The 57,671-nt window shown below is 69.1% G+C and carries 51 protein-coding genes and 3 tRNA genes (2 of these 54 only partly in view); 23 read left to right on the top strand and 31 right to left on the bottom strand.

What is annotated here, in order from left to right:
* Together paaE and ACF07B_RS18790 are read left to right on the top strand one after the other, a co-directional pair.
* Positions 1-149, top strand: the end of a protein-coding gene (gene paaE / locus ACF07B_RS18795) for a 1,2-phenylacetyl-CoA epoxidase subunit PaaE (protein WP_392179685.1). Its footprint begins 916 nt before the window's first position; only the last 149 of its 1,065 coding nucleotides appear in the window; the start codon falls outside the window, past its left edge; it ends in the stop codon at positions 147-149.
* A 119-nt stretch (positions 150-268) separates the two neighbouring features.
* Positions 269-1,402: an acyl-CoA dehydrogenase family protein gene (locus ACF07B_RS18790; protein WP_392179684.1), complete on the top strand. Its 1,134-nt coding sequence runs from the start codon at positions 269-271 to the stop codon at positions 1,400-1,402.
* A gap of 118 nt (positions 1,403-1,520) precedes the next feature.
* On the opposite strand, the gene ACF07B_RS18785 is transcribed toward ACF07B_RS18790, so the two are convergent.
* The 4 genes from ACF07B_RS18785 to ACF07B_RS18770 all read right to left on the bottom strand — a co-directional run bounded on the left by ACF07B_RS18785 (position 1,521) and on the right by ACF07B_RS18770 (position 5,664).
* Positions 1,521-1,868 (bottom strand): rhodanese-like domain-containing protein, encoded by a 348-nt coding sequence (locus ACF07B_RS18785; protein ID WP_328670383.1) that lies wholly within the window; start codon positions 1,866-1,868, stop codon positions 1,521-1,523.
* A gap of 33 nt (positions 1,869-1,901) precedes the next feature.
* Positions 1,902-2,903, bottom strand: a complete 1,002-nt coding sequence (locus ACF07B_RS18780; protein WP_392179683.1) for a hypothetical protein — start codon at positions 2,901-2,903, stop codon at positions 1,902-1,904.
* A gap of 350 nt (positions 2,904-3,253) precedes the next feature.
* Complete coding sequence (locus ACF07B_RS18775; protein WP_392179682.1) at positions 3,254-4,825, bottom strand: DUF2252 domain-containing protein; 1,572 nt, start codon at positions 4,823-4,825, stop codon at positions 3,254-3,256.
* A gap of 455 nt (positions 4,826-5,280) precedes the next feature.
* On the bottom strand, positions 5,281-5,664 hold the full coding sequence (locus ACF07B_RS18770) for a winged helix-turn-helix transcriptional regulator (protein ID WP_369480794.1): 384 nt from the start codon (positions 5,662-5,664) through the stop codon (positions 5,281-5,283).
* Positions 5,665-5,866: 202 nt separating this feature from the next.
* Here ACF07B_RS18770 and ACF07B_RS18765 point away from each other — a divergent pair, with 202 nt between their 5' ends.
* A complete protein-coding gene (locus ACF07B_RS18765) occupies positions 5,867-6,520 on the top strand; it encodes an FMN-dependent NADH-azoreductase (RefSeq protein WP_392179681.1) in 654 nt (217 codons plus the stop codon).
* Between the two features lie 411 nt (positions 6,521-6,931).
* On the opposite strand, the gene ACF07B_RS18760 is transcribed toward ACF07B_RS18765, so the two are convergent.
* Positions 6,932-7,015 (bottom strand) — tRNA-Leu (locus ACF07B_RS18760).
* Positions 7,016-7,623: 608 nt separating this feature from the next.
* Between ACF07B_RS18760 and ACF07B_RS18755 the strand changes: the two genes are divergently transcribed.
* The 6 genes from ACF07B_RS18755 to pknB all read left to right on the top strand — a co-directional run bounded on the left by ACF07B_RS18755 (position 7,624) and on the right by pknB (position 15,768).
* Entirely contained in the window at positions 7,624-8,466 is an 843-nt protein-coding gene (locus tag ACF07B_RS18755; protein ID WP_362393723.1) for a DUF3662 and FHA domain-containing protein, read from the top strand.
* 10 nt (positions 8,467-8,476) lie between these two features.
* A complete protein-coding gene (locus tag ACF07B_RS18750; RefSeq protein ID WP_392179680.1) occupies positions 8,477-9,001 on the top strand; it encodes an FHA domain-containing protein in 525 nt (174 codons plus the stop codon).
* Between the two features lie 120 nt (positions 9,002-9,121).
* Positions 9,122-10,660 (top strand): Stp1/IreP family PP2C-type Ser/Thr phosphatase, encoded by a 1,539-nt coding sequence (locus ACF07B_RS18745; RefSeq protein ID WP_392179679.1) that lies wholly within the window; start codon positions 9,122-9,124, stop codon positions 10,658-10,660.
* A gap of 26 nt (positions 10,661-10,686) precedes the next feature.
* Positions 10,687-12,132 (top strand): FtsW/RodA/SpoVE family cell cycle protein, encoded by a 1,446-nt coding sequence (locus tag ACF07B_RS18740; protein WP_392179678.1) that lies wholly within the window; start codon positions 10,687-10,689, stop codon positions 12,130-12,132.
* Entirely contained in the window at positions 12,129-13,610 is a 1,482-nt protein-coding gene (locus tag ACF07B_RS18735; protein WP_392179677.1) for a peptidoglycan D,D-transpeptidase FtsI family protein, read from the top strand. The genes ACF07B_RS18740 and ACF07B_RS18735 overlap by 4 nt, the downstream gene beginning before the upstream one ends.
* 169 nt (positions 13,611-13,779) lie before the next feature.
* Positions 13,780-15,768 carry a Stk1 family PASTA domain-containing Ser/Thr kinase gene (gene pknB, locus ACF07B_RS18730; protein ID WP_392179676.1) on the top strand — a complete coding sequence of 663 codons (1,989 nt, stop codon included), beginning with the start codon at positions 13,780-13,782 and terminating at the stop codon, positions 15,766-15,768.
* 164 nt (positions 15,769-15,932) lie between these two features.
* Here pknB and ACF07B_RS18725 read toward each other — a convergent pair whose 3' ends face one another.
* The 6 genes from ACF07B_RS18725 to ACF07B_RS18700 all read right to left on the bottom strand — a co-directional run bounded on the left by ACF07B_RS18725 (position 15,933) and on the right by ACF07B_RS18700 (position 20,654).
* Positions 15,933-16,694, bottom strand: a complete 762-nt coding sequence (locus ACF07B_RS18725; protein ID WP_392179675.1) for a class E sortase — start codon at positions 16,692-16,694, stop codon at positions 15,933-15,935.
* 94 nt (positions 16,695-16,788) lie between these two features.
* Complete coding sequence (locus tag ACF07B_RS18720) at positions 16,789-17,862, bottom strand: class E sortase (RefSeq protein ID WP_392179882.1); 1,074 nt, start codon at positions 17,860-17,862, stop codon at positions 16,789-16,791.
* A gap of 392 nt (positions 17,863-18,254) precedes the next feature.
* Positions 18,255-18,893 carry an aminodeoxychorismate/anthranilate synthase component II gene (locus ACF07B_RS18715; RefSeq protein WP_266760638.1) on the bottom strand — a complete coding sequence of 213 codons (639 nt, stop codon included), beginning with the start codon at positions 18,891-18,893 and terminating at the stop codon, positions 18,255-18,257.
* Positions 18,890-19,051 (bottom strand): hypothetical protein, encoded by a 162-nt coding sequence (locus tag ACF07B_RS18710; RefSeq protein ID WP_369480787.1) that lies wholly within the window; start codon positions 19,049-19,051, stop codon positions 18,890-18,892. The genes ACF07B_RS18715 and ACF07B_RS18710 overlap by 4 nt, the downstream gene beginning before the upstream one ends.
* A 31-nt stretch (positions 19,052-19,082) precedes the next feature.
* Complete coding sequence (locus tag ACF07B_RS18705; RefSeq protein ID WP_392179881.1) at positions 19,083-19,808, bottom strand: class E sortase; 726 nt, start codon at positions 19,806-19,808, stop codon at positions 19,083-19,085.
* Positions 19,809-19,874: 66 nt separating this feature from the next.
* On the bottom strand, positions 19,875-20,654 hold the full coding sequence (locus ACF07B_RS18700; RefSeq protein ID WP_369480786.1) for a DUF881 domain-containing protein: 780 nt from the start codon (positions 20,652-20,654) through the stop codon (positions 19,875-19,877).
* Positions 20,655-20,796: 142 nt separating this feature from the next.
* On the opposite strand from ACF07B_RS18700, the gene crgA reads away from it, so the two are divergent.
* Positions 20,797-21,051, top strand: a complete 255-nt coding sequence (gene crgA / locus ACF07B_RS18695) for a cell division protein CrgA (RefSeq protein WP_326786732.1) — start codon at positions 20,797-20,799, stop codon at positions 21,049-21,051.
* A 290-nt stretch (positions 21,052-21,341) separates the two neighbouring features.
* On the opposite strand, the gene ACF07B_RS18690 is transcribed toward crgA, so the two are convergent.
* Together ACF07B_RS18690 and ACF07B_RS18685 are read right to left on the bottom strand one after the other, a co-directional pair.
* Positions 21,342-22,253 carry a rhomboid family intramembrane serine protease gene (locus ACF07B_RS18690; RefSeq protein ID WP_369480785.1) on the bottom strand — a complete coding sequence of 304 codons (912 nt, stop codon included), beginning with the start codon at positions 22,251-22,253 and terminating at the stop codon, positions 21,342-21,344.
* Positions 22,254-22,403: 150 nt separating this feature from the next.
* Positions 22,404-22,937 carry a peptidylprolyl isomerase gene (locus ACF07B_RS18685; RefSeq protein WP_392179674.1) on the bottom strand — a complete coding sequence of 178 codons (534 nt, stop codon included), beginning with the start codon at positions 22,935-22,937 and terminating at the stop codon, positions 22,404-22,406.
* A gap of 457 nt (positions 22,938-23,394) precedes the next feature.
* Here ACF07B_RS18685 and ACF07B_RS18680 point away from each other — a divergent pair, with 457 nt between their 5' ends.
* The gene (locus tag ACF07B_RS18680; protein WP_369480783.1) at positions 23,395-24,096 is read left to right on the top strand and encodes a DUF5324 family protein; all 702 of its coding nucleotides are present in this window, start codon (positions 23,395-23,397) and stop codon (positions 24,094-24,096) included.
* A 477-nt stretch (positions 24,097-24,573) separates the two neighbouring features.
* On the opposite strand, the gene ACF07B_RS18675 is transcribed toward ACF07B_RS18680, so the two are convergent.
* A tRNA-Ala gene (locus ACF07B_RS18675) sits at positions 24,574-24,646 on the bottom strand.
* Between the two features lie 181 nt (positions 24,647-24,827).
* On the opposite strand from ACF07B_RS18675, the gene ACF07B_RS18670 reads away from it, so the two are divergent.
* Complete coding sequence (locus ACF07B_RS18670) at positions 24,828-25,376, top strand: transcriptional regulator (protein ID WP_037614940.1); 549 nt, start codon at positions 24,828-24,830, stop codon at positions 25,374-25,376.
* 124 nt (positions 25,377-25,500) lie between these two features.
* A complete protein-coding gene (locus ACF07B_RS18665; protein ID WP_392179673.1) occupies positions 25,501-27,552 on the top strand; it encodes a protein kinase in 2,052 nt (683 codons plus the stop codon).
* Between the two features lie 54 nt (positions 27,553-27,606).
* On the opposite strand, the gene ACF07B_RS18660 is transcribed toward ACF07B_RS18665, so the two are convergent.
* Together ACF07B_RS18660 and ACF07B_RS18655 are read right to left on the bottom strand one after the other, a co-directional pair.
* A complete protein-coding gene (locus ACF07B_RS18660) occupies positions 27,607-29,166 on the bottom strand; it encodes a hypothetical protein (protein WP_392179672.1) in 1,560 nt (519 codons plus the stop codon).
* A 225-nt stretch (positions 29,167-29,391) separates the two neighbouring features.
* A complete protein-coding gene (locus tag ACF07B_RS18655) occupies positions 29,392-29,520 on the bottom strand; it encodes a DLW-39 family protein (RefSeq protein ID WP_003999697.1) in 129 nt (42 codons plus the stop codon).
* Between the two features lie 327 nt (positions 29,521-29,847).
* Here ACF07B_RS18655 and ACF07B_RS18650 point away from each other — a divergent pair, with 327 nt between their 5' ends.
* Positions 29,848-30,273, top strand: a complete 426-nt coding sequence (locus ACF07B_RS18650) for a DUF6344 domain-containing protein (RefSeq protein WP_392179671.1) — start codon at positions 29,848-29,850, stop codon at positions 30,271-30,273.
* 766 nt (positions 30,274-31,039) lie between these two features.
* On the opposite strand, the gene ACF07B_RS18645 is transcribed toward ACF07B_RS18650, so the two are convergent.
* The 9 genes from ACF07B_RS18645 to dnaA form a co-directional block, all read right to left on the bottom strand.
* A tRNA-Ile gene (locus ACF07B_RS18645) sits at positions 31,040-31,113 on the bottom strand.
* Positions 31,114-31,214: 101 nt separating this feature from the next.
* Entirely contained in the window at positions 31,215-31,922 is a 708-nt protein-coding gene (locus ACF07B_RS18640) for a DUF3566 domain-containing protein (protein ID WP_362393762.1), read from the bottom strand.
* 18 nt (positions 31,923-31,940) lie between these two features.
* Positions 31,941-34,532: a DNA gyrase subunit A gene (gene gyrA, locus ACF07B_RS18635; protein WP_362393765.1), complete on the bottom strand. Its 2,592-nt coding sequence runs from the start codon at positions 34,530-34,532 to the stop codon at positions 31,941-31,943.
* 42 nt (positions 34,533-34,574) lie between these two features.
* Complete coding sequence (gene gyrB / locus ACF07B_RS18630) at positions 34,575-36,638, bottom strand: DNA topoisomerase (ATP-hydrolyzing) subunit B (protein WP_392179670.1); 2,064 nt, start codon at positions 36,636-36,638, stop codon at positions 34,575-34,577.
* Between the two features lie 907 nt (positions 36,639-37,545).
* Entirely contained in the window at positions 37,546-38,121 is a 576-nt protein-coding gene (locus ACF07B_RS18625) for a DUF721 domain-containing protein (protein WP_392179669.1), read from the bottom strand.
* Complete coding sequence (gene recF / locus ACF07B_RS18620; RefSeq protein WP_392179668.1) at positions 38,118-39,242, bottom strand: DNA replication/repair protein RecF; 1,125 nt, start codon at positions 39,240-39,242, stop codon at positions 38,118-38,120. Before recF ends, ACF07B_RS18625 begins: the two co-directional genes overlap by 4 nt.
* A 130-nt stretch (positions 39,243-39,372) precedes the next feature.
* Positions 39,373-40,248, bottom strand: a complete 876-nt coding sequence (gene gnd / locus ACF07B_RS18615) for a phosphogluconate dehydrogenase (NAD(+)-dependent, decarboxylating) (protein WP_369480775.1) — start codon at positions 40,246-40,248, stop codon at positions 39,373-39,375.
* A gap of 189 nt (positions 40,249-40,437) precedes the next feature.
* Positions 40,438-41,568 (bottom strand): DNA polymerase III subunit beta, encoded by a 1,131-nt coding sequence (dnaN, locus tag ACF07B_RS18610; protein WP_326786746.1) that lies wholly within the window; start codon positions 41,566-41,568, stop codon positions 40,438-40,440.
* 1,069 nt (positions 41,569-42,637) lie between these two features.
* Positions 42,638-44,647, bottom strand: a complete 2,010-nt coding sequence (dnaA, locus tag ACF07B_RS18605) for a chromosomal replication initiator protein DnaA (protein ID WP_369480774.1) — start codon at positions 44,645-44,647, stop codon at positions 42,638-42,640.
* Between the two features lie 398 nt (positions 44,648-45,045).
* Here dnaA and rpmH point away from each other — a divergent pair, with 398 nt between their 5' ends.
* The 9 genes from rpmH to ACF07B_RS18560 all read left to right on the top strand — a co-directional run bounded on the left by rpmH (position 45,046) and on the right by ACF07B_RS18560 (position 52,055).
* Positions 45,046-45,183, top strand: a complete 138-nt coding sequence (gene rpmH, locus ACF07B_RS18600) for a 50S ribosomal protein L34 (protein ID WP_006381191.1) — start codon at positions 45,046-45,048, stop codon at positions 45,181-45,183.
* A gap of 21 nt (positions 45,184-45,204) precedes the next feature.
* Positions 45,205-45,576: a ribonuclease P protein component gene (gene rnpA, locus ACF07B_RS18595; protein WP_362393784.1), complete on the top strand. Its 372-nt coding sequence runs from the start codon at positions 45,205-45,207 to the stop codon at positions 45,574-45,576.
* Complete coding sequence (gene yidD / locus ACF07B_RS18590) at positions 45,573-45,923, top strand: membrane protein insertion efficiency factor YidD (protein WP_326786749.1); 351 nt, start codon at positions 45,573-45,575, stop codon at positions 45,921-45,923. Before rnpA ends, yidD begins: the two co-directional genes overlap by 4 nt.
* 3 nt (positions 45,924-45,926) lie before the next feature.
* Positions 45,927-47,225, top strand: coding sequence for a membrane protein insertase YidC (yidC, locus tag ACF07B_RS18585; protein WP_369480773.1), 1,299 nt, complete (start codon positions 45,927-45,929; stop codon positions 47,223-47,225).
* Positions 47,226-47,240: 15 nt separating this feature from the next.
* A complete protein-coding gene (locus tag ACF07B_RS18580) occupies positions 47,241-47,750 on the top strand; it encodes a R3H domain-containing nucleic acid-binding protein (protein WP_362393790.1) in 510 nt (169 codons plus the stop codon).
* Between the two features lie 118 nt (positions 47,751-47,868).
* The gene (gene rsmG, locus ACF07B_RS18575; protein ID WP_369480772.1) at positions 47,869-48,585 is read left to right on the top strand and encodes a 16S rRNA (guanine(527)-N(7))-methyltransferase RsmG; all 717 of its coding nucleotides are present in this window, start codon (positions 47,869-47,871) and stop codon (positions 48,583-48,585) included.
* A gap of 361 nt (positions 48,586-48,946) precedes the next feature.
* A complete protein-coding gene (locus ACF07B_RS18570) occupies positions 48,947-50,020 on the top strand; it encodes a ParA family protein (protein ID WP_362393896.1) in 1,074 nt (357 codons plus the stop codon).
* Positions 50,017-51,108: a ParB/RepB/Spo0J family partition protein gene (locus tag ACF07B_RS18565; RefSeq protein WP_392179667.1), complete on the top strand. Its 1,092-nt coding sequence runs from the start codon at positions 50,017-50,019 to the stop codon at positions 51,106-51,108. Before ACF07B_RS18570 ends, ACF07B_RS18565 begins: the two co-directional genes overlap by 4 nt.
* Before the next feature lie 329 nt (positions 51,109-51,437).
* The gene (locus ACF07B_RS18560) at positions 51,438-52,055 is read left to right on the top strand and encodes a GNAT family N-acetyltransferase (protein WP_369480770.1); all 618 of its coding nucleotides are present in this window, start codon (positions 51,438-51,440) and stop codon (positions 52,053-52,055) included.
* 171 nt (positions 52,056-52,226) lie between these two features.
* Here ACF07B_RS18560 and trxA read toward each other — a convergent pair whose 3' ends face one another.
* The 6 genes from trxA to murJ all read right to left on the bottom strand — a co-directional run.
* The gene (gene trxA, locus ACF07B_RS18555; RefSeq protein ID WP_326786756.1) at positions 52,227-52,559 is read right to left on the bottom strand and encodes a thioredoxin; all 333 of its coding nucleotides are present in this window, start codon (positions 52,557-52,559) and stop codon (positions 52,227-52,229) included.
* Between the two features lie 43 nt (positions 52,560-52,602).
* Positions 52,603-53,562 carry a thioredoxin-disulfide reductase gene (gene trxB, locus ACF07B_RS18550; RefSeq protein ID WP_369480769.1) on the bottom strand — a complete coding sequence of 320 codons (960 nt, stop codon included), beginning with the start codon at positions 53,560-53,562 and terminating at the stop codon, positions 52,603-52,605.
* Between the two features lie 248 nt (positions 53,563-53,810).
* Positions 53,811-54,719, bottom strand: a complete 909-nt coding sequence (locus ACF07B_RS18545; RefSeq protein ID WP_392179666.1) for a hypothetical protein — start codon at positions 54,717-54,719, stop codon at positions 53,811-53,813.
* Positions 54,716-55,447 carry an RNA polymerase sigma factor SigM gene (gene sigM, locus ACF07B_RS18540; protein WP_369480767.1) on the bottom strand — a complete coding sequence of 244 codons (732 nt, stop codon included), beginning with the start codon at positions 55,445-55,447 and terminating at the stop codon, positions 54,716-54,718. Before sigM ends, ACF07B_RS18545 begins: the two co-directional genes overlap by 4 nt.
* A 28-nt stretch (positions 55,448-55,475) precedes the next feature.
* Positions 55,476-57,191 (bottom strand): protein kinase family protein, encoded by a 1,716-nt coding sequence (locus ACF07B_RS18535; RefSeq protein ID WP_392179665.1) that lies wholly within the window; start codon positions 57,189-57,191, stop codon positions 55,476-55,478.
* A gap of 118 nt (positions 57,192-57,309) precedes the next feature.
* Positions 57,310-57,671: the end of a murein biosynthesis integral membrane protein MurJ gene (gene murJ / locus ACF07B_RS18530; protein WP_392179664.1), read on the bottom strand. The gene runs 1,873 nt beyond the window's last position; only the last 362 of its 2,235 coding nucleotides appear in the window; its start codon lies beyond the right edge, outside the window; it ends in the stop codon at positions 57,310-57,312.

The following is a 57,671-nucleotide window of genomic DNA, read 5'->3' as shown; positions in this document are numbered from 1 at the left end:
GCGGCACCTGCCGGGCGTTCCTCGTCTCGGGCGAAGTGCGGATGGACCGCAACTTCGCGCTGGAACCGGAGGAGACGGAGGCCGGGTACGTACTGGCCTGTCAGTCTCATCCCGCCACGGAGAAGGTCGAGTTGGACTTCGACCGCTGAGAAGGAGTGGCCGATCGTCGGCCGTTCCCTTCTCGTAGAACCTGTTCTATCTTGACGCACCGTCAGATCAGGCTTTCCGTCTGGTCGTTGATCCGGTGCGTGCGCGGGAGGACGGGATCGTGGACTTCACCTTCACCGAGGAGCAGCAGGCGGCGGCCGAGGCGGCGCGGGGGGTGTTCGCCGGGGTCTCTCCCGACGGGGTACCCAGTCCCGCGCTCACCGCGGGTGCCGTCGCCGAGGACTTCGACCGGCCCTTGTGGGCGAGGCTCGCCGACGCGGACCTGCTGAGCCTGCTGCTCGACGAGGAGGCCGGCGGGGCGGGCCTCGACGCCATCGCGCTCTGCCTGCTGCTGCGGGAGTCGGCGAAGGTGCTGGCACGGGTACCGCTGCTGGAGAACAGCGCGGCGGCGGCTGCCGTACGCCGCTTCGGCGGCGAGGAGTTGAGGGCGGAACTGCCGGCACGGGCCGGCCGGGGCGAACGCGTGCTGACCGTCGCCGCCAACGGCCGGACCGGTCACGACCCGGCCGAACGCGCCGTGACCGCACGGCGGGACGGCGCGGGGTGGGTCCTGGACGGCGTGCAGACGGCGATCCCCTGGGCCTGCGACGCCGACTTCGCCCTCGTGCCCGCTCACACGGACGCCGACCGGACCGTCCTCGCGCTGGTCCCCCGCGACCACGAGGGGGCCGTGCTCGCCGAGCAGATCTCCACGACCGGTGAACGGCTCGGCGAGCTGCGGTTGCGGTCCACGCGGATCGCCGCCCGGGATGTCATCGACGCGCCGGGGGCGTGGGAGTGGCTGCGCGCCCTGCTGGCCACCGGCACGTGTGCGCTGGCCCTCGGGCTCGGAGAGGAGGTGCTCCGGATGACGAGCGCGTACACGAGCAAGCGGGAGCAGTTCGGGTTCCCCGTGGCCACGTTCCAGGCGGTCGCCGTCCAGGCCGCCGACCGCTACATCGACCTGCGCGCCATGGAGGCCACTCTCTGGCAGGCCGCGTGGCGGATCAGCACGGGCGCCGACGGCCCGCTCCCGGCCGCCGGTGATGTCGCCGTCGCCAAGATCTGGGCGTCCGAAGGGGTACGCCGGGTCGTGCAGACCGCGCAGCATCTGCACGGTGGATTCGGCGCCGACACCGAGTACGCGCTGCACCGGTACCACGCCTGGGCCAAGCAGCTGGAACTCTCGCTCGGCCCGGCGGCGGCACACGAGGAAGCCCTGGGCGACCTGCTGGCAGCACATTCCCTCGGGTGACAGACCCCAGCCTCCGGACGTCCCCGGGGGAACGGACCTGGACCGCAGACACTGCCCGGAGTGGCTGCGCCCGGGCCTCAGACAGAACCCGGTATTTCCCGCGGTCGGCGGGCCCGGGCTACAGCACGAAGCCGGGCTCGCCCTTGGCGTTCACGACCGGGCGGCCGGCGGCCTCCCAGATCTGCATGCCGCCCTCGACATTCGCGGCGTCGATGCCCTGCTGGACCAGATACATGGTGACCTGGGCCGAACGGCCGCCGGAGCGGCAGATCACGTTGACCCGGCCGTCCTGCGGGGCCGCCTCGGTCAGCTCGCCGAACCGGGCGACGAAGTCGCTCATGGGAATGTGCAGTGCCCCCTGGGCATGGCCCGCCTCCCACTCGTCGTCCTCCCGGACGTCCAGCAGGAAGTCGTCGACCGCGAGATTGTCGACCCCGACCGTGGGCACACCAGCTCCGAAACTCATGCCTCCGACGCTACCCGACCGCGCCGATGAAGCTCAGGGACCCTGGGCGATCAGCGTCGCCAGTTCGTGCTCACGCTCGCCGACCTGCGTCAGCAGTTGTTCGGCGATCTCCTCCAGAAGGCGGTCCGGGTCTTCCGGGGCCATCTTGAGCATGGCGCCGATGGCGCTCTCCTCCAGCTCGCGCGCGACGAGAGTGAGCATCTCCTTGCGCTGGGAAAGCCATTCGAGCCGGGCGTAGAGCTCCTCGCTGCGGCTCGGCTTCCACTCCTCGGGCGCGGGACCCGCGGCCCACTCCGCGGCCAGCTCCCGCAGCAACGCCTCGTCGCCCCTGGCGTACGCGGTGTTCACGCGGGCGATGAAATCGTCACGCCGCTTGCGCTCGTCGTCGTCCTGCGCGAGATCCGGGTGGGCCTTGCGGACCAGCTCACGGAAGAGCTTGCGGGCCTCCTCGCTCGGACGCACACGCTGCGGAGGCCGTACGGGCTGGTCCGTGAGCATGGCCACAGCCTCGGGAAACAGTCCGTCCGAGTCCATCCAGCCGTGGAACAGCTCCTCGACACCGGGCATGGGCATGACCCGCGCCCGTGCCTCGTGCGCCTTGAATATGTCCTCCGGGTCACCGGTGAGCGCGGCACGCGCCTCGGCGATCTGGGCGTCCAGTTCGTCGAGCCGGGAGTACATGGGACCGAGCTTCTGGTGATGCAGCCGGGAGAAGTTGTCGACCTCGACGCGGAAGGTCTCCACGGCGATCTCGAACTCGATCAACGCCTGCTCGGCCGCTCGCACAGCCCGCTCCAGACGGGCCTCGGGCCGGTCCTCCGCGGCCTGAGCCGGGCTCTGCCCCGCATCGGCCCGATCCTCGGTCTGCCCCTCGCCCTGCACCCCGGAAGGGGCGTCCGCGCCCTCCGCGTCCGTGAGGCGGCCGTCGTCGCCGGGGGAGGCTTGGGGAGTCTCGCCCTCCGGGGCACCGGAGTGTTCCCGGCCCCCCTCGAAGGCGGGCTCGGACTGGCTCTGATCGGCTTCCGGGGTCGTCACCCGACCAGCGTAGGCCACACTCCCCCGGGTCTCACTGCCTTCCCCGCCCCTACAGCCACCTGACCGGCCACAACGACCCCAATGCCCCCAACCACCCCGATCATCCCGATCGCCGGTTCCGGCATCGGAACCGGCGTCGGCGCACCCGCACCGTCACCCGCACCCGCACCCGCACCGAGAGCGGAACCGGCAGGCATAGGCGGCGACGGGCACCGGACGACCGGGCAGCGACGGACAGCGGCGGCCGACAGCCTGGGGCAGCGGCGGCCGGCAGCGACAGCCGGCAGCGGCTCTCCCCCACGCCCCCGGTCAGGAGCGATCCGTCACACCTCCGGTTCGGAAGCGATTCGTCACACCCCCGGTTCGGAAGCGATCCGTCCGCTTCGGACCGCCGCCGTCAGGGCCGCGTGGTCCGCCTCCGTGCGGTCCGCGTAGGCGACGGCGAAGGAGGCGACGGCCTCGTCCAGCTCCTCGTTCTTGCCGCAGTACCCGGCTATCAGGCGCGGGTCCGCGCTGTGGCTGTGGGCGCGCGCCAGCAGGGCACCGGTCATGCGGCCGTAGTCGTCGATGTGGTCGGCGGGCAGCGCGGCGGGGTCGACACTGCCCTTGCGGTTGCGGAACTGACGGACCTGGTAGGGGAGACCGTCGACCGAGGTCCAGCCGAGAAGGATGTCGCTGACCACCTGCATGCGCTTCTGGCCGAGGACGACTCGGCGACCCTCGTGGGCCGCCTCGGGCAACGGATGGCCGATGGTCGCCAGGTGCGGGAGCAGCGCCGAGGCGCGGGCCTCCTTGACCTGGAGGACCAGGGCTTCGCCGCGGTGGTCCAGGAGCAGCACGACGTACGAGCGGGTACCGACGCTGCCGGTGCCGACGACGCGGAAGGCGACGTCGTGCACCGCGTAGCGGGCGAGCAGGGGAAGGCGGTCCTCGGAGACCGTCGTCAGATAGTGCTCCAGGGACGCCGCGACCGCGGCCGCCTCCGCGTCGGGAACGCGGCGCAGCACGGGTGCCGCGTCGACGAAGCGACGGCCACCGCCGTCCACGGCCTCGGTCGACCTGGCGGCGAACCGTCCGCTGGTGTTGGCCCGCGCCTTCTCGGAGACCCGCTCCAGAGTGCCGAGGAGGTCATGGGCGTCGGTGTGCGAGACGAGTTCCTCGTCCGCGATGGCGTTCCAGGCGTCCAGCACCGGCAGTTTGGCCAGCAGGCGCATGGTGCGGCGGTACGCGCCCACACAGTCGCGCGCGGCATCGCGGCAGGTGTCCTCGTCGGCGCCGGCCTCCCGGCCCGCGAGCACGAGCGAGGTGGCGAGCCGCTTGAGGTCCCACTCCCAGGGGCCGCGCACCGTCTCGTCGAAGTCGTTCAGGTCGATGACCAGGCCACCGCGCGCGTCTCCGTACAGGCCGAAGTTCGCCGCGTGGGCGTCGCCGCAGATCTGGGCGCTGATCCCGGTCATCGGCGTGCGGGCGAGGTCGTACGCCATGAGGCCGGCGCTGCCGCGCAGGAACGCGAAGGGTGTGGCCGCCATCCTGCCGACCCGTATCGGGGTGAGCCCGGGGATCCGGCCCCGGTTGGACTCCTCGACCGCGGTCACGGCGTCCGGCCGGTCGGCGTCGACCAGCAGTTCGGCGTGCGCCGCGCGCGGGACCCGGCCGCGCAGGGCCTTCCCCTCTTCCTTGGGCGAGTCCTTCACCGGCCAGGCGGCGAACCCCGGAACCGCGAAGCCCCGGACCCCGAACGCCTCGGCCGTCCGCCCGTCCTCGGGGGACGGCGTCCGCGCGGGCTCCGGCACGGACGCGTTCCCGTCCTGCCCGCCGCCGTTGTCCTGACCTACCGGACCGGCCAGCTCGACCAGCCCTGCCCTTCCCGTCGGCGCCGGCGCCGTCTGCCGCTCCGCCCCCGCTGTACCGACCTCGGCCATCACGACCGCCTCCCCCGCGCACGAACATCAATTCGTGCTGACCGTACAGCCGGCCGGGAAAACGCGTCAGGCCCTGTGGACAACTCCACAGGGCCCGGGAAGGCAGCCGTGCACACCGTTCGACCGGCGGCGTCTCAACTGCCGCACCACGCACGTCTCAAGCACGTCAGCGGCAGGGCACGGCGGGCTCGGCACGGCAGCCGGCCCGGCACAGAAAGTGCCCCGGCACAGCAGCCGGCCCGGCACAGCGAGCGCCCCTGTACAGCAGCCGGCCCGCACAGCGAGCAACCGGGTACAGCAGCCGACCCGGTACAGCAAGCGGCCCGCTCACATGGGCGGCACCGCACGACTGGCTCGGCACGGTGAGCGACTCGGCACTTCGGCGGCGGGAAAGCCGGCTCGGGCGCGATGAATCGGTCACTTCGGCGGCGCGAGGCCGGCTCAGGCGCGTCGCGTCACAGCCCGGTCCGCTGTCGCGGCTTCGCCCGGCAGGGCCCGCCCTCCGGCAGGTACCTCTCCGCCCAGGACCCCAGCTCCTTGAGGGCCGGTTCCAGCGCCGCGCCCGCCTCCGTCAGGGCGTAGCAGACACGCAGCGGTGGGCCCTCGTCGACATTGCGCACGACAAGCCCGGCCGCGCCGAGTTCGGTGAGCCGGTCCGAGAGCATCCGCTCGCTGATGCCGGGGATCGCCCTGCGCAGATCGGCGAAGTGGACGGGGTGCGGCATCAGGACCGCGACGACGAGACCCGTCCATCGTTTCCCGAGCAGCGTGAAGACACGGGTCATGCCGTCGTCGACCTTCTGGCACGGCCCCGCGTCGTGGCTTCCCGGTTCTGCCATGAGCCCAGGGTACTGCGTCCTCACAAGGGGATGAAAAAAAGTAAGTGACTGTGTTATCTCTAGTTAGGAACGAAAGAGAAGCCCATCAAGGGCGACTCGCCCCTTGTGACAGCCCTGCCCTGATCCGGTTCACGACCCCACCCGGAGTCCGGTCCACCTCGGCCGCTGCCACCCCATACACCCCTTTTGCCTGGAGATCATCATGGCCACCCTCCTCCACATCGACTCGTCCGCCTCCCCGGACGGCGCCTCCATCTCGCGTGCCGTCACCAAAGCCTTCCGCGCGGCCTGGGAGGAGCAGCATCCCGACGGCACGGTGATCCACCACGACCTCGCCGCGCACCCCGTGCCGCACATCACGGCCGACGCCCACAGCGCCGGCTTCGCCGCCCCGGAGACGCACACCCCCGGACAGGCCGAGGCCTTCGCCGCGCGCGTGAAGCTGATCGAGGAGGTGGAGAACGCGGACGCGATCCTGATCGGCGCCCCCATGTACAACTTCTCCATCCCCTCGACCCTCAAGGCCTGGCTGGACAGCGTCGTCCTCATCGGGCGCACCGCGATGGCGGAGGACGCGAAGGCCAAGGGCACCCCGGTCACCGTCGTCGCCAGCCGCGGCGGCTCGTACGCGCCGGGCACTCCGCGCGAGGGCTTCGAGTACGTGCAGAACTATCTGAAGGCCGTGCTGGGCGACATGCTCGCCCTCGACGTCGAATTCATCGTCCCGGAGCTCACCATGGCCCCGCACAACCCGGCGATGTCCGATCTGGTCCCGCTCTTCGAGGCGTCCCGGACCAAGGCCCTCGACGAGGCCGCCGCCCGGGCCAAGAAGGTCGCGGCACGCGTCGCCGCCTGATCACGGCACCCGGCAACCACCGCTCCACCCACCGGACTCGGTACGACGGCACAGCGACACAACGGCGCACGGCCCCGCAGGGCAGGACACCCCACCCTGCGGGACTCCGCTCCACCCAAGGGCCGAAGGGTCAGGCCCATCGGTTCTCCGGCTCTTCCGGTTCTCCGGGTCTTCCGGTTCTCCGGGTCCTCCGGGTCCTCCAACGTCCGTTCGCCGGCCGCCACCCCGCCAACTCCCCGCCGCCGCATGAGAGCATCGTCACACTTCACAGCGCCCCCGGGTCTCCGTGCGACCCGCGACGAGCGGCACCACCCGTCGTGCGACACCGCGCGCGATGCGGGGAAGCGTGACGGAGGCACCCCGGACAACGCGAAAGCCCCTCAGGTCGAGGACCTGAGGGGCTTTCAGCTGTGCGCGAGGGGGGAGTTGAACCCCCACGCCCTTTCGGGCACTGGAACCTGAATCCAGCGCGTCTGCCTATTCCGCCACCCGCGCATTGGGTGTGTCTTCCGTCTCCCGCTTTTGCTCCGCGGGCGCCTTCCGACATGCAGAAGATTAGCACGGTGCCAGGGGTGGAATCACATCCCTTTCCCCCGGCCCCCACGCCCGCGCACGGCCGGGCCCGCGCGCCCGGCCCTCCACTGCTCCACAGGCCCGCCGCCCTTGCCCCGCCCGGGCTCCCGGCCCGAGCGGCTCCGCGTCCCGCGCCGGCCGGCTCCTCACCAGCGCCCCGGCACGCGTCACACGTTTCAGACAGAACCGGTTCACGTATCAACCTCGTACCGGTCCAGCGCATCTCCCCAGGAGTCGGACGGACCGCACAGTCAGGTGCGGGACACTGGTCGGGGGGCGCCTCTACGATCCATGGCAGAAGCAGTGCCGGGAAGAGTTCGAAGAGGGGCCTCTCAGGGAACTTCGGGAGGGGACTTCGGAAGGTGTCGACAACCCGTCGACCGTGCCGACAGGGGGAACCAGCCGATTTCCCGACGCGTGGATACGATCAGTAAGCAGTACCAGCAAGGCCGGGTAGGCCGGCTGGTCCAGCAGGGCCGGAAAGACGACAGCAAGCTGTACCAGGACGGCAACGACGGAGGAGGTGCCCCATGGGAGTCCTGAAGAAGTTCGAGCAGCGTCTCGAAGGTCTGGTCAACGGCACCTTCGCCAAGGTGTTCAAGTCCGAGGTCCAGCCCGTGGAGATCGCCGGAGCGCTCCAGCGCGAGTGCGACAACAACGCCACGATCTGGAACCGCGACCGGACCGTCGTCCCGAACGACTTCATCGTCGAACTGAGCACGCCCGACTTCGAGCGGCTCAGCCCCTACTCCGGCCAGCTCGGCGACGAGCTCGCCGGAATGGTCCGCGACTACGCCAAGCAGCAGCGCTACACCTTCATGGGCCCCATCAAGGTCCACCTGGAGAAGGCGGACGACCTCGACACCGGCCTGTACCGGGTCCGCAGCCGTACGCTCGCCTCCTCCGCCAATCAGCAGTCCCCCGAGCGTGCCCCCGCGGGCCCCGCCCCGGCGGGCCGCGGAGCCCAGGGTGGCTACGGCTACCCGCCCGCGGCGGCCGCTCCCCCCATGCCGTCCGCGCCGCCGCCCGGCGGCCGTCCGGGCATGGCACCCGCGGGTGCCCGGCCCCCGGCCGGCCCGGCGGCGGGTGGCCGTATGCGGCATTGGGTCGAGATCAATGGCGCACGCCATCAGATCTCCCGCCCGACGCTGGTGCTGGGCCGCAGCACTGAAGCCGACGTGCGGATCGACGACCCCGGCGTATCGCGCCGGCACTGTGAGATCCGGACCGGAACGCCCTCGACGATCCAGGATCTCGGGTCCACCAACGGCATCGTGGTGGACGGGCAGCACACAACCCGCGCTACGCTCCGCGACGGCTCGCGGATCGTCGTGGGCAGCACCACCATCATTTACCGGCAAGCCGAAGGGTGAAGCGGGGGCAATGTCAGAGCTGACCCTCACGGTCATGCGGCTGGGTTTCCTGGCCGTACTGTGGCTGTTCGTGATCGTGGCCGTGCAGGTCATCCGCAGCGACCTGTTCGGAACGCGCGTCACACAGCGCGGCTCCCGCAGGGAGGCTGCGAGGCCTCAGCAGGCCGCGCGGCAGGCCGCGCCTCCGCAGCAGCGCCAGCAGCAGGCGCCTGCCACCGGCGGCGGGCGGCAGCGTCGCGGCGCACCATCCAAGCTGGTCGTCTCGGAGGGCACCCTCACGGGCACGACCGTCGCGCTCCAGGGGCAGACCATCACCCTGGGCCGAGCGCACGACAGCACCATCGTGCTGGACGACGACTACGCGTCCAGCCGGCATGCCAGGATCTACCCCGACCGGGACGGCCAGTGGATCGTCGAGGACCTCGGCTCCACCAATGGCACGTATCTCGACCGGAGCCGGCTGACGACCCCGACGCCCGTTCCGCTGGGCGCGCCGATCCGCATCGGCAAGACCGTCATCGAGCTGCGGAAGTAGTACGACAATGAGCGAGCGGAGCGAGCACGCAGCGGCGGTCCACACAAGGAACCCCGGCGCGCTCCCGACCGGAGGGTGGGCACCGTGCGGATGTACCCGGAGCCGACGGGCGAGGTGCGCATGAGTCTGTCACTGCGCTTCGCCGCCGGATCGCACAAAGGCATGATCCGCGAGGGCAACGAGGACTCGGGCTACGCCGGTCCCCGCCTGCTCGCGATCGCCGACGGGATGGGCGGCCAGGCCGCCGGTGAGGTCGCCAGCTCCGAGGTGATCTCCACCATCGTCGCGCTCGACGACGACGTACCCGGATCCGACATCCTCACCTCGCTCGGCACCGCCGTTCAGCGTGCCAACGACCAGCTCCGGCTGATGGTCGAGGAGGACCCGCAGCTCGAGGGCATGGGCACCACGCTCACCGCCCTGCTGTGGACCGGACAGCGGCTCGGTCTCGTCCACGTCGGCGACTCCCGCGCGTACCTGCTGCGGGACGGCGTGCTCACGCAGATCACCCAGGACCACACCTGGGTGCAGCGCCTCGTCGACGAGGGCCGCATCACCGAGGAAGAGGCCACCACCCACCCGCAGCGCTCCCTGCTGATGCGCGCGCTGGGCAGTGGCGACCACGTCGAGCCCGACCTCTCGATCCGCGAGGTCCGCGCCGGCGACCGGTACCTGATCTGCTCCGACGGCCTCAGCGGTGTCGTCTCCCACCAGACGATGGAAGACACCCTCGCCAGCTACCAGGGCCCGCAGGAGACCGTGCAGGAGCTCATCCAGCTCGCGCTGCGCGGCGGCGGCCCCGACAACATCACCGTCATCGTGGCCGATGTCCTCGACATCGACTCCGGTGACACTCTCGCGGCGCAGCTCTCCGACACCCCTGTGGTGGTCGGCGCGGTCGCCGAGAACCAGCTCCAGCTGCACGACAACGGCGCCATGCAGACGCCCGCCGGCCGTGCCTCCGGCCTGGGCCGGCCCGTGCCCGGCCAGGGCGGCGGCGAGTTCGGCCCGCCGGGCAGCGGCGACACCACCGGCTACGTCTCCACGAGCAGCTTCGGCGACTACTCGGACGACGACTTCGTCAAGCCGCGCAGCGGACGCCGGTGGCTGAAGCGATCCTTCTACGTCGTCCTGACCCTCGCCGTCATCGGCGGCGGCCTGTACGGCGGCTACCGCTGGACGCAGACGCAGTACTACGTCGGCGCCCAGGACGAGCACGTCGCCCTCTACCGCGGCATCAGCCAGGACCTGGCCTGGGTCTCGCTCTCGAAGGTCGAGAAGGACCACCCCGAGATCGAACTCAAGTACCTGCCGCCGTACCAGCAGAAGCAGGTCAAGGCGACCATCACCGAAGGCGGCCTCGCCGACGCGAAGGCGAAGATCGACGAACTCGCCGTGCAGGCCTCCGCCTGCCGCAAGGACGCGCAGCGCCGCGACGCCGAGAGCCAGAACAGCACGAAGCCCAGTTCGGGCAAGGCCGACGGAACCACGGGAACCACAAAGACCTCCCTGACGTCCAAGGCCACGTCCAGCCCGAGCCCGACCCCGTCGAGCTCGGCACCTTCGTCCTCCAAGTCCACGACCGCACCCACTCCCACACCCGGCCCCAGCCTCTCCACCGAGGAGCAGAAGCTGGTCTCGCTGTGCGGTAAGCAGTAAGAAGCCGTGAGGGGCCCTGTCACACGATGAGCAGTAGTACGAACACGCCGACACACCACACGTCCACGATCGGGTCGATCGGCGCACCCAGCCGACGCAACACCGAACTGGCCTTGCTGGTGTTCGCGGTCGTCATCCCGGTCTTCGCCTACGCCAACGTGGGCCTGGCCATCGACGACAAGGTGCCCACCGGCCTGCTGAGCTACGGCCTGGGCCTCGGCCTGCTGGCCGGCGTCGCCCACCTCGCGGTGCGCAAGTTCGCTCCGTACGCGGACCCGCTGCTGCTCCCGCTGGCCACGCTCCTCAACGGGCTCGGCCTGGTGATCATCTGGCGGCTCGACCAGTCCAAGCTGCTCCAGTCGATCAAACAGGCGGGCAACGCGGCACCACGCCAGCTGCTGTACACGGCGCTGGCCATCGCCCTGTTCGTCGGCGTGCTGTTCTTCCTGAAGGACCACCGCGTCCTGCAGCGCTACACCTACATCTCCATGGTCGGCGCCCTGGTCCTGCTGCTGCTCCCGCTGGTCCCGGGACTCGGTGCCAACATCTACGGCGCCAAGATCTGGATCTCGGTCGCCGGATTCTCCATCCAGCCCGGTGAGTTCGCGAAGATCGTCCTCGCGATCTTCTTCGCCGGCTACCTGATGGTGAAGCGCGACGCGCTCGCCCTGGCCAGCCGCCGCTTCATGGGTCTGTACCTGCCGCGCGGCCGTGACCTCGGCCCCATCCTCGTGGTCTGGTTCATCTCGATCCTGATCCTGGTGTTCGAGACCGACCTCGGTACGTCGCTGCTGTTCTTCGGAATGTTCGTCATCATGCTGTACGTCGCCACCGAGCGGACCAGCTGGATCGTCTTCGGTCTGCTGATGTCGGCGGGCGGCGCGGTCGGTGTGGCGACCTTCGAACCGCACATCCAGACGCGTGTCCAGGCCTGGCTCGACCCGATGCACGAGTACATGCTCAGCCAGTCCGGGGTCAAGGACGGCATCATCCACTCCGAGCAGGCCATGCAGGCGCTCTGGGCGTTCGGCTCCGGCGGCACCCTCGGCACCGGCCTCGGTCAGGGCCACTCCGAGCTCATCCGCTTCGCCGCCAACTCCGACTTCATCCTCGCCACGTTCGGCGAGGAACTGGGCCTCGCCGGAGTCATGGCGATCCTGGTGCTCTACGGCCTGATCGTCGAGCGCGGCATCCGCACGGCGCTCGCGGCCCGCGACCCGTTCGGCAAGCTCCTCGCCGTCGGCCTCTCCGGCGCCTTCGCCCTCCAGGTCTTCGTGGTCGCCGGCGGCGTCATGGGCCTGATCCCGCTGACCGGTATGACGATGCCGTTCCTGGCCTCCGGCGGTTCCTCCGTCATCGCCAACTGGGCACTCGTCGGCGTACTGATCCGCATCAGCGACACCGCCCGGCGCCCGGCACCAGCACCCGCCCCCAGCCCCGACGCCGAGATGACCCAGGTGGTCCGCCCGTGAACAAGCCCCTGCGCCGGATCGCGATCTTCTGCGGGCTCCTCGTCCTCGCCCTGCTCCTCCGCGACAACTACATCCAGTACGTCCAGGCGGACAGCCTGCGGACCGACTCGCACAACCGCCGCGTCGCCATCGAGCGGTACGCCACACCGCGCGGCGACATCATCGTCGACGGCAACCCGATCACCGGGGCCACCGAGACGAAGAAGAACGGCATCAACGACTTCGTCTACAAGCGCACCTACAAGGACGGCCCCATGTGGGCGCCGGTCACCGGGTACGCCTCGCAGGCCTTCGACGCCTCCCAGCTGGAGAAGCTGGACGACGGGATACTCACCGGCAACGACGACCGGCTCTTCTTCCGCAACACCCTCGACATGATCACGGGCAAGGGCAAGCAGGGCGGCAACGTCGTCACCACCCTGAACGCCGCCGCGCAGAAAGCGGCCTACAAGGGCCTGCTGCGCCAGGGCAAGGGCGCCGTCGCCGCGATCAACCCGCAGACCGGCGCGATCCTGGCGCTGGCCTCCACCCCGTCGTACGACCCCTCCGCCTTCGCCGGGAACACCAACGCCGACGCGAAGGCCTGGAACAAGCTCCAGAAGAAGAACAACCCCGACGACCCGATGCTCAACCGGGCGCTGCGCGAGACCTACCCGCCCGGCTCCACCTTCAAGGTGGTCACCGCGGCGGCGGCCCTGGAGAACGGCCTGTACACGACGGCCGACCAGCACACCGACACCCCGCTGCCGTACATCCTGAAGGGCACGCGGACCGAGCTGAAGAACGAGGGGAACATCCCCTGCAAGGACGCGACCATGCGGATCGCGCTCCGCTACTCGTGCAACACCGTCTTCGGCAAGATCGGCACCGACCTCGGCAAGGACAAGATGCTGGCGGAGGCCGAGAAGTTCGGCTTCGGCTCCGAGCAGCTGACGCCGGTGCGCTCCAACGCCTCGGTCTTCCCCAAGTCGATGGACCCGGCGCAGACCGCGCTCAGCTCCATCGGCCAGTTCGAGACCGCCGCGACCCCGCTGCAGATGGCCATGGTGGCCTCCGCGGTGGCCAACAACGGCACGCTCATGAAGCCCTACATGGTGGACAAGCTGCAGGCGCCCAGCCTGGACGTCATCTCGCAGACCGAGCCGGAGAAGCTGAGCCAGCCGCTCTCGGAGTCCAACGCCCAGATCCTTCAGTCCATGATGGAGACGGTCGTCAAGGAGGGCACCGGTACGGCGGCGCAGATCTCCGGCGTCACCGTAGGCGGCAAGACCGGTACCGCCCAGCACGGCGTCGCCAACAGTGAGAAGCCTTACGCGTGGTTCATCTCCTACGCCAAGCTTCCCGACGGCAGCTCCCCGGTCGCCGTGGCCGTGGTCGTGGAGGACGGCAGCGCCAACCGTGACGACATCTCGGGTGGTGGTCTCGCCGCCCCCATCGCGAGGGACGTGATGAAGGCAGTCATCGACAGCAAGAAGTGACCCCGCTCACGTCCCCATCACATCGGTGCACGTTGCGATACCGGTCCTGTCACGGGTGACGCTCTAGGCCAGGTCACACAAGCCGATCCGGGTACGGTATGCCCGGACAGCACACCGCCGGACCACACAAGGTGCGGTCGGGACCGACGGAGAGGGCTGGTAGGTAGCTATGGAAGAGCCGCGTCGCCTCGGCGGCCGGTACGAGCTGGGCCACGTGCTCGGCCGTGGTGGCATGGCGGAGGTCTACCTCGCGCATGACACCCGGCTCGGCCGTACGGTGGCGGTGAAGACGCTGCGGGCCGACCTCGCACGCGACCCGTCGTTCCAGGCCCGGTTCCGCCGGGAGGCCCAGTCGGCCGCCTCGCTCAACCATCCCGCGATCGTCGCCGTCTACGACACGGGTGAGGACTACATCGACAACACCTCCATCCCGTACATCGTGATGGAGTACGTCGACGGGTCCACGCTGCGCGAGCTGCTGCACTCGGGACGCAGACTGCTGCCCGAGCGGTCCATGGAGATGACCATCGGCATCCTCCAGGCCCTGGAGTACTCGCACCGCGCCGGCATCGTCCACCGCGACATCAAGCCCGCCAACGTCATGCTGACGCGCAACGGCCAGGTCAAGGTCATGGACTTCGGCATCGCCCGCGCCATGGGCGACTCCGGCATGACGATGACGCAGACGGCCGCGGTCATCGGCACGGCCCAGTACCTCTCTCCCGAGCAGGCGAAGGGCGAACAGGTCGACGCCCGCTCGGACCTCTACTCCACCGGCTGCCTGCTGTACGAACTGCTGACCGTGCGCCCGCCCTTCGTGGGCGACTCCCCGGTGGCCGTCGCGTACCAGCACGTCCGCGAGGAGCCCCAGCCCCCGTCGGTCTTCGACCCCGAGATCACGCCCGAGATGGACGCGATCGTGCTGCGGGCCCTCGTCAAGGACCCGGACTACCGCTACCAGTCCGCCGACGAGATGCGCGCCGACATCGAGGCCTGCCTCGACGGCCAGCCCGTCGCGGCCAGTGCCGCCATGGGCTCGGTCGGCTACGGCTACGGCGACGACCAGCCGACCACGGCCCTGCGCTCCACGGACGCCCAGGCCACGTCGATGCTGCCGCCCATGAACCCGGACGACGGCGGCTACGGCTACGACGACCGCCCCGACCGCCGCCGGCAGAAGAAGACCAACACCTCGACGATCCTCCTGGTCGTCGCTGGTGTCCTGGTGCTCATCGGCGCGATCCTCATCGGGAAGTACGCGTTCTCGGGCAAGGGGACGAGCGGCGAGTCGTTCAAGGTTCCCAACTTCGTGAGCCAGACGCTGCCGGGTGCCCAGAAGATGGCGGAGAACCGCGATCTGACGCTCGCCCCCACACGCAAGCCGTGCGCGGAGGAGCCCAAGGGCAACATCTGCTCGCAGGACCCGCCCTTCGGCTCGACGGTGAACAAGGGCGACACGATCAACGTCGTCGTGTCCACCGGGGCGCCGAAGGTCTCGGTGCCGAGCGTCAAGGGCAAGACCCTGGACGAGGCCGAGCAGATCCTCAAGGACGAGAAGTACGGGTTCACGGTCAAGACCAAGTACGAGGAGTCCGAGGAGGAGCCGAACAGGGTTCTGGAGCAGAACCCTGGTCTCGGTGACGAGGTCGAGAAGGGGTCGACCATCACCCTGACCATCTCCAAGGAGAAGAAGCAGTCCGTCGTCCCGGACGTCTCCGGCAAGAACTGCGACCAGGCCAAGGCGCAGATGACGGCCAACGGCCTCGTGGGCGAGTGCGTCGACACGGAGACCGACGACCAGAACCTGGTCGGCAAGGTCATCCAGACGACCCCGACGGCCAACACGCAGGCGGACCCCGGCTCCAAGGTGCAGATCCAGATCGGCAAGGCCAAGCAGCAGTCGACGGTGCCGAACGTCGTCGGCAAGACCGTGGCCGAGGCGAGGCAGATCCTCCAGGGCGCCGGCTTCAACAACATCCAGTTCCAGCCCGGCAGCGACGGAAGCGACGACGCCAGGGTGATCGGCCAGAACCCGGTCGCCAACAGCCCGGTCGACAGCCCGGACAACACGGCGGTCACGCTGACCACGGTGAAGTTCGGCAACAACGGCGGCAACAACGACGGTGGCGGCGGCCTCTTCGGCGGCAACAACGGATAGGTCCCACCAAGGACCGCACTCGGGCGACCGACGCGAAGGGCCCCGGCACTCTCTTGAGTGCCGGGGCCCTTCGCGTCGGTTCAAGGACCGAGGGTCGCCGTCCGCCGGCCCGTTGGAGAACCGAGGTCCCGCGAGGACGTCAGGGCGACCGCGAGCCGCCAGGGTCAGCGCAGTTCCTTCGGCAGGGTCCGGGCGTTGTCGACCTTGTCCACGCGCTGCAGTTCGCCCCACACCACGTAGCGGTAGCGGGAGGTGTACACCGGGGTGCAGGTAGTCAGCGTGATGTAGTGGCCGGGCTTCGTCCTGCCGGACTGCTTCGGGACCGTCTGGAGAACCGTGACGTTGTACTTCGAGGTCTCCGGGAGGATGTCGAAGACCTTGTAGACGTACCACTTGTCCCGGGTCTCGAAGACGATCGCGTCGCCCTTGCCGATCTTGTCGATGTTGTGGAACTTGGCTCCGTGGCCGTCCCGGTGGGCGGCGAGGGTGAAGTTGCCGTTCTTCCCGTTCATCGGCAGGGACGACTTGACGGGTTCCGTGTAGTAGCCGGCGACACCGTCGTTGAGGATCTTCGTCGCCGTGCCCTTCTCGACCAGGACCTCGCCGTTCTTCATCGCCGGGACGTGCAGGAAGCCGATGCCGTCCTTGGTGTCCAGCGCGCCCGGACCGCTCGGGGCCTGCGCCCAGTGGTCGCGGACCTTGTCACCCTGCTTGTGCGCCTCGCGGTCGGCGACGACGTTCGTCCACCACAGCGAGTAGACGACGAACAGGCCGAGCACCAGCCCCACCGTGATGAGGAGTTCGCCGAAGACGCTCACCGTCATCGCGAACCATCCCATGGGCCTGCGCCCGCCGGGCGCCTCACGGGCGGCCGCGTACCCGGCTGCCCGTGAGGCGCGTTCGTCGTGGTCGGTCCTCGCTGCCACTGTTCATCTGCCCCGTCTGGTCTGTCTCAGGATTTCTCTCGTGCACGTCCCGCCCGCGCGCGCGTCGTGTCCCCACGCGCGCCGGCGTCCGTCCTCAGCCGAGCAGCGCGTCGGGCTTGCCCTTGCTCCGCGGCCGGTCCTCGACCATCTTGCCCCAGACGATCATCCGGTACTTACTGGTGAACTCCGGTGTGCAGGTGGTCAGCGTGATGTAGCGGCCCGGCCCGGTGAAACCCGAACCCTTGGGGATCGGATCGAGCACGCTCGTGTTGCTCGGACTCGTCACCGGCAGGATCGACGCCATCTTGTAGACGTAGTAGTCGTCCTGTGTCTCGACGATGATCTCGTCGCCCGGCTTGAGGCGGTTGATGTAGCGGAACGGTTCGCCGTGGGTGTTGCGGTGCCCGGCGAGCGCGAAGTTGCCGGTCTTGGCGTCGGGCATCGCCGTCTTGAGGGGCGCCTCGCCGTAATGGCCGACCATGCCGCGGTCGAGCACCTTCGGCTTGCTGATGCCCTCCGCGATCGGAGCGACCACGTCCAGCTTCGGGATGTGCAGGATGGCGAAGCCCTGCCCGGGCGAGAACGCCCCCGGATTGCGCTTGCCGTTCGCCCAGTCCTGCTGAAGGCTGCTCGCCTCGTTGCCCGCCTGCTGGTGCGCCCGCACGTTCGACCACCAGAGCTGGTAGGTCACGAACAGCAGCATCAGCACGCCGGTGGTGATGAACACCTCGCCGACCATCCGGCTCACGAGGACCGCTCCGCCCGGTTTCGACGCCCGCGCCGCGCGCCGGGCGTCCATCCGGCTCCCAGGGGCCCCTACGGCCGCCTGAGCCGCTTCCTGGGGCTCATGAGGGTCCTGGGACCCTCCGCGCCCTCCACGCCGCCTGGCGGCCTTACGGCGGGCCGCACGGCCGCCCGAAGCGGGGCCGTCCTCGCTGTCGCCCGCCGGCGCGCGGCGCCGCGTCCTCGCGGGCGGGCCGGGAAGACGCAACGCGACGGTCTCGTCGTCCAACGGCCGCCTCGGCGCCACCGGTTCGGCCACCGGTTCCGGCACGGGAGCGGCCACAGGTCCGCGGTAATGGGCGGCCGCGGGCTCCTCGTAGTGCGGGGCGTACGCCCGCTCGTACTCGTCCGCGTAGGACGGTGCCGACGCCGGGCCGGAAGGCATCGCCTGCGCCCGGAGCGCTTGGGCCTGGGCCTGCGCCTGCGCCTGCGCCTGCGCCTGCGCCTGCGCCCGAACCGCCTGGGCCTGGGCTTGTGCCTGGGCTTGTGCCTGCGCCGCCTGGGCGGCATACGCCTGTGCCTGCGCCGCCTGAGCGGCCTGCACCTGCGCGGCCTGGATCCTGGCGGCCTGGTCCTGCTGCTGTGCGGCGTACCAGTCGGGTCCGTACCCGCCCTGGTCGTAACCCTGCTGCGGCACAGCGTGACCCTGGCCCTGGCCGGGCAGCGGATCCGTCAGCGGGTCCGCGAGCCCTCCGACCGCCGCCTCGAACGCGCCGGCGCCCCCGTACGCGGCCTCGCCGCCGTAGGGGGAGCTGTCGCGCTCGGGGCGCAGCGCGGTCACGCCGTGGCCCTGCCCACCACCGGGGCGAGCCCCGCCGACCTCGCCACGGCCACCTTGTCGCCACATTCGAGCAGCCAGTTGGCGAGCATCCGGTGGCCGTGCTCGGTCAGCACCGACTCCGGATGGAACTGCACGCCCTCGACCGGCAGTTCACGGTGTCTGAGACCCATGACGATTCCGTCGTGCGTGCGGGCCGTGACCTCCAGCTCGGCCGGTACCGTCTCCGGCTCGGCGGCCAAGGAGTGATAGCGGGTCGCCGTGAAGGGCGACGGCAGTCCGGCGAAGACGCCCTTGCCCTGGTGCTCCACGAGGGAGGTCTTCCCGTGCAGCAGCTCGGGCGCCCGGTCGACCACACCCCCGTACGCCACCTGCATCGACTGCATCCCGAGGCAGACACCGAAGACGGGGACCCCGGTCGCGGCACAGTGCCGGACCATGTCGATACAGACACCGGCCTGTTCCGGAGCGCCGGGCCCCGGGGACAGGAGGACACCGTCGAAGCCGTCCTGGGCGTGCGCGGTCGACACCTCGTCGTTGCGCAGCACCTCGCACTCCGCGCCCAACTGGTACAGGTACTGGACCAGGTTGAAGACGAAGCTGTCGTAGTTGTCCACAACGAGGATGCGCGTGCTCACTGGTTGTCCACCGTCACATCGTTGAAGGGCAGCAGTGGTTCGGCCCACGGGAAGATGTACTGGAAGAGCACGTAGACCACCGCCAGGCCGAGCACGAGTGAGATCAGCGCCCTCACCCACACGCTCCCCGGCAGATGCCGCCAGATCCAGCCGTACATGCCGTCCCTTCCGTCGCCGTACGCCAACAGACTAACGGCGCAGAGCCGCCGGTTTCCCTGCCTCCACAGGCTGTGTGGAGTCAAGATGTGCCCAGACGATCAACCGATGGCTGTGCCCCCACTCCGGATCGCACGTGGTCAGCGTGAGATAGCGCCCCGGACGCGTATACCCGGACTTACGTGGCACAGGGTCGATCACCTCAATGTCGGAGGGCACCGTTTTGTAGGGGCCTTTGTCGATCCGATACGTGAACCAGGTCGTCCCGTCCGTCAGCACCACGGCGTCACCCCGCCGGAGCTCGGGAAAGTCCTTGAACGGATCGCCGTACGTGCGCCGGTGACCCGCGACAGAGAAGTTGCCCTCCTGGCCGAGCTGGGCGGTCCCCCGGTAGTGGCCGAGCCCCTTCTTCAGCACCTGTGTGGCCGTGCCTTCGAGCACGGGCTTGTTCCACGTGAAACCAAGACGCGGGATGTACATGACCGCGAACGGGCCGCCGTACGTGTAGGGGCCGGGCGCCTTCGGGCTCCCGGTGGCCGTCCCGCCGACGCTGCCCTGGCCTCCCGAATCGTCCGGCCCGGGCTTCGGCGACCGGGTCACCGCGCCCTGCGCCCACTGTTTCTGGAGCACTTCGATCTGGTGGTCCATCGCGCTGTCGGCCTTGACCCCCGTCCAGAACAGCACGTAGACCACGAAGAGCACGATCACGGTGCCGATGGTCAGGCACAGCTCACTGATCGTCCTGACGACCACTCGCACCGACACAAGGCCCCCCGGCGGCAGCTCGCTCTCAGGCTTCGCCCACTGCTCCGCGAGGTCCGGCGCCTACTCCACGGGCTTCGCGTAGTGGAGATCCACTGTGCCCGAGTAGCCGGGAAGAGTCACCGTCCCGTTCTCCTCGACTTTCCAGCCGAGCCCGTAGACGTTGACGTACACCATGTAGTTCTGGATCGCGGGCGAGGACGCGAGCGACTTCTGGAGCTTCGCCGGGTCCCCGACGGCGGTGATCTTGTACGGGGGCGAGTAGACGCGGCCCTGCAGGATCAGGGTGTTGCCGACGCAGCGCACGGCGCTGGTGGAGATCAGCCGCTGGTCCATCACCTTGATGCCCTTGGCGCCGCCCTGCCACAGGGCGTTCACCACCGCCTGGAGGTCCTGCTGGTGGATGACGAGGTAGTCGGGCTGCGGCTCGGGGTAGCCGGGAAGCTTCGCCGTCGCGTTGGGCGGGGCGTCATTGAGCGTGACCGTGACGGCCTCACCCTTGACCTTCCGGGTGCCCGCGCCCTTCTCCAGCGCCGCGAGCCGCGCGTCCCCGGCCGCGCTGTTGCCGTCCTCGCTGCCGGCGAGGCCGTCCACATCGCGGCGCAGGGCGCCGTTGGACTCGTCCAGCGTCGCGTTCTTGTGGCTGCGCTCCTGAATCAGGTCGGAGAGCTTCAGCAGAGACGAATCCGTACGGATGTTCGTCCCCTTGGCCGTGTCGAAGCTCGTGAAGAAGATGAGGCCCGCGAGGGCGAAGACGGCCACGGTGAGGACACGAACCGGCCGGAAACGTCGCGTACCGCCAGGACTGGAATTCATCCCGGGGGAGTCGGCAGAATTGCTCAACGTACCCTTATCTCCTTCGGCGCCGCGGAAGCACTACGCTAACGGACGCCCGGGGGAGCGCTCAGTGTCCCCTTGTACGCTGCCCCGGAGCCCGCCCCAGTTCCCTGCGCGGCCACGCAGCGCATCGACAGGAGAGACCCTCGTGCCGAAGTCACGTATCCGCAAGAAGGCCGACTACACGCCGCCCCCGGCGAAGCAGGCGACCAACATCAAGCTGACCAGCAACACCTGGGTCGCCCCAGCCATGCTGGCCATGTTCCTCATCGGCCTCGCCTGGATCGTCGTCTTCTACGTGACGGACGGCACCCTGCCGATCGACGCGCTCGACAACTGGAACATCGTGGTCGGCTTCGGCTTCATCGCGGCCGGGTTCGGCGTCTCCACACAGTGGAAGTGACCGTCCTCGCCCACTCGGAGGCGGCACGGGCACGAGCTCTGCCCACAGCTCTCCACTGAGTTATCCACAAGAGTTGTCCACAGGTGGAAAAGAAAGACGATCTGTGGATAACTCACGGGCGGTTGACGCCGGTGTGACTGCTCCACTGATCCCCGTAAACCTGTTCGCCCCCTGTCCGACCTGGGAAAACTCGGGTCAGTGACAGGGGGCACAGTTGTTCCCGCCCGGCGTGCACAAGATCGGCCACGATCTGTGGACAACATCACTTCTCAGGTGAGCCGTGCCCTCCCTCAGGTGAGCTGAGCCGTCCTGAGCAGCGTCGTGACGACCACCACGCCCAGCACCAGTGCGGACACGCCGTACTGGACGAGGTTCCTCCGCTCCCGCGGAGCGTGGACCATGGCGTAGCCCACCACCACACCGCCGATCAGACCGCCGACGTGTGCCTGCCAGGCGATGTTGAAGCCGGGTGAGAAGCTGATGATCAGGTTGACCACCAGCAGGCCGATGACCGGACGCATGTCGTAGTTGAGCCGGCGCATCAGGACCGCGGTGGCGCCGAACAGGCCGAAGATCGCGCCGGAGGCGCCGAGCGACGGCTGCTGGGGGGCGGCGAGCAGATAGCTGAGCGCGCTGCCCGCGAACCCCGAGACGAAGTAGAGGGTGATGAAGCGGGCGCGGCCGAGCGCCGCTTCCAGGGGGCCGCCGATCCACCACAGGCTGACCATGTTGAACAGGATGTGCATGACGCCGCCGTGCAGGAACATCGACGTCAGCATGCGGTACCACTGGCCTTCGGCCACGCCCTGGACCTCGCCGGAGAGCAAGGCGCGCCCGAAGAGGTCGAAGCGGTTGGTGAAGGCGTCACCCACCGAGACCTGGACGAGGTAGATGGCCAGGTTGAGGCCGATCAGCACCTTGGTGACGAGCCGCGGGTCGGACGCGACGGTGCCGCCCGCGAGAGTGCGGGGCTGGTTGGCCGCCGGGGCGTGCCCGGTGCCGGAGCCGCCGCGGACGCAGTCGGGGCACTGAAAGCCGACGGAGGCGCTGACCATGCACTCGGGGCAGATGGGGCGCTCGCAGCGGGTACACCGCACGCCGGTCTCACGGTCCGGGTGGCGGTAGCAGCCGGGCAGGCTCCCGGCGTCCTGCGGTTCCTGGTCCCGCGGTCCCTGAGGACTGCCGGGCGGCTGCTGGTCCATGGGGTCCCCTCAATCTCCGTACGGCGGCTCGCACACGGTCACAGCGGGTCCGGGGCAACGCACCGCCCCGTCCATCCTTACGGATGAACGGGGCGTTTGGTTCCCTTGCGGGACGCTTCGGGCTCAAGGGCCAGGAGCCCGGCGCGGGGCTCAGCGTTCGCGGGTCTCGACGACGACCGACTCGATCACGATGTCGTCGACCGGGCGTTCCGTGCGCGGGCTGGTCGGGGTGCCGGCGATGGTGTCCACGACCTTCTGACTGGCCGCGTCCGTGATCTCACCGAAGATGGTGTGCTTGCGGGTCAGCCAGGCCGTCGGGGCGACGGTGATGAAGAACTGGGATCCGTTGGTGGCCGGGCCCGCGTTGGCCATGGCCAGCAGGTAGGGCCGGTCGAACCGGAGGTCCGGGTGGAACTCGTCCTCGAACTGGTAGCCGGGGCCCCCGGTGCCGTTGCCCAGCGGGTCGCCCCCCTGGATCATGAAGCCCTTGATCACCCGGTGGAAGACCGTGCCGTCGTACAGCTTGTCCATGGACGTCACACCCGTCTCCGGGTTGACCCACTCACGCTCACCCGTGGCGAGTTCGACGAAGTTCCGGACCGTCCTCGGCGCGTGGTTCGGCAGGAGCCGGATGTCGATGTCGCCCTGGCTGGTCTTCAGGGTGGCGTAAAGCTGCTCGGCCACGTTCTGCCTTCCGTTGCCTTCTCTTGACTGCCCGATCCTCGCACGGACCGGACCGCCCGGCCCCTGACCGCCACCCCCGGACGCACGTGCGGACGCGGGCCCGCAGAACAACGTCGGGCGCACGGAAAGCCGGGCGGGCGAAAGGTCGTCCGTACAGAAATTCGTGCGTACGGAAATCACGTCGCGTCGCGCCGGACGGGAGCGGGCGGCGGCGATCCGTGGCATTGTCGACGACAAGCTCCTGTTGCCCGTATTGATCTGCTATCTCACTTGATCGACACCTGACCGGCTCCGTCCCGGGAGTCTCCGGGAGTCGGCACCCGTGACACGGATGCCCGCCCTCACATGCCCCGGACCCCTTGGACGGGCATGATCCCCCTAGGGGTGGAAAGGTGAACTGTGTGTCTTTGGGGGTACCTGGTATCCCCGACGTACGCCACCGAGGAGGAGGAGACCCGTGACCCGCATCGACAGCGTGCGCGCCGCGACCGGCTCGGCGAAGGACAGCGTGCTGCACGCCGCGGAAGTGGTGGCGCCTTACGCCGACACAGCCAAGGACAGGGCCTCGTACTACGCGACCGAAGCACGTGTAAGGCTCGCGCCGAAGGTGTCGCAGGCCGCCGAGCAGGCCCGCGTCCAGTACGACGCCTATCTCGCACCGCGCCTTGAGCAGGCCCGTACCCATGTGCCACCGAAGGTCGACCTGGTCGCCCAGGAGGCGGCCATCCGCACCCGCAAGGCGGCCCGCCAGGCCGCCGACTACTCCAAGCCGAAGATCGAGCAGGCGGTGGCCGCGACCCAGCCCGTCCGGGACGAGGCGGCGGCGCGCGGTGTGGCTGCGTTCGCCGCCCTGCGCGGCCAGGTCACACCGCAGGAGATCCAGAAACTGCTCCGCAAGCACGAGCGCCGGGCAAGGGCCGGCCGTGTCGTGAAGGCGCTGGCCGTGCTGGGGATTTTGACGGGCGGAGCTTTCGCCGCCTGGAAGTGGTGGGACAAGCAGGCCAACCCCGACTGGCTGGTCGAGCCTCCGGCCGCGACCGAGGTGCCCGAGACAGGGCATCTGTCCTCGGTCGACGGCAGCGGCCAGTCCGACCTGGACCCCGAGGTGCAGGTCAAGGAAGCCGAGGAGAAGGCGGCGGAGCGCGACGACCGCCACTGAACGCCCAACATCGCTGCGGGGCAGGAGACTTGACGGTCTCCTGCCCCGCAGTGATGTTTCACGTGGAACATCGAGGAGCGGCCGCCAACGCTCCGCGGAGGATTTACCCGCACCGCTCGCGATGACGTTTGCAACGGTTCTCGTGTGCAGCATCCATGGAGATGTTGTTGACGGACTGCGTCGAACCGATCACTCGACACCCCGTTCGGCAGCTCACACAAGGGTCCCGGCAGCCGTGCCATCTCCCCGGCACCGCGCCCGCCGTGCGCACAGCGGACCCATAGGCCCTGCGCCACTCATCCTGTTTGCGCAAAGAACTGCAACGCCTGCAAAGCCCCACCTGTGACTCACGTCACTTAGGTGACTCCCTTTCGATCCCGCCCGGTCCGGGAACCGCCCCACCAGGGGCGCGCACGGAGACGGGGGCATACGAAAAACCGGCCAGCCGCCCTGTGGGCGGCTGGCCGGTCCGGTGTGTGGAGCCTAGGGGAGTCGAACCCCTGACATCTGCCATGCAAAGACAGCGCTCTACCAACTGAGCTAAGGCCCCGTAAGGGGAGCGTCCGACCACAGGAACCATCTGTCGACGGGCGCCGCAGACCAGAGTACCGGGTCACCCAGGGGATCTCGCAAAATATTGGGGGTCCCCGTGGACGACCACTCTCCGTAAGATGCTCGACGTGGTTCGCTGTCGCGAACCGCGGTATTTGGGGAAGCGATGGGGAGACGCAATGGACGCCGCACAGCAGGAAGCAACCGCGAGAGCCCGGGAGCTGCAGCGGAACTGGTACGGGGAGCCGTTGGGGGCGCTCTTCCGTAGGCTCATAGAGGACCTGGGCCTGAATCAGGCCCGTCTTGCCGGGGTGCTCGGGCTGTCCGCGCCCATGTTGTCGCAGCTGATGAGCGGTCAGCGGGCCAAGATCGGCAACCCGGCGGTGGTCCAGCGCGTCCAGCTTCTGCAGGACCTGGCGGGGCAGGTCGCCGACGGAAGCGTCAGCGCCGCCGAGGCGACCGAGCGGATGGACGAGATCAAGAAGTCCCAGGGGGGATCCGTGCTCAGCAACACCACGCAGTCCACCACCAGTTCGGGAGCCCCGACGGTCAAGCGGGTGGTCCGCGAGATCCAGTCACTGCTGCGTTCCGTGGCCGCCGCCGGAGACATCATCGACGCGGCGGACACCCTCGCCCCGACCCACCCGGAACTGGCAGAGTTCCTCCGGGTCTACGGTGCCGGCCGTACGTCCGACGCGGTCGCGCACTACCAGTCCCACCAGAGCTGAGCCGAGCCCGGCCGCCGACCGCCGGCGCTGGAGGCGATGACACCTCCAGCCGCCGCACGTGATGCAGCCGGGCACCTCGGAAGAGGTCTCCGGACCGACCGCCGAAGGGGAGCGACGTACGACCATGGGTGAGGTCTTCGCAGGCCGGTACGAACTGGTCGACCCGATCGGGCGCGGGGGAGTCGGTGCGGTGTGGCGCGCCTGGGACCACCGGCGGCGCCGGTACGTGGCCGCCAAGGTGCTCCAGCAGAGCGACGCGCACGCCCTGCTGCGATTCGTGCGGGAACAGGCGCTGCGGATCGACCATCCACATGTACTGGCTCCCGCCAGCTGGGCCGCCGACGACGACAAGGTCCTGTTCACGATGGATCTCGTGGCCGGGGGTTCCCTGGTCCATCTGATCAACGACTACGGCCCCTTGCCTCCCGCTTTCGTCTGCACGCTGACCGACCAGCTCCTGGCGGGCCTCGCCGCCGTGCACGCCGAGGGAGTGGTGCACCGCGACATCAAGCCCGCCAACGTGCTGCTCGAAGCGACCGGCACGGGCCGGCCGAGGCTGCGCCTGTCCGACTTCGGCATCGCCATGCGGCTGGGCGAACCGCGCCTGACCGAGACCAACTACGTGGTGGGAACACCGGGTTACTTCGCACCCGAGCAGATGCTGGGCTGCGAGCCCGATTTTCCCGCCGACCTGTTCGCCGTCGGCCTGGTCGCCCTGTACCTCCTCGAAGGTGGCAAGCCCGACGCCAAGGCGCTGATCGAGTACTTCGCCGAGCACGGCACTCCGTCCGCGCCGCGGGGCATACCCGAGCCCCTGTGGCAGGTCGTGGCGATGCTCCTCCAGCCCGATCCGCAGGCCCGCTTCCGGACCGCCACAGGGGCGCGCAAGGCCCTCGCCGCGGCTGTCGAGCTGCTGCCCGAGCCCGGACCCGACGACGAACTGATCGAGGTCTTCGACCAACTCGGCCCGCTGCCCGAGGGGTTCGGACCCAGGGGCCCCCTGCAACGGGGGGCTGCCTCGTCAGGGAGTTCACGGACCCTGTCCTCCCGCGGACTTCCGGACACCACAGCCGCGGCCCCTGGAATCGGCTCCGCCCCGAGCTTCGGATCTGATCTCGGATCAGCTTTCGGACCAAGCACCGGATCAGGCACCGGATCAGGGTTCGGCGCGATACCCGGTTCGGGCTTCGGTACCGGCTCCGGCGCGATCCCCGGCTCAGGCGGCTCCGACGGGTCAGGTGTTCTTCCCGCCTCGACGTCCGCGCCCGGACCGGAGGAGGAATCCGGCTCCGCGCCCGACCCGGGACCGAACGCCCAGGACGGCCCGAACGACCCGGATGAGCCAGGGGAGTCGCGGGAGCCGCGGAAGGGCGCCCAGGGAGACCTACCGTCCGGCGCCGGGGACGGGTCGCGCGGCCTCGGGACCGGGAACGTAGCCGAATCCCGTCCCACCGGCGTCGCCCAGGGCTCGGGACAGTGGCCCGCAGGCAACGGCGTACCGGCTCGACCGGACCGTGCGAAAGCGGGAGCCGAGCCCGGCTCCGAGCACGTACGGCCGCCGGCCGCCCCCGACGGCGTACAGGCTCGGCCCGCGTCCGAGGACGACCGGTCCCCCGCCGCACCGGACGACACGCCCCAGGCCCCCGCCCCCGGGATCTCCCCCCAGCCGTCCTCGATGTCGGACACCGGCAGTTTCCATCTGCCTCCACCGCGGCCCGCGACCGCCGCCGATCCCCGGCGACAACCACGCACCGAGCCCCCCGGCGACCGCTCCCCCCACCCCTGGGCACCGCACTCCCAGGAGCCCCGCCCGGATCTTCAGGCGACCGCTCCCCCCACCTCGGTCCCGCTTCCGCCGCTGTCCGCGCCGTTCTCTCCGCCGCGCTACGACCCGACCCCGACGCCGACTCCCCCGACGGCGCCGCTTCCCGCGTACGTGTCCGCACCACATCGGTCCCCGGCCCCGTCCACCGCCATGCCGCAGCCCGCCTACGCCTCCACCGCTTCGTACACCGCTCGGTCCGTTCAGGTTCCGCCCGGGAGCGCGGTCCGTCCGCACCACCGCGGACGGCGCGCGCGGCCACGTCCGGGGCCGCCCGCCGCGGTCGCCGTGCCGATCCTGCTGCTCGCCCTGGCCTGTTTCGCGGTCGGGTTCTGGGCGCTGACCCAGGTCTGAGTGCGGGCCTCACCCAGGTCTGGGTCCGAGAGGATCGAGCGGTGCCAAGGGGCGCTACCGGCCCCGTGCCGCCCCGTGCTCCCAAGGAGCCGGTGCCGGCAGCGAGGCCGACGCCGTGTCCGCGTCCTCGGGCGCGGGCGCGGACCGGACGGTCCGCACCGCGCGGCGGCGCGCGATCACGGTCCACATCCCGAGCGTCAGCGTCAGCAGGGTTCCGGTGCCGATGCCGCCCGCGGCGACCAGTTTCATGACGCCGCTGCGGCCGGTGTCGCCGCCGCTCTGCCGGGTGCCCGCCGCGCCGTCCGCCGGGCCGTCGCCGGCCACGTCGCCAAAGCCGCCCACCGGAACGGCGAACGCGTCCCGGGGTACCGGTTTCCCCGCGTAGGCAGGACCCTTCCCCGCCGCTCCGGTCACGCGCACCCGCAGCGTCAGCCCGAACGGCCCCTCGCCGAAGCGGTCGGCGACCTGCGCGGCGAGATGGACCACGAGGTAATAGGAGCCGGCGAAGCGCATCCCGCTCACACGGTCGTTCAGGGCGTAGCGGTTCTCGTAGGCGACGGGAGGCAGCGGGTCGAGGTCGGCGGAACGCTGGCTGCCGTCGTACCCGGAGCCGACGCCGTCGACGAGGCCTCTGACCGGGTTGTAGAGGGACATGACGAGGGCGGTGCCGACCGAGCCCTGTCCCCGGCTCGCGCTGCCCAGGTCCGCGGTCGCGTAGACCTGCTGTCCCCAGTCGACCGGCACCTTGTAGAAGAGGGTCTGTCCCGGGCTGACGCCGTCCTTCCAGGCTCCCTGTCCGAGCGGGACGGCCCCGCTGAATCCCGCACCGCCGCCGCGGTGCTTCGCGTCCCCCACGAGCGCCTCGGGCGACGCCGAGTTCCAGGCCTTCGGAGCGCTCGTCGGTCCGGACACCTTCTTCAGAGCGGGCTCCGACACATAGCCGAGTTCCAGGTCCCAGGGGCGGGACGCGGACGACTCCGTGCCGGACGAGGCCCCCGCGTCGCTCGTCGCGTCCGCCGCTCCGGTGCGTTCGACGACCACGTAGTACGTTCCCGCCGTCTGGCAGGCGTACTGCTCACCGCTCGTCTCACGGGAGGCCATGGCGGCGATGGGATGCGGGCTCTGGGTGGCGCCGAAGTGGACGGTGCCGGTGAAGGAGCAGTTGCGGCCGTTGGCGTCCTGAAGGGAGACCTTGAGGCCGTCGGAGTAGGAGACCGTCGCACCGGGCCGGGGAACGGCGGTGGCGGAGACGTACGCGTCGGAGTCGGCACCGAGTTCGAGGCGGTAGTACAGCCTGCCGTCCCTCCCCGCGCGTCCGACGGAGCTCTTGTACGTCCGGCCGGCCCGAAGGAGTACGGAGTCGGTCGTGCCGGTCGCGCCCTTGACCGCGATGGCGTCCTCGGCGAAGGCGTACGGCCCGGACGTACCGTCGGCGGCCGTGCTCACGCTCTTCGCGGTGGTCCGCGCGTCAGCGGTCCAGGGGGCGGCGGCGGCCCGGCCGGCGGGTGCGAGGCTCACGCACAGCGCGGCCGCCGCCGCGGCCCCGAGTATCCGGCCGTGCCACGACCTCGAACGCCGGCCTCCGGCACACCGGCCCTTTGTGCGCCGCCCCATCACGCGCCACCCCTCGTCGAAGCCCCCTGGCGCGGACCATCCTGCCCCGTCGGCCACCGTGACACCCGGGCTATCGGAGGGAGCGGCCGAAAGGCGGCGGCCGAACCGCCATCGAATTCGCCCCTGCAACCGACTCGCTTGCGTTCGCGAACCGGCGGGCTCCCGGGAAACACAAAACCCCGACCGCGAGGCGGCCGGGGTCTGCTCCGAGACTGTTGTCGATGCTCACGAACCCGTGGGCACGGAGTCGGTCGCCTCCGTCCACAGATCCTGCTCGGCGCGATCCGCCTGGATCTGGCGGTACACGAGGAGCCCGCCGATGGCGGCCAGTGCGACCAGGAGAAGCTTCTTCACCGCGCGACCTCGTCCTTCGTTGACGTAGGGGACTTCTGGCGCCCGACTATACACACCGACCGATATCGATCGGTGACCTGGATCAGCCCCCAACTAAGGCCCCGCGCACCCCGGGAGAGCGAGATGCCGCCGCTCCGATCTCACGGTGATCACACGTAACAGACTGTGACTTTTGCGGGCATCAACGCACTTTTCTGATCACTTGCGGCCATCCGGGTGGTGTTCATCTGAACATCAACGCGCCACGAGCGCAGATCCACCACTTCACGGCCCGCATACACATCATGAGGAAAGTACGCAAATCGCCCGACCCGAAAGTGAGGGGCCGTGACCCAGAACAAGGTCATGAAGCTGTGGAGCGCGATCGTCACCGCCTTCCTGGCGCTGTGCACGACGCTCGGACTCGTCACCACCACCGCGGCCGCCGCGGTACCGCAGGCCGGCCCGGCCCGCAACACCGAGACCGCCCCGGTGGAGGCCCCGGCGATCGCCCAGGTCCCGGCAGCCTGGGCCTGGTCCTCCAACCAGGCCCTGCCCCCCACGATGAAGCAACGCATCCGCGCCGAGGCGCACGGCTCGTCGCCGAGCTGCCGCCACCGCTCACCGGCGGACGAGGACACGGCGGAGCCCGCCGCTCTCGGCAGCCTGGAAGGCCTCGCGGAACCCGACGCCTGTTCCGGGCCCGAGACGCTCGCAACGCCCGGCACGGAGGCCCTGGGGGCCCTCACGCCGACGCCACAGCTCCTGCGCTGAGCCGGTCCCGATCCGGGCGCCCGGTACAGGCGCCGATCCAGGCATCGAGACAGGCATCGAGACGGTCACCGAGGCAAGCCCCGGACGAGCATCACAGCAGGCACTGGACTGACGGCACGGCAGGCACAGGACGGGCGTCGGACAGACGCCGGACGGACATCGCAGCAGGCGGGAAGCGCCGTACGAGAACGCGGTACGGGGCGGAAGGCATCCGACACCGCCCCGCGGTCACTTCCCCTGCCTCACGGCTCCCGGCCGTTCCCTGAACGACCGTTCCTCAGCCCCTCCCAGGGCCCCCCTTCGTGGAGCGCGGCCCGTCCCCCCTCACAGACACCCTGAAGTAGCGGCGAACTTGCGTACAAAGCACCCAGGGCAAAGGCCCGGCGACTCTTCCCAGTCGCCGGGCCTTCGGCGTCGCGGCGGCCTCCGAGCGACCGGCCGGCCCGTCGGGCTTTCCGAAGGCCCACAGCTTCCGAGGGTCCACAGCCTCTGACTCTGACGGCCACTGGCTGTGGAGGAGGCCGGCTGCCTGTGGAGGGCGGCAGCTTCCGGAGATCCACAGCCATGGAGGCTGGCACCCGCTGGGGATCCCCGACCCGTGGAGAGGCCAGCACCGCCCCGGGATTCCAGCACCGCCCCGACGAGTCCATCCATCGGCTGACACGGTCCCCCGGCCGGTCCCGGCGATACCCACGCGCGGCCCACGGGCTGTCAGCCGTAAACGCCGAAGACCCCCAACCGTGATGGCTGGGGGTCTTCGAACTTGTGGGGCTAACAGGATTTGAACCTGTGGCCTCATCCTTATCAGGGATGCGCTCTAACCAACTGAGCTATAGCCCCGCCGCGCTTTGCGGTGTGTGTCCCGCGCGCTGACCTCTGAAGATTAGCGCACGACGCGGCCAGTCCCAAAATCGATAGTCGGAGGGCGTTTGAACGCGCCCTCACTCATCCTCTGCGAGCGTCAGTTCCACGCCGCCGACGAAGCCCGCGGAGAGGTTGTAGATGAACGCTCCGAGCGTCGCCAGAGCGGTCGCGAGGACCACGTCGATGACCGCGATGACCGACGTGAACATCAGGACGTGCGGCAGCGAGAGGAACGACTGGAGGTCGAAGCCGTTGGACTCGTTCGACCCGGTCGCCTCGGAGATCGTGCCGCCGACGGTCGAGAAGACGCCCATCGCGTCCATGACCATCCACAGCACCGCCGCCGCCACGATCGTGCAGATGCCGAGCGCGATGGAGAGCAGGAAGCTGACCTTCATCACCGACCACGGGTCGGCCTTGGCCACCCGCAGCCGCGCCTTGCGCACGCGCGGCGTCGTCCGCGCGCCCGTGCGCGGCCGGCGGACCGCGCCGGCCGGCGTCTGCGCCGGATACGCCTGCGGCGGGTGATACGGCTGTGCGGGCTGCTGCCCGTGCCGCTCGCCCGGCAGCGGTGATGCCGCCGCGGACGGCGCCGCCGGTGGCGCGCCCGGTGCGACCGGGGCCGCCTGCCCGCCCGCGTGCTGCTGGGCCTGCTGGCCTCGGGTGTCCGTCACAGTTCCCCCCTGGGATCCATGAGAATCATGGGAGTCAGTCCCGTCCATGGCGGTGCCACGGCCGCCGTCCGTTTCCGTACCGGTCGATCCGGCGCCCGTGGCTCCACTCACGACGACTCACTCCTCGCGCTACTCGGCCGAGGACGGCTCGCCCTCTTCCGTACCGACGGCCTCGACGCCCTCGGCGGTCTCGTCCACGGCCACATCGCCGTCGACCTCCTCCGCCTCACGGCCGGCCTCGGCGTTACGAGCGATGCCGACCACGGCATCGCGCTTGCCCAGGTTGATCAGTTGGACGCCCATGGTGTCACGGCCCGTCTCCCTGACCTCGTTGACTCGCGTACGAATCACACCACCGGACAGTGTGATGGCGAGGATCTCGTCGGTCTCCTCGACCACCAGCGCGCCGACGAGGGAACCACGGTCCTCGACGATCTTGGCGGCCTTGATACCGAGGCCGCCGCGACCCTGGACGCGGTACTCGTCGACGGCGGTCCGCTTCGCGTACCCACCGTCTGTGGCAGTGAACACGAACGTACCGGGTCGAACAACATTCATCGAGAGAAGCTCGTCGCTCTCGCGGAAGCTCATGCCCTTGACGCCCGAGGTCGCACGGCCCATCGGTCGCAAAGCGTCATCCGTCGCCGTGAACCTGATCGACTGAGCCTTCTTGCTGATCAGAAGCAGATCGTCCTCTGCGGAGACGAGCTCGGCTCCGATCAGTTCGTCGTCGGATCCGTCCTCCGTCTCGCGCAGGTTGATCGCGATGACACCCCCGGAACGAGGCGAATCGTAATCCTTGAGCGGCGTCTTCTTGACCAGTCCGCCCTTGGTGGCCAGCACGAGATAGGGCGCCGCCTCGTAGTCGCGGATCGCGAGGATCTCGGCGATCGCCTCGTCCGGCTGGAAGGCCAGCAGGTTGGCGACGTGCTGGCCGCGCGCGTCACGGCCGGCGTCCGGGAGCTCGTAGGCCTTGGCGCGGTAGACCCGGCCCTTGTTCGTGAAGAACAGCAGCCAGTGGTGCGTCGTCGACACGAAGAAGTGGTCGACGATGTCGTCCTGCTTCAGCTTCGCGCCGCGGACGCCCTTGCCGCCGCGCTTCTGCGAGCGGTAGTCCTCGGTCTTCGTCCGCTTGATGTAGCCACCACGCGTGATGGTGACGACGATGTCCTCTTCGGCGATCAGGTCCTCGATGGACATGTCGCCGTCGAACGGCACCAGCTTGGAGCGGCGGTCGTCGCCGAACTTCTCGACGATCGCGGCGAGCTCCTCGCTGATGATGCCGCGCTGACGCACGGGCGAGGCGAGGATCTCGTTGTACTCGCGGATCTTGGCCTGGAGCTCGTCGTGCTCCGAGATGATCTTCTGGCGCTCCAGGGCGGCGAGCCGGCGGAGCTGCATCTCGAGGATCGCGTTCGCCTGGATCTCGTCGATCTCCAGGAGGCCCATCAGGCCCTCACGCGCGATCTCCACGGTGTCGCTGCGCCGGATGAGCGCGATGACCTCGTCGATGGCGTCCAGGGCCTTCAGGAGGCCACGCAGGATGTGCGCGCGCTCCTCGGCCTTGCGCAGCCTGAACTTCGTCCGGCGGACGATGACCTCGATCTGGTGCGTCACCCAGTGGCGGATGAACGCGTCCAGGGAGAGGGTGCGCGGCACACCGTCGACGAGCGCCAGCATGTTCGCGCCGAAGTTCGTCTGCAGGTCGGTGTGCTTGTAGAGGTTGTTCAGGACGACCTTGGCGACCGCGTCCCTCTTGAGCACGATCACGAGGCGCTGGCCGGTACGGGAGCTGGTCTCGTCCCGGACGTCCGCGATGCCGCCGATCTTGCCGTCCTTGACCAGGTCGGCGATCTTCTGCGCGAGGTTGTCGGGGTTGGTCTGGTAGGGGAGTTCGGTGACCACCAGGCACTGGCGGTTCTGGATCTCCTCGACGTCGACGACCGCGCGCATCGTGATGGAGCCACGGCCCGTGCGGTACGCCTCCTCGATGCCCTTGCGGCCCACGACCAGGGCGCCGCTCGGGAAGTCGGGGCCCTTGATCCGCTCGATCAGGGCGTCCAGGAGCTCCTCGTGGGAGGCCTCGGGGTTCTCCAGGTACCACTGGGCGCCGGCCGCGACCTCGCGCAGGTTGTGCGGCGGGATGTTGGTGGCCATACCGACCGCGATACCCGCCGAGCCGTTGATCAGCAGGTTCGGGAAGCGGGCCGGCAGAACCGTCGGCTCCTGGTTGCGGCCGTCGTAGTTGTCCGTGAAATCGACGGTCTCCTCGTCGATGTCGCGGACCATCTCCATGGACAGCGGCTTCAGCTTGCACTCGGTGTACCGCATGGCGGCGGCCGGGTCGTTGCCGGGAGAGCCGAAGTTGCCGTTGGAGTCCACCAGCGGCATCCGCATCGACCACGGCTGCGCGAGACGGACCAGCGCGTCGTAGATCGAGGAGTCGCCGTGCGGGTGGTAGGTGCCCATGACGTCGCCGACGACGCGGGCGCACTTGTAGAAGCCCTTCTCGGGCCGGTAGCCGCCGTCGTACATCGCGTACAGGACGCGGCGGTGGACGGGCTTGAGACCGTCCCGCACGTCGGGCAGCGCGCGCGACACGATGACGGACATCGCGTAATCGAGGTACGAGCGCTGCATCTCGGTCTCGAGCCCGACGGGCTCGATGCGCATGGCGATCTCGCCCGCTTCGGGATTGCTCGGTGTGTTCTCGTCGGTCATTGCTGGTGAAGATCCTTTCTGACGCGGTCAGCTGAGACCGACTCAGATGTCGAGGAAGCGGACGTCCTTGGCGTTGCGCTGGATGAACGCGCGGCGGGCCTCGACGTCCTCGCCCATGAGGACGGAGAAGAGGTCGTCGGCCTGGGCGGCGTCGTCGAGGGTGACCTGACCGAGGACTCGGTGCTCCTGGTCCATGGTCGTGATGCGCAGCTCCTCGGCGTTCATCTCACCGAGACCCTTGAAGCGCTGGATCGAGTCCTCGCGCACGCGCTTGCCCGCCTGGCGGCCGAGTTCGATCAGCGCGTCGCGCTCGCGGTCCGAGTACGCGTACTCGAAGTCGTCCCGGCCCCACTTGATCTTGTAGAGCGGCGGACGGGACAGGAAGACGTGCCCCGCCTCGACCAGCGGGCGCATGAAGCGGAACAGGAAGGTCAGCAGCAGGGTGTTGATGTGCTGGCCGTCGACGTCGGCGTCCGCCATCAGAATGATCTTGTGATAGCGGAGCTTCGCGATGTCGAAGTCCTCGTGGACTCCGGTGCCGAAGGCGGAGATCAGTGCCTGGATCTCCTGGTTCTGCAGGATCTTGTCGATCCGCGCCTTCTCGACGTTGAGGATCTTTCCGCGGATCGGGAGGATCGCCTGGTACTGCGGGTTCCGGCCGGACTTGGCCGAGCCGCCTGCGGAGTCACCCTCGACGATGAAGATCTCGCACTTGGTGGGGTCGTTCGACTGGCAGTCGGAGAGCTTGCCCGGCAGGGACGCCGACTCCAGAAGACCCTTGCGGCGGGTGAGGTCACGCGCCTTGCGGGCCGCCACGCGCGCGGTGGCCGCCTGGATGGACTTGCGGATGATGTCCGCGGCCTCGACCGGGTTGCGGTCCAGCCAGTCGTTGAGGTGCTCGTAGACCGCCTTCTGGACGAAGGTCTTGGCCTCCGTGTTGCCCAGCTTGGTCTTGGTCTGGCCCTCGAACTGAGGCTCGCTCAGCTTGACCGAGATGATCGCGGTCAGACCCTCGCGGATGTCGTCACCCGTGAGGTTGTCGTCCTTCTCGCGAAGCAGCTTCTTGTCGCGCGCGTACTTGTTGATGAGCGAGGTCAGCGCCGCACGGAAGCCTTCCTCGTGCGTGCCGCCCTCGTGGGTGTGGATGATGTTGGCGAAGGAGTACACGCCCTCGCTGTAGCCGCTGTTCCACTGCATCGCGACCTCGAGGGACAGGCTCTTGTCCTTGTCCTCGGCTTCGAGGTCGATGACGGTGGGGTGCACCGCTTCTCCCTTGCGGGAGTTGAGGTACTTCACGAAGTCGACGATGCCGCCTTCGTAGTGGTACGTGACGGTCTTGACCTCGTCCTTCTCGTCAGCACCCGCCTCGTCCGCCCCGGCGACGGCCTTCGCCGAATCGCGCTCGTCAGTGAGTTTGATCGTCAAACCCTTGTTGAGGAACGCCATCTCCTGGAAACGCCGCGAGAGCGTCTCGAAGGAGTACTCCGTGGTCTCGAAGATGTCCGGGTCGGCCCAGAAGGTGACCGAGGTGCCGGTCTCGTCCGTGGCCTCGTGCTGGGAGATGGGGGCCGTCGGGACGCCCAGCTTGTAGTCCTGCGTCCAGCGGTGACCGTCCGTCTTGACCTCGACGGAGATCCTGCTCGACAGGGCGTTCACGACGGAGACGCCGACGCCGTGCAGACCGCCGGAGACCGCGTATCCGCCGCCGCCGAACTTGCCGCCCGCGTGCAGCACGGTCAGCACGACCTCGAGGGCCGGCTTGCCCTCGGAGGCGACGATGCCCACCGGGATGCCGCGGCCGTTGTCGACGACGCGCACGCCGCTGTCCGGAAGGATCGTGATGTCGATCGTGTCCGCGTGGCCGGCCAGCGCCTCGTCGACCGAGTTGTCCACCACCTCGTACACGAGGTGGTGGAGTCCACGCTCACCGGTCGAACCGATGTACATGCCAGGTCGCTTGCGGACCGCGTCCAAACCCTCGAGGACGGTGATGGCACTGGCGTCGTACGAGGATGTGACCTCGCCGTTCGCGCCGGCGTCGGTGGACGGGATGTTCTCGTTGGGGTTGCCGGAATCGGCCACGAAGCGCCCTTTCTGGCACAGCACAAGCCGAACTCCCGGCTGGTGGCCGGAGCGGCTGCGGCGTGTTGCGTTGGTAAGCCTTAGTCAGCGTTGCTCGGTGCGTCCCACTAGTGGGGCGGGATTAGCTTTCAGTCTACCGGTAGCGCTGACAGTGATGGGGGTTTGCCGGTACCTGAGTCCGCATGTGCCGCCCTGAACCGGTCTCGCCCGACTCCCCATATGCGGACCCGGGCCCAAAGAGGCTTACAGCGGCACTCAGCCCTTCCAGGTGTCAACCCCTGGTTACTGACGGGTCAGGTCGCTGTCCACCGTCACGCGCGGTCGTGCGCGGCGGTCGGCCGGAGCCTGCCGAGCAGCGTCCCCAAGCGTGTCCGAGGAGGCCTTCGGGCCGTCGCCGATGCGCCTCTGACCAGCGGATATCGCCGATCTCCCGGAGTGCCGGGCGAGGGGTCGCCCAGAGTGGCGCACCCTGCGGGCCACCGCCGCCGAGGACCACGGTGGACAGGGGGACGCCCAAGGGCGGGACCGGTGAAGCGCCCGGGGGTCCGACGACCGGTCGCCTCCTGCGCCCCGCGGCGGCTGTACACGCCCCGGACCCGGGCGCGGCACGCCCCGGCACCGCCCCGGACGACGGCCGGAATTCGCCCATGGCCATCGGCCCGGCCGGTCGCGAATCTCCCGGGTCGGCGGGACAGCGGCCCGAAAAAACAAGATCCCCGGGTCCGAGGACCGCCGGCGCCGCCCGGATCGGCCGCGGTCGACGCTCTGACGCGGCAGCCGTCCGCGAAGGGGGTCGGGATCGCCCGCGCTCGGGACCATGGCGGCCCGGTTGGCCGACGGTCGTCCGCGGGCGCGGTGACGCCGGTCACCGCCCTGTGAGGGGCGTCCGCGCGGATACGACGTCCCGCGGGTCCGGCCGGCGCGGGGCGGGTCAGCCGTAGGTGTCGCCTGGACCCGTGCTGCCCGGAGCGCGCAGCGGCCCGTACCGGCGCGGCGGGCCCGTCGGCCCCTGGACCTTGATCAGACGCACGGTGCCGTGACCGAGGTCCTGGTTCAGCCGCGCCACCAGTTGCGGCGCCAGCAGACGCAGCTGGGTCGCCCAGGCGGTCGAGTCGCACTGCACCGTGAGCACCCGCTCGGCCGGGTCGTCGTCGTAGCGCAGCGGAACGCAGTGGTTGGCGAGGTCGTCGCCGACGATCTGCGGCCAGCGGCCCATCACGCCGCCCACCGCGGCCGGGGTCTCCCAGCCGCGCTCGGTGAGCAGCCGGTTGATGGCGGCGCCGAGCGCCATGGGGTCGCGTCCGTCGGCACCGGAGCCGGAGCGCAGGCCACCGCCGCGCCGCGCCTGCTTCTTCTGCTGCGCCGCGTCCCCACGCGCGCGTGCCTGCTCCTTCGCGGCACGCAGCGCCACGCGCGCCAGGTCGACGCCGGACGGCTCCGGGGCCTTCTTGCGGGACCCGGCGCCGGACGCGCCCTCGCCGCCCGCTCCCGATGTGTTCTCCGTCACAGGCGCTCCACCGTCCCTTCGGACACGGCATACCGCGCCCCGGCCAGCACCTCCGGTACGTCGTCGTCCACCGCGGCTGTCACGAGGACCTGCTCACCGGGGGCGACAAGTTCCGCCAGGCGCTCGCGTCTGCGGCTGTCCAGCTCCGCGAAGACGTCGTCGAGGACCAGCACCGGCTCATTGCCCTCGGCCCTGAGCAGGTCGTACGAGGCGAGGCGCAGCGCGAGCGCGTACGACCAGGACTCTCCGTGCGAGGCGTACCCCTTGGCGGGCAGCTGGCCGAGCTTGAGGACCAGATCGTCCCGGTGGGGCCCCACGAGGGTCACACCGCGCTCGATCTCCGGCTTGCGGGCATCCTCCATGGCGGCCATGAGCTGTGCGTAGAGCTCCTCGCGGGCGTGGCCCACGACGCCGGGCGCGGACGCCTTGTACTCCAGGGCGAGGGGCCCTCCGCCGGGCGCCAGCTGCTCGTACGCCTTGTCGGCGAGCGGCTGGATCGCCGCGACCAGGTCGAGCCGCTGGGCCATCAGCTCGGCCCCCACGCGCGCGAGGTGCTGGTCCCACACGTCGAGCGTGGACAGGTCCATGGTGCGGCCGCCGTGCCGGCGGGCCAGCGCGGCGGACTTCAGCAGGGTGTTGCGCTGCTTGAGGACCCGGTCGTAGTCGGATCGGACGCCCGCCATGCGCGGGGAGCGGGCGGTGATCAGCTCGTCGAGGAACCGACGGCGCTCCCCGGGGTCGCCCTTGATCAGGGCGAGGTCCTCGGGCGCGAACAGGACGGTTCGCACGATGCCGAGTACGTCACGTGGTCTGACCTGGGAGGACCTGTTGATGCGGGCGCGGTTGGCCTTGCCGGGGTTCAGCTCCAGCTCGATGAGCTGCTGGCGCTCTCCCTGGCGGACATTGGCCCGGATGATCGCCCGGTCGGCGCCCATGCGGACGAGCGGCGCGTCCGAGGAGACGCGGTGGCTGCCGAGGGTCGCGAGATAGCCGACGGCCTCGACCAGATTCGTCTTGCCCTGTCCGTTGGGCCCCACGAACGCGGTGACGCCCGGGTCGAGCGGGACCTCGACCCGGGCGTACGAGCGGTAGTCGGCCAGCGACAGATGCGTGACGTGCATGGTCGTTCGCCGACCTCCCCCAGCGTGGTGTCTCGGTGTTGCGGGGTCCGTGACGGACCCCGGTCCTCAGGTTCTTCCCCCGGCTGTGGACAACCGGGTCACCCCGGGTGCGGAGAACCCGGGGCGTCGATCAGGCCTTCTCGACGGCGTGGCCGCCGAACTGGTTGCGCAGCGCCGCGATCATCTTCATCTGCGGCGAGTCGTCCTGCCGCGAGGCGAAGCGGGCGAAGAGCGACGCGGTGATCGCGGGCAGCGGCACCGCGTGGTCGATGGCGGCCTCCACCGTCCACCGGCCCTCGCCGGAGTCCTGCGCGAAGCCCCTGAGCTTCTCCAGGTGCTCGTCCTCGTCCAGCGCGTTGACGGCGAGGTCGAGCAGCCAGGAGCGGATGACCGTGCCTTCCTGCCAGGAGCGGAAGACCTCGCGCACGTCCGTGACGGAGTCGACCTTCTCGAGCAGTTCCCAGCCCTCGGCGTAGGCCTGCATCATCGCGTACTCGATGCCGTTGTGGACCATCTTCGCGAAGTGGCCCGCGCCGACCTTGCCGGCGTGCACCGCTCCGAAGTCACCCTCGGGCTTGAGCGCGTCGAAGACGGGCTGGACCTTGGCGACGTCCTCGGCGTGGCCGCCGTACATCAGCGCGTAGCCGTTCTCCAGGCCCCAGACGCCGCCGGAGACACCGCAGTCGACGAAGCCGATGCCCTTGATGCCCAGCTCGACGGCGTGCTTCTCGTCGTCCGTCCAGCGCGAGTTGCCGCCGTCCACGACGACGTCGCCCGGCTCCAGCAGGGCGGCCAGCTCGTCGACGGTGGACTGGGTCGCGGCGCCCGCGGGGACCATGACCCACACCACGCGCGGGCCCTTGAGCCTGCCCACAAGTTCTTCCAGGCTGTGGACATCGGCGAGGTCCGGGTTGCGGTCGTATCCGATGACGGTGTGACCTGCGCGGCGGATCCGCTCGCGCATGTTGCCGCCCATCTTGCCGAGGCCGACGAGACCGAGCTCCATCAGTTGTTCCTTAGGGGTTGCGACGTGGCGTGAGGGCACTCTCGTACCTGGTCCGAGCCTAGACCGGGGGGTACCACCCACGCCTTTCGGGCACCGGTGGAACTCACGCACATCTGTGGGCATACCCGCTCAGACGTATGCCCCGCCCGCGGTGCGCCCGCCGGTCCCCAGGACCGGCGGGCTCCGGGATCAGCCGGACAGGCGCACCGGCATGATCAGGTACTTGTAGGCCTCGTCGGCCTCGGCGTCCACGGCGGGCTTGCCGCTCAGCAGCGCCGGCTTCGTGGACGTCGTGAAGGAGAGCTGGGCCACCGGCGAGTCGATGGCGCTCAGGCCGTCGAGCAGGAACGTCGGGTTGAAGGCGATCGAGACGTCGTCGCCCTCCAGCTGGGCGTCGACCCTTTCCACAGCCTGTGCGTCGTCGCTGGAACCGGCCTCCAGGATCAGCACGCCCTGCTCGAAGCTCAGCCGCACCGGGGTGTTGCGCTCGGCGACCAGGGCCACACGCTTGACGGCCTCCACGAAGGGGGCGGTCTCGATGACGGCGATGGAGTTGAACTCCGTCGGGAACAGCGAGCGGTACTTCGGGAGGTCGCCTTCGAGCAGACGGGTGGTCGTACGCCGCCCGGCGCCCTCGAAGCCGATCAGGCCCTCGCCGGCGCCGGAGCCGGACAGCGCCAGGATCACGCTGTCCCCGCCCGTGAGGGCCTTGGCGGTGTCCAGGAGCGTCTTGGCGGGCACCAGGGCGACCGCGGACGCCTCCGGGTTCTCCGGCTTCCACAGGAACTCGCGGACCGCGAAGCGGTACCGGTCGGTGGACGCCAGGGTGACCTTGTCGCCCTCGATCTCGATGCGCACACCGGTGAGCACGGGGAGCGTGTCGTCGCGCCCGGCGGCGATGGCCACCTGGGCGGCGGCGGAGGCGAAGACCTCACCGGGGACGGTGCCGGTCGCCGACGGCATCTGGGGCAGAGCCGGGTACTCCTCCACAGGCAGGGTGTGGAGTGTGAACCGCGAGGAGCCGCAGACCACGGTCGCCCGTACACCGTCTGTGGAAATCTCCACCGGCCGGTTGGGCAGCGCCCGGCAGATGTCCGCGAGGAGGCGGCCGGACACGAGGACCGTGCCCTCCTCGTCGATCTCCGCGTCCACGGACACCCTCGCCGAGACCTCGTAGTCGAAGCTGGAGAGGCTCAGTGCGCCCTCCTCGGCCTTCAGGAGGAGGCCTGCGAGCACAGGAGCCGGCGGACGGGCCGGGAGGCTGCGTGCCGCCCAGGCCACTGCCTCCGCGAGTACGTCGCGTTCCACCCGGATCTTCACCGTTGCCGCCTCCGTCTGTTGCCGGCGCTCTCGCCCTGCTGGCCTTCGTCGTCTGACTCGGTGTCGCTCCGACCGCTGAGGGGAAGGACACCGGGGACCAGTCTGACGCACCGCGCTGACAGTCGGTGCCCCTCGGGGTCAAGTCGTGCCGAGCGGCAGTCAGGCCTCCGGGAGCAAGTTGTGCACAGCCCCCACTTCGAAACGATTCCCAGGCTCTCTCTAGTTGGTCTTAGTAGTAGGGCCTGTGGATACCGTGGATAACCCCGTTTTCGCAGCTCAGAGGCGATTTTTTGTCCACCGACCCTGTGGGTGAAGGCGGTGGACAACCGGGGGTATCTGTGGACGACGAAAAGTTCTGCACACTCGGTCCACAGGCAAGGGCGACTTCTCCCCAGCATCGTCCCCAGCTTTACCCGCGTTCCCCACAGGCCAATCCGGCACCTCGGTGTGACGCCTTTCACTCGACGCGGTGAGATGGCGCGGCGCGTTGCCGAACAGTGGACAGTGATGTGGAGAAGCTGGAGATCGCTGGGGACAACTGGCTCCAGCCTGTGGGCCGCCGGTGGACAACCTTGCGCACAGCCTGTGGATCTTTTCTTTGTCCACAGGCTGTGGAGAGTCTTCATCCACCAATCCACAGGCACCTGACCTGGTCTGATGACCTTTCAACAGTGCTACCTGTGGAAACGATCTGGACAACTTCCCAGTCCCCAGGATGTGGATGGAAAAAAGTCACCACATCTGTGGAGAGTGGCCGTAACCTCGCTCGGATTCGAACAGCAGATGTCGGGTTGGTAGCGCCGGCATCGCTGCGGGAAGCCTCGGAACACGGCTCCGAAGCCCTGAGACACCGCTCCGAAGCCCTTGAGAAGCGTCTCCGGAGCCTTCGCAGAGCTCCTTCGGACGTCGCGGGGCGCTCGGTCCTCGGCCCGGCCCCGGCCTCTCGCCGCCCGACCGAGGCCCGGGAACGGGGCGGCGGAACAGGTGGGCGGGAACGGCGAAGGGCGCCCGGGGACGATGTCCCCGGGCGCCCTTCTGGCGGGTCGGCGCCGACCGGCGCCTGCCTCCGTCAGCCGTTCTTGATGCGGTTCGTGAGCTCGGTGACCTGGTTGTAGATGGAGCGGCGCTCGGCCATCAGCGCGCGGATCTTGCGGTCCGCGTGCATCACGGTCGTGTGGTCGCGGCCGCCGAACTGCGCGCCGATCTTCGGCAGCGACAGATCGGTGAGCTCACGGCACAGGTACATGGCGATCTGCCGTGCCGTCACCAGGACACGGCTGCGCGAGGACCCGCACAGATCGTCCACCGTGAGGCCGAAGTAGTCGGCCGTGGCCGCCATGATCGCGGTCGCGGTGATCTCGGGGGCCGAGTCCTCGCCGCCGGGGATCAGGTCCTTGAGGACGATCTCCGTCAGACCGAGGTCCACCGGCTGCCGGTTGAGCGACGCGAACGCCGTCACCCGGATCAGCGCGCCCTCCAGCTCGCGGATGTTGCGCGAGATCCGGGACGCGATGAACTCCAGCACCTCCGGCGGGGCGTTGAGCTGCTCCTGGACCGCCTTCTTGCGGAGGATGGCGATCCGGGTCTCCAGCTCGGGCGGCTGGACGTCGGTGATCAGACCCCACTCGAAGCGGTTGCGCAGCCGGTCCTCCAGGGTGACCAGCTGCTTGGGCGGCCGGTCGCTGGAGAGGACGATCTGCTTGTTCGCGTTGTGCAGCGTGTTGAACGTGTGGAAGAACTCCTCCTGCGTCGACTCCTTGTCCGCGAGGAACTGGATGTCGTCGACGAGCAGGATGTCCATCTCCCGGTACCGCTTGCGGAAGCTGTCGCCCTTGCCGTCGCGGATGGAGTTGATGAACTCGTTGGTGAACTCCTCCGAGCTCACGTACCGCACCCGGGTGCCCGGATAGAGGCTGCGCGCGTAGTGCCCGATCGCGTGCAGCAGGTGTGTCTTGCCGAGCCCCGATTCCCCGTAGATGAAGAGGGGGTTGTACGCCTTCGCCGGCGCCTCGGCGACGGCCACGGCGGCGGCGTGAGCGAAGCGGTTCGAGGCGCCGATCACGAACGTGTCGAAGAGGTATTTCGGGTTCAGCCGCGCGGTGGGCTCGCCCGGGCCGGACGACGGCGCGGGCTGAGCGGACTTCGACCCGGGGGCACCGCCCCCGGACGGCAGGCCGCCCCTGCGTCCCTGACCGCTGTCGGAGGGATCCGGCAGATCACGGCGGTCGGAGCGCTGGTCGTAGTCCTGGCGCTGCTGCTCGTAGGGCGAGCGCTCCACCGACTGGGGCCGGTAGTCCTGCGGCGGCGAGGCGTAGGGGTCCCGCTCGGGGAAGCCGAGGCGCTGCTGCTGCCAGCCGTAGTCGTCCTGGGAGTGGCGCGGCCAGGCGCCCGGCTCCGGGCGCTGATAGTCCGGGTACGCGGGACGGGCGGTCGGCAGCTGGTCGCCCGGGGCACCGGGCAGCGGTTCGGCGCGGCCGCCGCGGTGGTCGTCGGCGCGGTGGCGGCCGTAGCCCTCGTATCCGTCGCGGCGGGAGTTGTACGGAGCGCGGTCGTCGCGGCCCTGCGGCTCGTACGTGCCGCGGTCGTCACGGCCCTGGCCGGCGTCGTAGCCGCCGCGGTCCTCCCGTCCCTGGCCCTCGTACCCCCCGCGCTCGTCCCGGGGCTGTGTGCCGTCGTACGCGCCGTTGTCGTAGCCGCCGCGGTCGTCGCGGCCCTGGCCCTCGTAGGGGTCACGGCCCTGGACCGGTCCGGCGGGGAGCTCGGGCTCCTCGTAGCGGGGCGGCGCGGGCATGGAGGGCTCGCCCGCGGAGTCGTCGACGGTGATGGCGATGCGGATGGGGCGCCCGCACTCACGGCTCAGCGTCTCGCTGACGATCGGCGCGAGGCGGCCTTCCAGTACGTTCTTGGCGAACTCGTTGGGGACGGCGAGCAGAGCGGTGTCCGCCACCAGGGCCAAGGGCTGGCACCGCTTGATCCAGTGCTCGTCCTTCACCTCGACACCCTGCCCGCGGCCCTCGCCCAGAAGTTGTTCCAGTACGCGTGGCCACACTGCGGCAAGATCGGCAGGTACGTCAGCCACGGGGCACGCTCTCTCACGGGTCCCACGAACGTGTGGTTCTGGGAGCAGGTTGGGAAATCAGTCGCTTGGGGCGGGGGGAAGAAAACCGCTGGGGCGGCGAGAAGGGAACGAAACGGAGTTCAGCCACGGTAGTCAGGGCGACGGGTAGGGTTCAAGTTGTTGTCCCCAGCCTGTGGACAGTGTCCCCCGTCGGCGGTTGGTTTGACCGGATGGCGTAGCCGCGCGTACCGTAACCAGGTCGAGTTGTCGATGGCTGCTGCCGCCTGCCTCCGATGGGCACAGATCGCGAAGCGTGATCGGGAAGCGGTGCACTCGGGCGTAATGCGAGTTTCCTCGTGGGCGCACGGTGACAGCCAGGGCGGCACCCCGCCACCACCGATTCTTTCTGGAGCCCCCTAGTGAGCAAGCGCACCTTCCAGCCGAACAACCGTCGTCGCGCCAAGACCCACGGCTTCCGCCTGCGGATGCGCACCCGTGCCGGCCGCGCGATTCTCGCGAACCGCCGTGGCAAGGGTCGCGCCAGCCTGTCCGCCTGATTACTTACAGGTCATGATCTCGTGCTGCCTACCGAGCATCGGCTGAGGCGGCGCGAAGACTTCGCGACCGCGGTACGCCGAGGACGCCGGGCCGGACGCCCGCTTCTCGTCGTCCATCTACGTAGCGGTGCAACGGACCCGCACGCGCCTGGGGAGAGCGCTCCCTCGACGCGTGCGGGTTTCGTCGTGAGCAAAGCCGTCGGCGGAGCGGTCGTTCGCACCAAGGTGAAGCGCAGACTTCGCCATCTGATGCGCGACCGAGTCGCCCTGTTGCCCCCCGGTAGCCTGGTAGTCGTACGAGCGCTGCCCGGTGCGGGTGACGCCGACCATGAACAGCTGGCCCGAGACCTGGATGCCGCCCTGCAGCGGCTGCTGGGAGGGGGCGCGCGATGAAGTACCCACTGCTTGCTCTCATCAAGCTGTACCAGTGGACGATCAGCCCGTTGCTCGGGCCGGTCTGCAAGTACTACCCGTCGTGCTCCCGATACGGCTATACAGCCATCGACCGGCACGGTGCGATCAAGGGAACGGCACTCACCGCCTGGCGCATCCTCCGGTGCAATCCGTGGTCGCTGGGCGGTGTGGACCATGTTCCGCAACGCAAGCGTCCGCGGTGGCATGAATTGCTGCGTAACGCCTGGCGTGCACGCAAGGGCGGGACCTCCGCCGAACCGGCCACCGGGGACACCACTGCCCCGAGCCCGGCCGCTGAGACCCCGTCCCATGCTCAAGGAGCTTGATTAGTGGACACGATTGCCAGTCTTTTCAGCTTCATCACGACACCCGTTTCCTGGGTCATCGTCCAGTTCCACGCCGTGTACGGGAAGATCTTCGGTCCCGACACGGGCTGGGCCTGGGGCTTGTCCATCGTGTCCCTGGTGATTCTGATCCGTATCTGCCTGATCCCGCTCTTCGTGAAGCAGATCAAGGCCACTCGGGCCATGCAGACGCTGCAGCCCGAGATGAAGAAGATCCAGGAGCGCTACAAGAACGACAAGCAGCGCCAGTCCGAAGAGATGATGAAGCTGTACAAGGAGACGGGTACCAACCCGCTCTCCTCGTGCCTTCCCATCCTGGCCCAGTCGCCGTTCTTCTTCGCGCTGTACCACGTGCTCAACGCCATCGCCACGGGCAAGACGATCGGCGTCATCAACGAGGATCTTCTCGCCAGCGCCCGTCAGGCGCACATCTTCGGCGCCCCGCTCGCGGCGAAGTTCACAGACAGCGCCGAGAAGGTCGCCCAGCTCGGTGCCACGCTGACCGACGTCCGTGTCGTCACCGCGATCATGATCGTGCTGATGTCGGGTTCGCAGTTCTACACCCAGCGTCAGCTCATGACGAAGAACGTCGACACCACGGTGAAGACGCCCTTCATGCAGCAGCAGAAGATGCTGATGTACGTCTTCCCGGTCATGTTCGCCGTCTTCGGCATCAACTTCCCGGTCGGTGTCCTCGTCTACTGGCTGACCACCAACGTGTGGACCATGGGTCAGCAGATGTACGTCATCCGCAACAACCCGACCCCGGGCTCGAAGGCTCAGGCCGCGTACCTGGAGCGCCTCCAGAAGAGCGTCACGCAGCACGGCAAGACCCGCGGACGCGGTGAGAAGGCCATCGTCAAGGCCATCGTCGCCAAGGGCCGCGACCGCAACGAGTTCGAGCGCAAGTTCATCAACGGTCTGACCAAGGCGGGTCTCGTGGCGCTGCCCGACGGCCTTGTGGCGGCCGGCGAGAACACGACGGTCGTCGAGTCCGAGGACGGCACCACGACCACCGCGGCCGCCGTTCCCAAGCGTCAGCAGCCGAAGCGCCAGACCAAGGCACAGCGTCAGTCGGGCGGGGCGTCCAGCAGCGCGCCGGCGGACGACGAGGAGCCGAAGACGTCGCTGACCAAGTCCGACGAGCCGGAGGACGCCAAGCCCTCCTCCGCAGCGAAGCCGGCCTCTGGAAGCGGTAGCAAGCCCGGCACCGGTACCCGCAGCAAGGCCCAGTCCGGACAGCGCAAGGGCCCGCAGCGGCCCAAGTCCCCGTCCAAGAAGTAAGAAGGAGTCCATCCCGTGACGGAAGGCACCACCACCGCCGCCGCTGAGGGCGACACCCTGACCCGCCTGGAGCAGGAAGGCGAGATCGCGGCGGACTACCTCGAGGGTCTGCTCGACATCGCCGATCTCGACGGTGACATCGACATGGACGTCGAGGCCGACCGCGCCGCTGTCTCGATCGTCAGCGACTCGGGCGGCCGCGACCTGCAGAAGCTGGTCGGCCGCGACGGCGAGGTGCTGGAAGCGCTCCAGGAGCTCACGCGCCTGGCCGTGCACCGGGAGACCGGGGACCGCAGCCGGCTGATGCTGGACATCGCGGGATTCCGGGCCAAGAAGCGCGAAGAGCTCTCCGAGCTGGGCGCCAAGGCCGCCGCCGAGGTCAAGAGCTCCGGTGAGCCCGTGAAGATGGACCCGATGACCCCCTTCGAGCGCAAGGTCGTGCACGACGCGGTCAAGGCCGCCGGCCTGCGCAGCGAGTCCGAGGGCGAGGAGCCGCAGCGCTTCGTCGTCGTGCTCCCCGCCTGATCGGTACGTACGTTCCTTCGGCCCCGTCTGTTGCGCAGACGGGGCCGAATTTTGTCAGCCTGATAGTCCTGGTGATCAGCGCTCAGTGCGCTCAAGCGGTACGGAAGGACGGTCCCCCGTGACGGAGGCAGCGGAGCTTCCCCCCGCGCCCGAGCAGGCGCGTGAGGTATTCGGTGATCGCTTCGCGGACGCGGTCCGGTACGCGGAACTGCTGGCCGAGGCGGGAGTGCAGCGGGGGCTGATCGGCCCGCGGGAAGTACCCCGGCTGTGGGAGCGGCACCTGCTGAACTGTGCGGTGCTCTCGGAGGTCGTGCCCGAGGGCGTGACCGTCTGCGACGTCGGCTCCGGTGCGGGACTGCCCGGCATCCCCTTGGCGCTCGTCCGGGAAGACCTCAAGATCACACTGCTTGAGCCCCTGCTGCGCCGGACCAATTTCCTCACCGAGGTCGTGGAACTGCTCGGTCTCGACCATGTGACCGTCGTACGCGGCCGCGCCGAGGAAGTCATGGGCACGCTCCAGCCGGTGCACGTGGTGACCGCCAGGGCGGTCGCTCCGCTCGACCGGCTGGCGACGTGGGGTATCCCGCTGCTGCGCCCGTACGGCGAGATGCTGGCCCTCAAGGGCGACACGGCCGAGGAGGAGCTGAAGGCTTCTGCCACGGCGCTGAGCAAGCTCGGTGCCGTCGAGACCTCCATCCTCCAGGTCGGTGAGGGCATCGTGGATCCGTTGTCCACCGTGGTGCGGGTGGAAGTGGGCGAGAGCCCCGGCGGTGTGCGCTTCGCGGCGAAGCGGGCCAAGGCCGCGAGGACGGGCCGGACGCGCCGCCGACGCTGATCCCGAACGATGTGAGCATCACCGCTCCCGGTTCTCTCGCGAGAGGGCCGGGAGTTTTCCGTTCCGGGCCAGGAGTTGTTTCTCACTTCGATGGAATCGGCCTCGATGGCGAGGCTTCTTCGACAAAAGCTGACAAACCCGTATGTATCGGAGTGTCGCGCCGCCATCAACCGAGCGGCTCGGCATCGTGTTTCACGTGAAACGTCGCTCACTGTTGCACGGCATCATCAGTCGCGGCCGGGCTGCGGCCGAACCACGCGATCGGAGGCCACTCGGGTCACTCGGAGGGGGTGCGGAGTTGTCCACAGAGGTGGATTTCTCCACAGAACAACGGGCCTCGCTGGTTCACGACCCCAATGGCATGGGAGGCTCTGTTCATTGCGAGCCTGAAGTCGAGGAGAGTGAATCCTTGCGGTCCGACGCCAACATCGCGGGACCGATGACCGATCCGGTCCCCGGTCCCCGTACCGAGTCGATGGGGGAGGATGTTTCACGTGAAACACCGCCCCCGATGGACGACACTCCCATCGGTCGTGCTGCCCAACTGGCTGTGGAGGCGCTAGGTCGCGCCGGTGAGGGCCTGCCACGGCCCGAGCAGACCCGAGTCATGGTGGTCGCCAACCAGAAGGGCGGGGTGGGTAAGACCACGACCACGGTCAACCTTGCCGCTTCGCTGGCCCTGCACGGCGGACGGGTCCTGGTGATCGACCTCGACCCTCAGGGCAATGCCTCCACGGCGCTGGGTATCGACCACCACGCCGAGGTCCCATCGATCTACGACGTGCTGATCGACAGCAAGCCACTCTCCGAGGTCGTTCAGCCGGTCCCTGATGTCGAGGGTCTCTTCTGCGCCCCCGCCACCATTGATCTCGCCGGTGCGGAGATCGAGCTGGTGTCGCTGGTGGCCCGTGAGAGCCGGCTGGAACGAGCGATCCTGGCGTACGAGCAGCCGCTGGACTACATCCTCATCGACTGCCCGCCGTCCCTCGGACTGCTGACGGTCAACGCTCTGGTCGCAGGCGCCGAAGTGCTCATCCCCATCCAGTGCGAGTACTACGCGCTCGAAGGCCTGGGTCAGCTCCTGCGCAACGTCGATCTGGTGCGCGGGCATCTCAATCCCGATCTGCACGTCTCGACGATTCTGCTCACCATGTACGACGGCCGGACCCGCCTCGCGTCCCAGGTCGCGGAGGAGGTGCGCAGTCACTTCGGCAAGGAGGTGCTGCGGACGAGCATTCCGCGCTCGGTGCGTATTTCGGAGGCCCCGAGTTACGGGCAGACGGTTCTGACCTACGATCCGGGTTCGAGCGGTGCTCTCTCGTATCTTGAGGCCGCGCGCGAAATCGCTCTGCGAGGAGCCGGCGTGGCGTACGACGCGCAACATGCCCATGTGGGCGGACAGAACGATCAGAACATGGTGGAGGGGATCCAGTGAGCGACCGACGACGGGGTCTGGGGCGGGGTCTAGGCGCGCTGATTCCTGCGGCTCCGACGGGTGAGCGGCCGGGTGTCTCGGCGAGTGGGGCCTCCTCGCCGACTGCCGGACCCGTGCTCACGGCGGAGCGCGGGGTGGCTGCGGCGAAGGTGACCACGCTGCCGTCTGTTTCACATGAAACGGAGGAGGTGTCGTCGAACGGATCGCTGGAGACGCTTCAGGCTCCCGTCGGCGCCCACTTTGCCGAGCTGCCCCTCGACGCCATCACGCCGAACCCGCGCCAGCCGCGTGAGAACTTCGACGAGGACGCTCTCGCCGAGCTGGTCACCTCCATCAAGGAGGTCGGACTCCTCCAGCCGGTCGTCGTGCGTCAGGTGGGTTCCGGGCGCTATGAGCTCATCATGGGAGAGCGCCGTTTCCGGGCCTGCCGTGAGGCGGGGCTCGAAGCCATTCCCGCGATCGTGCGAGCCACGGAGGACGAGAAGCTTCTCCTGGACGCGCTCCTGGAGAACCTCCACCGGGCTCAGCTGAACCCGCTGGAAGAGGCGGCGGCCTACGACCAGCTGCTCAAGGACTTCAACTGCACGCACGACCAGCTGGCGGACCGGATCGGACGGTCGCGTCCTCAGGTCTCCAACACCCTGCGTCTGCTGAAGCTCTCGCCGTCGGTTCAGCGTCGTGTGGCTGCCGGAGTTCTCTCCGCAGGGCATGCGCGGGCACTCCTGGCGGTCGACGACTCGGAGGAGCAGGACCGCCTGGCTCACCGGATCGTCGCCGAGGGACTCTCGGTGCGGGCCGTGGAGGAGATCGTGACCCTCATGGGGTCCCGTCCGCAGACGGCTCAGCGCTCCAAGGGGCCGCGGGCCGGCAGCCTTGTCTCTCCGGCGCTGAGCGATCTGGCCACGCGCCTCTCGGACCGCTTCGAGACCCGGGTGAAGGTCGACCTGGGGCAGAAGAAGGGCAAGATCACTGTCGAGTTCGCTTCGATGGAAGACCTTGAGCGCATCCTCGGCTCTCTCGCTCCGGGAGAGGGTCCGGTGCTTCAGAAGAGCCTTCTGGACGACGACTCCGACGACGCGGAAGACTGAGTCGGCTTCCTGGTGGCCCGATGTCCGATCGGGTTCACGGGAAAGAGCGGGCCGTGTCCGGCGTGTGCCGGAATACGGCCCGCTCTTTGCTTTCTGGCGGTATCGATGGAATCGCATCGTGGATACGATGCGATGGGTATGGCGCATCCACCTGGCAGCACCTTCATCGGGGAGGCGGGGGTCATGCAGAGCGTGAGCCGTACCGGACTGGTGACCGCGGGTCTGGGTCTGGGAGCGGTCGGCGGGTTCGTCGGCAGCCTGCTCAGAGAGCGGAGCCATCTGACAGCCGCCCGTGACGCCGCGGGCGAAGGAAGCGAGGAACAGCCTTCATGGGGCGTCGGCTCGTACCGCTCACGCTGGACAACCTTCCGGACCTTCCCCAGCGCTGTCGTGCGTGCGTCTTCTGGGAACTGGATCCCGTCCGCGGTGAAGCCGCGGTAAAGGCGGGTTCGAGCGCCCTGGAGAAGGAGGCGTGGATCTCCTCGGTTCTGCTGGACTGGGGATCCTGCGGCCGCGTCGTCTACGTGGACGACGTGCCGGTGGGTTACGTCCTCTACGCGCCGCCGGACTACGTCCCCCGCTCCACGGCGTTTCCCACAAGCCCCGTGGCGTCGGACGCGGTTCAACTCATGACCTCGTTCATCATGCCGGGCTATCAGGGGCAAGGATTGGGCCGGGTTCTGGTCCAGACGGTGGCCAAGGATCTGCTCCGTCGAGGGTTCAAGGCGATCGAGGCTTTCGGAGACGCCCGGTGGAAAGAGCCCGCCTGTGTGCTCCCCGCCGACCATCTCGTCGCGGTGGGTTTCAAGACCGTGCGCCCTCACCCCCGGCATCCCCGCCTGCGGCTGGAACTGCGGACGGCGCTCTCCTGGAAGGAAGACGTGGAGTTGGCACTGGACCGGCTTCTCGGAGCCGTTCAGAAGGAGCCCGCGCTGCGTCCTCTGTGAGGGCCGGCCGTCCCACCGTTCGTGATCCGGGACCGACGTGTCCTTCCGTCAGTCCCGCATCCCTCAGCTCGGCGTCCGGCATTCCTCAGGGAAAGCGAATGGGCCAGCCCGAGCGGGCTGGCCCATTCGTGTTTCACGTGAAACACGCGGCGCGTGTACGGCCGTCGCTGACTACTCGGCGATGAAGTCCTCGAGGTCGCGCACGATCGCGGCCTTCGGCTTCGCTCCGACGATGGTCTTGGCGACCTCGCCACCCTGGTAGACGTTCAGGGTCGGAATCGACATGACGCCGTACTTGGCGGCCGTCGCCGGGTTCTCGTCGATGTTGAGCTTGACGATCTCGATCTTGTCGCCGTGCTCGGCGGCGATGGCCTCGAGCGACGGGGCGATCTGGCGGCAGGGACCGCACCAGGCGGCCCAGAAGTCCACCAGGACGGGCTTGTCGCTCTTGAGGACGTCCTGCTCGAAGGAGTCGTCAGTCACGTTCTTGAGGGTGCCGGCCACGGCGGGCTCCTTAACTTGTTGGTGCGATGGGAGAGCTGGGTGATCAGACGGTGGCGGCCGCGGTCTCGCTGTCGGCCAGGGCCGCGAGGTAGCGCTCCGCGTCGAGGGCGGCGGAGCAGCCGGTGCCGGCCGCGGTGATCGCCTGGCGGTAGGTGTGGTCGACGACGTCACCGGCGCCGAAGACACCGGTCACGTTGGTGCGGGTCGAAGGCGCGGTGACCTTCAGGTAGCCCTCGCCGTCCAGGTCGAGCTGGCCCTTGAAGAGCTCGGTGCGCGGGTCGTGACCGATCGCGATGAACAGACCGGTCACCGGGAGCTCCGAGGTCTCGCCGGTCTTGAGGTTGCGCAGCGTCAGACCGGCCAGCTTCGGGTCGCCCTTGATCTCGGCGATCTCGGAGTCCCAGATGAACTTGATCTTCGGGTCGGCGAAGGCGCGCTCCTGCATCGCCTTGGAGGCCCGGAGGCTGTCCCGGCGGTGAACGATGGTGACGGACTTGGCGAAGCGCGAGAGGAAGGTGGCCTCCTCCATCGCGGTGTCGCCACCGCCGATGACGGCGATGTCGTGGTCCTTGAAGAAGAAGCCGTCACAGGTCGCGCACCAGGAGACGCCACGTCCGGAGAGGGTGTCCTCGTTCGGGAGCCCGAGCTTGCGGTGCTGTGAGCCCGTCGTGACGATCACGGCCTTGGCGCGGTGCACGGTGCCGGCGGTGTCCGTGACGGTCTTGATCTCGCCCGTCAGATCCACGGCGACGACGTCGTCCGGGACCAGCTCGGCACCGAAGCGTTCGGCCTGGGCGCGCATGTTGTCCATGAGCTCGGGGCCCATGATGCCGTCCTGGAAGCCGGGGAAGTTCTCGACCTCGGTGGTGTTCATCAGCGCACCGCCCGCGGTGACGGCGCCTTCGAAGACCAGCGGCTTCAGCGACGCGCGCGCGGTGTAGAGCGCCGCCGTGTAGCCGGCGGGCCCAGACCCGATGATGATCACGTTACGGACGTCGCTCACGACTTGATTCCTCGTCTCTGGAGACTGCTGCGTACCGGTGGGAGCATCTCTCAGTACTCTCACCCCACCCAACGGATCCTAAGGGGCTTCAATTCCCGCTGTGGCAGGGCACACGCAGACCGGGTGTCGCACGGAGACGCCAAGGGGCGTCGGGGCGACAGGCCTCTGCGCTTCACAGTGGCAGGGCGTGCTGCTGAGACGCTCGGGACAGTCGTGGCCGCTGTACCAGAGAGCCCACGGCAGGCGGGTCAGGAACGCGCGTACGACCGGGTCAGCAGGAGCTTGCCGGGCGACGGAGAGGACTGCTTGTCGCAGGAGGCGTCGACGATGTAGGCCGTGACCTTCGCCGTGTCGGAGGCATCGGACACCACGAGGAGATAGACCTTCTTCTCCTGGAACGAGCCCTCCTCGGCGGCGAGGAGCACCCCGGGGTCTCTGGTCCCCTGCTTGACGCACTGGGGAACCGCGGGTGTCGGGGTGATCAAGGTCTGCACGCCGCCCGAGTCGGTTCCGGTGTCCTGTGACTCGGCACCCCAGGGTTTGGCACTGGCCGAGCCGTCACCCGACTTCTTGTTCTTCGCGAGAAGGTCCGAGACCTCGCCCTTCAGGGTCTGCTCGGAGAAGGCAGTACGTGACCCCGACTCGCGCTGGGTTGCCGTCTGGGGAGTCTTGCCGGAGCCGTCGCTGTCCAGGGACTGAACGAGGATCGCGCCGAGCCCCAGTGCCACGGCCGCGAAGGCGGTGCCGAGGAGGGCGGTCCTGCGGCGGCCACGACGTGCTCGGTGGGAGCGGCCGGGGCCGGTGACCCCACGGGGATGTCCTGAGGGGCTGGCGACCGTCGATGTTTCACGTGAAACATGTGCACGGCCGGCTTCGGCGTCGGGTGTCGTATCGGGAGACGCGGCGCTCAGCAGGGCTTCCGCGGCCAGGGCGGCATCGATGCGTTCGGCGACATCGTCGGGCATGCGCGTGGGGCCCGGCAGAGTGCCGAGAAGGCCGCGGATCTCCTCCAGGGAGTCGTACACGTCCGTGCAGAGCGCGCACCCATCGAGGTGTTGTCGTACGTCCTCCGTACGGGAAGGCGAGAGCAGACCTTCGGTGAGGTCGGAGATTTCCGCGACGTCCGGGTGTCCGGCCTTGTCCGTCGTGGATGTCACGCCCGCCCACCTCCGCCCTTCACAGCAGCTGAATCGCTTGGCCCCGCGTCATGGGGACCCGACGCGTGAGGTCCCGCTGCGGGTGGGACGGATGTCCCCTGCGTCCGGTTCCGTCCGCCGCCCGACTTCTTCGTCTCCTCGTCGCCCGGGTTCTCCGTGCGGAGATGGGTGAGCAGGGGAAGCAGTTTGGCTCTGCCGCGTGCACAGCGGCTCTTCACCGTGCCGGTCGGCACATCGAGAATGCGGGCGGCCTCCGCCACGGGGTAACCCTGCATGTCCACCAGGACGAGGGCGGCGCGCTGGTCGGCGGGGAGCGTGCCCAGGGCGCCTATGAGCTCGCGGTGGAGGTCATTGCGTTCGGCCGGAGCGGCGGCGGACTCGTGCGGTTCGAGAAGCTGCTCCAGGCGCTGGGTGTCATCGACGGGGGACGTCTTCCTGGAAGCGGCCTTGCGGGCGCGGTCCAGGCAGGCGTTCACCGTGATGCGGTGCAGCCAGGTCGTGACGGCCGACTGGCCCCGGAAGGTGTGGGCGGCCCGATAGGCCGAGACGAGCGCGTCCTGGACCGCGTCAGCGGCCTCCTCGCGGTCTCCCAGCGTGCGTAGGGCCACCGCCCACAGGCGGTCGCGGTGGCGCCGTACAAGCTCCCCGAAGGCGTCTGGATCGCCCTCGACGTGGCGGGCCAGGAGGTCCTGATCGCTTGTCGCACCCTGTGTGGCTTCATCGGCCATCGGACCCCCTCCCCTCCGTCGACGAGCGTCAGCCGGCGAACTTCACATCCGTGATCGCCTGCTTGAAGCCGGCGCCGCTGAAGCCGTCGCTGGGAGCGTTCGGCACATCGGTGATCCACAGCAGCACGTACTGCGTCTTCACCGACTTGGACGCCTTCACGGTCAGGCTGTTGCCGCTCGTGGTGGCGCTGCCGATCTCCTTCATACCGTCGACGGATGTCGTGGGCGACAGAGCGTCGGCGGCGTACAGGTGGATCGTGGTGTGGTCCCCCTGGTAGCGAAGCCCTATCGAGGCGTTCGTGAGCGACTGGGCCGAACCCAGGTCGTAGACGATGCCCACGCCGGGCTTGTACGGCGCCAGCTTGGGCCCGGCGTTGTACCGCTTCGTCCGCCAGAACGTGGTGCTGTTGCCGTCGAAGGTGTTGTCCACGTCGGCGGCCGCCTGGGGGGAGCCTCCGACCACGAATTCCTGCGCACCCTTGATCGCGATCGGCTTGGCCGGCTTGGGCGCGGTGCCGTCCTTCTCGTTGCCGTCCGTCGTCTGGGTCTGCTTGGTGTCGTCGGGCTTGTCGTGGTCCATCAGCGCGTCCGCGAGCTGCCAACTGCCCAGGCCCAGTGCGGCGATGAGGAGAGCCGACACGGCCCACTTCAGGGCCGTTCCAGTGCGGCTCTGCAGCGGGGGCGGCGGAGTCGGCAAGACCTGGGTGGCGCCCGGACGCGGCGACTGACGCCCGTACGTACCCTGCTGGTACGTCGTGCGCTGGTACTCGGGCGGTGCGGTGAAGACGGGCTCCGGCGGGCGGATGCGGGGCATCTCGCCGATCGCCTTCACGAGCTCCTCCGGCGTCGTGCACGGGGACTCGTGGCGGGAGGCGGTCGCACCGTCGTTGGCGAGCGCGCGCATGGCGAGCTCCGACAGTCCCCGGTGGACCCCGGCACGCACCTGGTCGGGCGCGATGAGACCGACGCCCTTGGGCAGCCCTGACAGGCCGTAGGCGTCGCTCTCGTACGGCCAGCGCTGAGTGAGGGCGGCGTACAGGAGTGCGCCGATCGCCTCGGTGTCGGTGCGCTGCGGGGTCTCCGAACGCATACCGCGCAGTGCCGCGTTCACGGCGAGCCCGCGGATGCGCCACTGGCCGGTGGACGTGCGCAGCACGGCACCCGGGGTCAGCTTGAGATGAGCGAGGCCCTCGCGGTGCGCGGCGGCCATGGCCCCCGAGACCTGACTGACCATCTGGTAGGCCTCGTGCACCTCGAGGGGACCCGAAGCGAGGAGGGCGGTGAGTTCCGTGGCGTCCGGCAACCACTCGTGCACCACGTAGACCAGATCGTTCTCCTCGACCGCGTCCAGGACCTGGACGAACCGGGGATCGCCCAGCAGGGCGGAGGAACGGGCCGCCGCCAGCACGGAGCGGGCACGCGGATGATCGGCGGGCAGCAGGTGCACCCCGACGGCGCGGCGGAGTTTCTCGTCCATCGCGCGCCAACTGCTGAAACCGTCCAGTCGGGTGACGCACTCTTCGAGGCGGTAACGCCTCGCGAGTTTGTGACCACTGTGCAGTTCGGGCGGTGAGGCCTTTCCGGGACCCTCGGTCCCGCCGCTCCCCTGTGCCTCTTCGCTGTCCGTTTCCCGCTCCCGGTTGAGGGCCACCCCGTCGGACGTGGTTTGGTCCGCCTTGGCGGTCAGCGGTTCGTCACCGCTGTTGTCTGCCACGTCGACGGCAGCCGTGCTCCGTTCCGCCACCGTCGTCCCTGCCTCCCCATCCATTGCGCGCTGTCCGACGCAGAAACCAATTGTGCCCACAGTCCGGCGCTATGCACGACACACGGCGACGGACGATGGTTGTGCGCATACCCCCGCCTCAGCGCCCCAGGCGCCCGCGGACCATTCCGACCATTGAGTTGAGTTCTTCGATGCGCATCTTGCGCGCCGCCACGTAGAAGACACCGAGCAGGGCGACCGATCCGAAGACGAGCGCCGCGATCGAACCGATCACGCCATGTCCGAGGACCTGGGTGATCGCGAAGCCTACGGTGCCGCCCACGACGGCGCCAGGGACGGAGGCCAGGCACAGGCGGGCGTACGTGCGCAGCACGCGGGCACCGTCCAGGTCGCCGCCCAGCCGCCTGCGCAGTCGCTGCCAGGCCACTCCGACGCCCACGGCGTACGCCAGGCCGTACGCGCCGGCCATGCCGACGACCGCCCACTGCGCGGGAAGGATCA

The sequence above is a fragment of the Streptomyces sp. NPDC015532 genome (genome assembly GCF_043078065.1).
Lineage (GTDB): Bacteria > Actinomycetota > Actinomycetes > Streptomycetales > Streptomycetaceae > Streptomyces.
This window is presented reverse-complemented; position numbering and strand designations above follow the sequence as displayed.

Excerpts from the sequence above, each read along its gene's own strand:
- ACF07B_RS18785 (WP_328670383.1), bottom strand. The coding sequence starts at position 1,868 with ATGAGTTTCGGAGCTGGTGTGCCCACGGTCGGGGTCGACAATCTCGCG.
- ACF07B_RS18775 (WP_392179682.1), bottom strand. The coding sequence starts at position 4,825 with ATGGCCGAGGTCGGTACAGCGGGGGCGGAGCGGCAGACGGCGCCGGCG.
- ACF07B_RS18770 (WP_369480794.1), bottom strand. The coding sequence starts at position 5,664 with ATGGCAGAACCGGGAAGCCACGACGCGGGGCCGTGCCAGAAGGTCGAC.
- ACF07B_RS18765 (WP_392179681.1), top strand. The coding sequence starts at position 5,867 with ATGGCCACCCTCCTCCACATCGACTCGTCCGCCTCCCCGGACGGCGCC.
- ACF07B_RS18755 (WP_362393723.1), top strand. The coding sequence starts at position 7,624 with ATGGGAGTCCTGAAGAAGTTCGAGCAGCGTCTCGAAGGTCTGGTCAAC.
- ACF07B_RS18750 (WP_392179680.1), top strand. The coding sequence starts at position 8,477 with ATGTCAGAGCTGACCCTCACGGTCATGCGGCTGGGTTTCCTGGCCGTA.
- ACF07B_RS18745 (WP_392179679.1), top strand. The coding sequence starts at position 9,122 with ATGAGTCTGTCACTGCGCTTCGCCGCCGGATCGCACAAAGGCATGATC.
- ACF07B_RS18740 (WP_392179678.1), top strand. The coding sequence starts at position 10,687 with ATGAGCAGTAGTACGAACACGCCGACACACCACACGTCCACGATCGGG.
- pknB (WP_392179676.1), top strand. The coding sequence starts at position 13,780 with ATGGAAGAGCCGCGTCGCCTCGGCGGCCGGTACGAGCTGGGCCACGTG.
- ACF07B_RS18720 (WP_392179882.1), bottom strand. The coding sequence starts at position 17,862 with ATGCCTTCCGGCCCGGCGTCGGCACCGTCCTACGCGGACGAGTACGAG.
- ACF07B_RS18710 (WP_369480787.1), bottom strand. The coding sequence starts at position 19,051 with ATGTACGGCTGGATCTGGCGGCATCTGCCGGGGAGCGTGTGGGTGAGG.
- ACF07B_RS18690 (WP_369480785.1), bottom strand. The coding sequence starts at position 22,253 with ATGGACCAGCAGCCGCCCGGCAGTCCTCAGGGACCGCGGGACCAGGAA.
- ACF07B_RS18670 (WP_037614940.1), top strand. The coding sequence starts at position 24,828 with ATGGACGCCGCACAGCAGGAAGCAACCGCGAGAGCCCGGGAGCTGCAG.
- ACF07B_RS18665 (WP_392179673.1), top strand. The coding sequence starts at position 25,501 with ATGGGTGAGGTCTTCGCAGGCCGGTACGAACTGGTCGACCCGATCGGG.
- ACF07B_RS18660 (WP_392179672.1), bottom strand. The coding sequence starts at position 29,166 with ATGGGGCGGCGCACAAAGGGCCGGTGTGCCGGAGGCCGGCGTTCGAGG.
- gyrA (WP_362393765.1), bottom strand. The coding sequence starts at position 34,532 with ATGACCGACGAGAACACACCGAGCAATCCCGAAGCGGGCGAGATCGCC.
- recF (WP_392179668.1), bottom strand. The coding sequence starts at position 39,242 with ATGCACGTCACGCATCTGTCGCTGGCCGACTACCGCTCGTACGCCCGG.
- gnd (WP_369480775.1), bottom strand. The coding sequence starts at position 40,248 with ATGGAGCTCGGTCTCGTCGGCCTCGGCAAGATGGGCGGCAACATGCGC.
- yidD (WP_326786749.1), top strand. The coding sequence starts at position 45,573 with ATGAAGTACCCACTGCTTGCTCTCATCAAGCTGTACCAGTGGACGATC.
- ACF07B_RS18570 (WP_362393896.1), top strand. The coding sequence starts at position 48,947 with ATGGGAGGCTCTGTTCATTGCGAGCCTGAAGTCGAGGAGAGTGAATCC.
- ACF07B_RS18560 (WP_369480770.1), top strand. The coding sequence starts at position 51,438 with ATGGGGCGTCGGCTCGTACCGCTCACGCTGGACAACCTTCCGGACCTT.
- sigM (WP_369480767.1), bottom strand. The coding sequence starts at position 55,447 with ATGGCCGATGAAGCCACACAGGGTGCGACAAGCGATCAGGACCTCCTG.